This window comes from Bacillus sp. DB-2 (assembly GCF_003315125.1).
Classification (GTDB): domain Bacteria; phylum Bacillota; class Bacilli; order Bacillales; family Bacillaceae_G; genus Bacillus_A; species Bacillus_A mycoides.
Map to the genome: position 1 here is coordinate 73,016 of NZ_QNRN01000017.1, position 57,671 is coordinate 130,686.

Sequence of the window (57,671 nt, forward strand, 5' to 3'; positions counted from 1 at the left end):
ATGAGCTGCATATACTCTCTCTCCATTCGTTCAATAGTTTTTAACTTGTGTTTAAGTATAACTATCGTTTCTTAACAAATATTGAGGAGATTTCTTAAGATTTTATGAAGATGAAGGAAATCTTCATCTTTACTATAAACAAACATAAAAAATTGAATTCCAAAGATAAGCGAATCAAACATATACAAATAAGTCAGCTTGTTTATTTACCATGAATGATCATGTTCCTACTCCGATTTTGTATAGCGAAGTTACTATTTTTATGTTAGAATCCTCTAAGATATTTGAAATTAGTATAGAAATCATTTTTGGAGGCTTTATGAATAATCAAAACGATAATAAATCAAATGCATTATTTGCAGCTATACAAATAGTGCTACCACTTTTATTACCTATTCTTGTCCCTACATTTTTAATAGTGGGAATGAAAAAGTGGATGCCCGATGAAGTTAAGTATCCAAGCATAATATCATTGTTCGCATTATGTATGGGATTTTTCATAGTAGGAATTCTCTTCTCTATTGTTTTACGTTTATGTAAATTATCTGAGGAAAAATTAAAGGAATTAGGATTTTTAGGATTTACACTTTCGGCTGTTAGCACATTTCTAAGTTTTTATGTAGGTTACTTTTGGTTGGCAGACCTTAACTTCACATCAGTTGAATTATCACCTCATGCCGTATTAATTTTCGCTATTCTATGTACCTTGCTATTGGAAGGTATTTTTAAAGTAATGGACATGTTTGATAGTTCGGACGAAAATAAAGCTCACGTATAGACAAAAAAGCATTCGACTAACATGTTAGTCGGATGCTTTTTTACTAAGATAAAACAACTCTTTCATTACTTCGCGCTCACAATCTTATAATAAGAGCGAACTGTTAAGAAGTAATATCCGATATAAATAACGCTGTATACTCCGATACTAATTAGAAGCGGAATCATAATTTCAAATGGTAGTATGTTCCCTAAACCTTTTAATGCAAACAAACTGTGTAGAATTCCGATTACTAGTGGAATTGCAAAGATAAAGCTCACTTGTTTTGCAATAGCTTTTTTCATTTCTTGTTTCGTTACACCGACTTTATGAAGGACAACGTAACGCTCACGATCTGCACTTGCTTCTGTTAGCTGTTTGAAGTAAATAATAGAACCTGTTGCTAGTAAGAATACAAGTCCTAAGAACATTCCGATGAACATCATTAGTCCAGTTGCTTCAAGTCCCATATGGAAACCAGTATAGAAGTCTCTAAATGGTGGTGCCATTTCTGATTCACTAGCTGGCATCACTTTTGTTAATTTTTCTGTTAATACTTTACTGTTTCTTTCATCTTTTACATCAATATTTTTTACAACACGTGTTCCAAATGCTTGCTTCGCCTGTTCATACATTTCATCTGAAACGACAACAACTAATTCACCTAAGTTCGTAATTGCATTATTATTTGCACCTTGGATCGTCAATGTCTTCGTTTCATTTCCAATTTGGAATACCGCTTTATTTCCTTTATATTCAGGGCTAAACTCATACCCTTCAATATAAGAACTATCATATATAAATGCTTCGCCAGTAGCTATATTCACTGTTTCCGCATCGATTTTTTTCGCAAGTTTGTTGAATTCAGATTGAGATATAAATTGATATTTCTCTGAGATACTGTAGTTCATATTAAAGATGAAATCGACTTTAGCTCCTTCAAACTTTCCTTTTACAGGAACCATCTCAACTTCAAATTGATCTTTTACAGGGTGATTCTCTTTCTCTTCAGCAAAAATCGCATTTACTTTCTTATCTAGTTCTGCATCTTTCTTCTCATAAGAGTAGCTGTATGGTGCAACTGCTTTTGATTGTGTAAATGTGTTGTAATACATCGTAACTGACGTACCAACCGCCGTTAATGTTACTGCACTTAAAATAGAAATTGTCGCAAGTGACTTTGCATTTCCTTTAATACGATATAGTAACTGTGACGTCGTTATCATATTCATACCGTTATAAAACGATGATTTATTATTTCTTGCACGTTTCAATACGAATACTGTAAAGAACATAAATAGTAAATACGTACCTAATACTGTCGCAAGTAATATATAAAGTGCGACTGCCATAAAGTTTGCATACATAACTGCCTTCATAAACATTAACGCTAAGAAATAACCTGAGCCGATTAAGAAAACTGAAATTAACGCCATAATTACGGATCCTTTTGGCATTGCTTCTCCTTCACGCTCTGCGCGGAAAAGTTCAATTAACTTAAAGCGATAAATTAAACGATACCCTTGAAGTGATGTATATAAAATAATCACAAAGAAAATAATTGCTGTATCAATAATCGCAGCCATCGGTACTTCAAAATGAACATTTAAGTTTAATCCCATCATACTTACTAGTAGTTCAAGGAATAGTTTCGAAAGGACGCTACCGATCGCAATCCCGATAATTAAAGACATTAATCCCATTAACATATTTTCATAAAAGAGCATTTTACCAATCTGTCTTTTTCGGATACCAAGTAACGAATATAGCCCAACTTCTTTTTTACGTTTTCTTGTAAAGAAACCGTTCGAATATATAATAAACACTGCTACGAAAATGATTAGCATTACACTGGAAACTTGGAATGCACCGCTAATCTTTTTTGATGCTTCCGCTGCTTTTTCCATTTGTGAATTATATTGCAGTGCTTTAAATGTAAAGTAAATTACGATACTAAATATCATAGATGCAAAATATACAAAGTAGTCTTTAAAGTTCCGCTGTATGTTGCGGAGGGCAATGCTAGATAAGGTCATCAGCCATACCTCCAGAAATGGAAGACATTACGTCAACGACTTTTTGGAAGAACTGTTTACGTGTTAATTCACCACGGTGTAATTCTTTATATAACTCACCATCTTTAATGAAAATAACTCGTTTACAATAACTAGCCGCAAACGCATCATGCGTTACCATTAAAATTGTAGAATTATCATATTCATTTAACGACTTCATACTTTCTAATAAATCTGTCGCTGATTTAGAATCAAGTGCTCCAGTCGGCTCGTCCCCAAATATCATACTAGGACTTGTAACGATCGCACGCGATGCTGCGCAGCGCTGCTTCTGTCCACCAGATACTTGGTATGGGAACTGACTTAAAATATGATCAATACCGAATTTCTTTGAGATTTCAAGAACGCGGCGATCAATCTCACTCGCTTTCACCTTCGATAATGCAAGAGGTAACGCAATATTCTCTTTCACCGTTAACGTATCTAATAAGTTATAATCTTGGAAGATGAAACCTAAATGATCACGGCGGAACAACGCCAGCTTATCATCATTCATCTTCACGATATCTTTTCCATCAATTAAAATCTCACCGTTCGTCGCATTATCAATTGTAGAAAGAACATTTAAAAGAGTCGTCTTACCCGAACCAGAAGGCCCCATAATTCCAACGAACTCCCCTTCTTTTACTTGTAAGTTAATACCTTTTAAAGCTGCAAATTTATTCCCACCTGTGTCATATACTTTTTCAATATTTTTTGCTTCTAACACTGTTTTCATCTCGACATCCCTCATTTCTTCTATTCTCTATTTTCAACTATATATACTCTCTACTCTTGCCACTATCGATGTTTCTTACACTAACATGACAGTTATGTAAGGCACATAAGTAAAGACATCAGAATTTAACCTAATGTACTAAAGTACTTTGTTACTATAACATTGGGATATCATGCCATCCATTCATTCTCCTTACAGGAACATTACAATTTTGTAAGGTTAAAAATGCCCCCACAAAGTTGTGCATGAAATGTCGGATGGAGCTATTTCGTTCCTGATATTCTATATACAAAGGAGGTCATATAATGGATTCACTTAAAAATATGAATGCGGCAATGCAGTATATTGAAGACAACCTTACACACGAAATTGATTTTAAAGAAGTCGCAAAAATAGCTTTCTGCTCCGAATATCATTTCAAAAGAATGTTTTCTTTTCTAGCTGGCATATCACTATCAGAATATATTCGCTGTAGACGTCTTACCCTTGCTGCCTTTGAACTAACAGATAGCAATGCAAAAGTCATTGATGTTGCTATAAAATATGGATACAACTCACCAGATTCATTTACACGTGCATTTCAAAATTTGCACGGAATAACGCCTTCAGAAGCTCGAAGTACTAGTCGTTCTTTGAAAGCTTATTCACCAATGACCTTCCAACTATCCATTCAAGGGGGAAATGAAATGAACTATCGAATTGAAGAAAAAGGGCCATTTCAAATCATTGGTATACAAAAACGAGTACCGATTGTTTTTAACGGTGTAAACGAAGAAATTGCTTCTATGTGGAAAAGTTTAGACAGCCAATCAATCGAAACATTAAAGTCCCTTTCAAATATTGAACCTACCGGAATTATTAGTGCTTCTACGAATTTTTCTGAAGGAAGAATGGAGGAAAAAGGCGAACTCGATCACTATATTGGAGTAGCCACAACGAAAGATTGTCCAAAGCAATTCAAACAACTTGAAGTTGCAGCTTCAACATGGGCTATATTTGAAGCTGTCGGTCCATTTCCTGATGCATTACAAAATGTGTGGGGACGTATTTATTCCGAATGGTTCCCTTCTTCGAATTATGAACTAGCGGAAGGACCCGAAATATTATGGAATGAAAGTAAAGACGTATCCTCACCGAATTTCAGAAGCGAGATATGGATACCTGTTTTAAAAAAGTAATATAAAGGTCTAAAATTTTTCAAAATAAAGAAGCTGCTCTTCCTCTTTAAAGGAAAAGCAGCTTTTTATTTTATACTTCTTCTCGACTCGTTCTTATACAAGAAAATAGTAATAATCGCAAGCACTATAATAACTACCAAAGTAAATACTCTGTAGTTCGAGATTGTAGCAGTACCGATTAATACGGCTGGTATAACAGCCGTAATTAAACCACCAAACATGCCGACAAACGATCCTACACTTTGTTTTACTATTTGAGTTTCTGATACCCAATCATAATAACCAAATCGATTATTAATAAAAATCCCCCATACTGCCGAAAAGAATGAATATGTTATCGGTATTATTACGATGAAAAGAGAACTCCAAACATCTAGTTTTAACCCTATTATCAGTAATACAGCACTAATAAGTGATGCAGGTATACTTAATGAAAGATTCATAAGAATTTTACTGTCATAAATCATCTTTGGCGCTATAGGCAACGACTTAATAATCCATACATTTTTTCCTTCTAATGACAATGATACACATGTTGTACACGTCATCGAAATCGCTGCTGCAATAGCAAATGGCGCAACCTTTTGCAACAGGGCCTCAATTCCAGGATACGCTATTAATTGACTTGGCCCTACTACAACTATAGCTAGTGCGAAAGCTAGCGCCATCACAACTCCCATTCCGCTATTTACCACATACACTGTAGAAGAAAAGAAACGCTTCAGTTCTTTTTTATACAATGCGGCCAATACACTTTCTTTTCTCATGCTATGAATCTCATAATTTGAAAGCATATGATAAGTGGTAATCTCTGTATTTATTTGCTTATATTTTAACGAAAGGATTTTTACAAAAAGATAATACCAAATAACCGATATCCCAACAAACAGGATGAAAGCTACAATATCAGCATGAACAATTGCTTTTTGAAACATGTTAGCTAATGGATACACTTTAGTTAGTTGCTCTGAAATAATTGCACCTATTCCGTTCATATCATTAAGACTATATTGAGCATTTCCGCTTTTTAGCATAAAGAAACCGAATGTAATAATTACTATAAAACTTAAAGTCGTAGTTATTTTATTCGTATTTTTAAATTTAGAAGCGATTGCCGTAATAGCAGCTCCAAAAATCGCTGCTATTGTTGTTGGAATTAAAGATGCTATAAACATACTGATGAACCACATAAAGTAAAAAGAGACTGATGGCCTCTCATGTATGCCATAAACAACTCCCATTGGGAGCATGATTATGATTGAAAAGATCGTATTCAGCAAATATAAATACAAAAACCTACTTGTAATAACTGTACTTACACGAATCGGTAATGACATTAAAAAATCGTAATCCTTAAAAGCAAAAATCTCTCCATTTGCCTTAAATATAGTGAAAAACAACGTCAATACACTGCTAATAACTAGTGCATAAACTGGGATAATTTCACTTATTCCTAGCTTCACCAACCCATATGCCGAGGCCCCACAATATAGCATTAACATGACACCAACTAAGGCAATAGATGCTGACAGTAAAATCTTATTCTGCTTCTTCTTTTTATCTTTTTCGTATTTAAAAGTATTTAAACCAAGCTGCGTTATCAAGCGGATTTTTAAAAGACCTAGACTACTAATATTCATTAGCAAGCTCCTTCATAAAGAGCTCTTCCAATGATCCTTCCTTTATTAAAGAATTCACTTCCCCTGAAAGTGCTAATTTCCCTCTATTAATCATCGCTATTTTATTACATAACTTCTCCGCTACATCTAAAACGTGCGTAGAAAAGAAAATCGCACTTCCTTTTTCACAAAGCTCTTTCATAATACCTTTCAATACTACGGCTGCCTTTGGATCAAGACCAACGAAAGGTTCATCTAAAACTAATAATTTCGGTTTATGTAAAACCGCCGATATAATCGCTACTTTTTGTTTCATCCCATGCGAATAAGAAGATATTAAGTCTCCCAAGTAAGGTGTAATCTCAAAGGCATCCCCATACTTCTGGATCTGTTCTTCCCGATCCTTCACCGGCACTTTAAATACATCCGCAACAAAGTTTAAATATTGAATTCCTGTTAATTGCTCATATAAATCTGGATTATCGGGAATATACGCCATTACTCTCTTACATGCAATCGGATCCTTTTTTACTGAATGTCCATCAACAAAAATTTCACCCTCTTCAAAATCTATAACTCCTACTAACGACTTAATTGTTGTACTTTTCCCCGCACCGTTATGCCCAATAAATCCAAAGATATCTCCTGCTTGAACAGTAATGTTTAAAAGATCTACTGCTTTCTTACCACCTTTGTATGTCTTGCTAAAATTTATAATTTCTAACATGTGATTTCCCCCAAACTATCTCTCGGATAAAAAACAAAATATTCAGATTATCAAGCTTTTAATTTTACTCAGCAAGTTTTGTTTGTTATCCTCACTGAGTATTAGAACCTGTTAACACATAAAAACTATAAATATATAATTTGATTAGTGTAGTTCAATCGCTTATTGCTTACAATTGCATTTCTTTTTTATAAATAGCATATGACTTTATCGTTGATATGAAGATGCATATTAATATTATTCCAATCCCCATAAAAATATTGAATGGATCTGGAAGTACCGCCCCAGCATATATACAAAGTGCACCTATTACAAATACCTTCGAAGCAAATCTGTGTGTTTTTCTCCAAACTACAGGATTTTCTAATGTCCAGTCCATCCGGATTCCTACTAAGCCATTTGGCTTCGTTTGTTGCATATAATTGCCGAGTACTAAAAACAATGTTCCAAGTCCGAAATTAAATGCAATGGAGCCCGATGCAATATAATTAGACGCTGCTAATAGCGCAAATATATTACAGCCGAACCCTATCAAAAGAATTGCATAATGGATTGCAGAAAGGACTTTAGCATGCTGTTTATACTTATCTTTTGTTACATCAATATACCCCATAGCTAGCCATATCAAATACAGCAACACCATACTACCTATTGAAAATGAACTCGCTTCTATTTTAGAAAAATATCCATCTACCATTCCTGCAGCATTATAATGACGTGGAATTTGTTTCGGTAAATAAGGCCATACAATGTACCAGCCAATTGCAATTGCAATAATTAAACTCCATGGTAATACGTGTCTTTTCATCCTCTCTCCCCCATAAATTTTATATTAAGCCCCTATCTCTTTCTTATAAGCAACATAGGAATATCCCATCGTTAGTCCTACTGCACCAATAATAATTCCAGCCATTACGAAAGATTTCCATGCTACCGGCGCGAAAACACTTAAAATCATAATGATTCCTAATGCAACAAACACCTTTCCACTAAAACGGTGTGTTTTTCTCCATACTTCTTCGTTACTTAACGTCCACGGTGTTTTTATGCCTACAAAGTAATTTGGTTTACATTGTGGTAAATAGTTTCCGATAACTATGAATAGAATACCAACTAATAATTCAGGCATGCGATTAATGAATAAGTTATATCCTAATCCACTTGTAATAATATCTATATTTCCTACAAATAGTAGCAATAGTATCCCGTTATTCATCATCATAAAAGCTTTAGAAAATTTCTCGTAATTTGCTTTCCTTGGATCAATCTTTGGTATCACATTTAGAAATACATATAACGCAATCATAATTCCAACCATAGAAATCATTCCATATAATTTAGAAGAATAACCATCTACCTTACCACCACTCCAATGTGTCGCGATTGTATCCGGCAAATGTGGCCAAGCAAACGCCCAAGCTATACAAGTTATAAGAATTAATATAATTGCAAAAAGATGCTTTTTCATTTCCCCTCTTCCCCCTTATTTGTAAATGTAAACACCCAAGTCAATAAATCTTGAAAGACAGTTGTGTTCAAAGAGTACACAACGAATTGCCCTCTTTTTTCATCTTGAATAAGTTCAGCATTTTTAAGTGCATTTAAGTGGTGTGAAATACTTGGCTTTGTCATGTTGAACTGTTCAGCAATTTCCCCAGCTGTTAAATCGCCTTCTTTTAATAAGTCTAAAATTTTTCGCCTTGTCGGGTCTGCTAATGCTTTAAATGCTTGATTCAATGTCTTTCTTCCTTTCGATAATTAGACATTTAGATATTTATCTAAACGTTAAAATATTTTCAGTTAATTGTCAATTGTATCCTAGCCCTTTTTACTTTTTCCACTTTTGACCTATATTGTTTACTAGCTTATATTTCAACATAATGAAAAGACGAGAAACACATGATACACTATAGCTACAATTGTTTTTTTAGGAGGAATATACATATGTATAAAATTTTAATCGTTGAAGACGATCCAAATATTTCATCATTACTACAATCTCACATTCAAAAATATGGCTATGATGCTGTTGTTGCGGAGAACTTCGATGATATTATGGAATCGTTTAACGCTGTGAAACCACATCTTGTTTTACTTGATGTAAACTTACCGAAATTCGATGGATTCTACTGGTGCCGTCAAATTCGCCATGAATCTACTTGTCCAATTATTTTCATTTCGGCACGCGCAGGTGAAATGGAGCAAATTATGGCGATTGAAAGCGGTGCGGATGATTACATTACAAAACCGTTCCACTATGACGTTGTAATGGCAAAAATTAAAGGGCAATTACGCCGTATTTACGGTGATTATGCACCAAATATTTCTGAGCGTATCGTTGAAGTTGAAGGACTAAAACTATTCCCTGAGCGTCCAGAAATTCATTTCGGCGCTGAGCAAGTTCTTTTAACGAAGAAAGAAGCAATTTTAGCAGAAATGTTGTTATCTAAATTTCCTCGTACAGCGAGTCGTGAAGATTTACTAGCCGCTCTTTGGGACGACGAAAGCTTCGTTGAGGAAAATACATTAAACGTAAACATCACGCGTCTTCGTAAAAAGTTCAATGAGCTTGGTATTGAAAATGCTATTGAAACAGTACGTGGACTTGGGTATCGTTTTAACGCAACTTGGAGTGAATAAGCATGAAACTATTTTTACGTGATCATTTTGCATTTTTCCTACTATATGTATTAAACTTCGGAATCATTTTCGTTCTTTATGATGCAGTAGACGGATTTCAAAATAATAAGTTTTACTTCATCGTTTTAAGTTTATACTTATTCATCTGTTTCCTCGCTTATCGTTACGTTCGTAACCGTAGAATGTATCACAGATTAAGTGAACCACCAGAGAAACTGGAAGATGCGTTTATTGAAAGAGCGACTGCTCCTATGCCACACGGTGTAAACGAGCTCGTTCGTACGCAATATCGTCTATTCCAAAAAGACCTACAAACATTCGAAGTAAAACAGCAAGAACACCAATTATTTATTAACCATTGGGTACATCAAATGAAAACGCCTGTTTCTGTTATGCAGCTTATGGTGCTTGAAATGGAAGATGAGCATTTAATCCCTAAATTCAAAAAAGAGCTAGAGCGATTAAATCAAGGGCTCGATATGGCTTTATACATGGCAAGATTAAATAACTTCCATGAGGACTTCCATGTTGAGACGATTTCATTAAAAGATGCTGTAACAAAAAATATTAACGGATTAAAAGAACTATTCATTCGAAACGGAGTCTTCCCCGTTTTAGAAGTTCATTCAGATTTAAAAGTTGCTTCTGATGCGAAATGGCTAAAGTTCATTATTTATCAGTTAATGACAAATGCAGTTCGCTACTCTGGTGAGCGCGGAAAGAAAGTTTTCTTATCAGCTTACCGCAATGGTAAAGATATTATTTTGGAAGTTCGTGACGAAGGCGTTGGTATTCCACAAGAAGATATTCGAAGAGTATTTGAACCTTTTTACACTGGAAAAAACGGTCGTGCATTTGGAGAATCTACTGGTATGGGACTTTATATTGTAAGTAAAATTTGTGATTATTTAGGTCACTCTGTGAAACTAGACTCTGAAGTTGGTAAAGGAACGACGATTAAAATCATCTTCCACAACGCTGCAAATAATCAAGCAGAAAATACGGAGAAGGTGACCGAAGCATGATCGTAACATATGCTAGCAAAATGTATGAGATCTCACTCTCATACATTTTTTGCAATAAAACTACATATCAGCCTTCTATCGGGAGGTACTTATTATGACATTTTGGCAATTCGCATTCAAAAATGTAACGCGCAACTCAAGAGCTTATTTTGCTTACTTTATAAGCAGTTCCTTTTCCATTGCTGTTTTCTTTTCATTCGCTGTTTATTTGTTTCATCCAAAATTACAAAATTCCACTATGATCTCTGAAATTTCAGGATTAATGATTTTTTCAGAAGTTGTTATTGTTTTGTTCTCGTTCTTTTTTTTACTCTATTCAATCGGATCGTTTTTAAAGGTTCGTAAAAAGCAATTTGGGATTTTAACTGTTTTAGGTATATCAAAAAAGCAATTACATCGACTCGTTTTCACTGAAAATATGCTAATTGGTATTTTATCTATCTTTTTCGGTATGCAGTTTGGATTTGTATTTTCACAATTTTTCTTATTAGTGACAGCGAAAATTACACACCTACCAGGGATATATTTATATATACCTACGAATGCTTTCATTTTAACAACGATTGTGTTTCTTGGTCTCTTTATCGCTGTATCTGCATTCACACCAATGCTTATTCGAACAAAAAAAGCAGTGCACCTTTTAAAAACAAACAATGTAAAACAAAAAGAAAGAAAACCATCCATATCCATTTCTCTATTTGGTGCTATCTGTTTATTAGGTGGTTATATTTTAGCTGTAAACCCTAAATATTTTTTCTCAATAAACCCGCAAGTAGGCGTTATATATATGGTTTCAAGTATTTTTGTGATTCCAGCACTTGTTACAATTGGGACATATTTTTTCTTTTCTCAAATTAGTTTCTTACTTATTTATATTTTAAAGAAAAGAAGAAATTTTTATATGAAACGTATTAATATGCTTTGGATTTCGGATTTAGCAAGTCGTATTCGCACGAATATCAATATGCTTTTTATTGTAGCGATGCTATCTACAATAGCCTTCACAATGATTACATTTCTATATGGATTTGGAAAGTTTACAAAGCTAGATGTTACGAGAAGTACACCTTTTCCATTTTCTTATTTTTCATATGACGCAAATCCTTTTGCTAACAAGCATTTAACTTGGCTTGAACAGCAGTTACAAAAAGAAAATTTCTCTTATAAAAAGATAGAAGCTGATTTATATGAAACACCACTGAAAGAAGATGAAGGTATAACGGCTTACAATGACGTCTATGCAATGAAACAAAGTGACTATAATAAACTTGCAGCTTCCCTACGAATGAAACAACTATTCATGAGCGATAACGAAGCATATGTCTTAAGCGATAGCGCTTATTTCACCTTATTTAGCCAATTTGAGCCAAGCTTCAATAGAAAATCCATTACACTTTCTAGCACAAATACGATATTACAAGTAAAGGGCTATGAACAAGCAGGGGCCATTCCATCTAACTTTTCATATCAAACTTTAATTTTACCTGATGTTGTTGTAAACAACTTACCAAGTACAACAAAGCATATATCAGCGTACAATTATAACGTACAAAATTGGGAAAAGACGTATAAAATTGCTAATGATTTTATGAAAAAAATACAAAAAGATCGACAGGAATTCCAATACGAAGGCCCCCTTATCCGCCCCTATGAATCAGCAGACTCATTATATAGAATCACATCAGGAAGTGCTGCATACTTCCTAATCGGGACATTCTTAGGTGTCATTTTCTTTATTGGAGCAGGTAGCGTTCTTTACTTCAGAATGTATACAGATTTAACAAACGAACAAGAAAAATATGTAGCAATTTCAAAAATTGGTGTAACAAATGCAGAGATGAAACGATCTGCAACCATTCAACTTAGCATTTTATTTTTCGTTCCATATGTTATGGCATCCATTCATACAATGTTCGCAACAAAAATGCTTCAAGATGTAATTGATTTATCACTATTCAAAGAAATTTCAGCCGTTCTTATTATTTTTGGCATAGTTGAAATCGTCTTTTTCTTATTCATTCGTTCCTTTTACATGCAAAAGTTATCAGAGTATACGAATGGTTAAGTTTTATGAATATATTAGTACAGGAAAAGGGTATCTCTTATATCCTTTTCTTCTTCACTCTATTAGGAGGTTTAGGTGAATGACATTTTGGCAGTTTGCCTTTAAAAACGTAACAAGGAACGCCAGAGCTTATTTCGCCTATTTTGTAAGCAGTGCGTTTTCCATTGCAATTTTCTTCTCGTTTGCAGTTTATTTATTTCATCCTAAATTGCATATGACAGGCGTGAATGCTGCTCTGAACATATTAATGACAATCTCAGAAGTTGTCATTGTATTCTTTTCATTTTTCTTTTTACTATATTCAATCGGTACTTTCTTAAAAGTACGAAAAAAACAGTTCGGGATTTTAACAGTACTTGGCATATCTCCAAAGCAGTTAAAGAGGCTTGTATTTCTAGAAAACATGTTAATTGGTGGCCTATCCATATTTTTCGGCATTCAATTTGGCCTTGTCTTTTCACAGTTCTTTTTATTAGTTACCGCCAAAATTACGCATGTGCCTGGTTTATATTTATATTGGTGGCCTACAGGTGCTATCATTTTAACTATAATTATCTTTCTTGGACTCTTCATTCTCGTATCATCTTTTACACCGATGCTAATCCGTACGAGAAAAGCTGTACGTCTTTTAAAAGAAGGAACAAAACAAAAAGAAAGAAAAGCATCTGTACTCATCTCTCTCTTTGGTGCGATATGTTTAATATCTGGATATGTTTTAGCAGCAAACCCGCTATATTTTATTTCACTAGGAGATATCGCTGGGCTTTTGTACGCTGCCTCCTGTATATTTGTCATCCCATCACTTGCTGCAGCTGGGACATATTTTTTCTTCTCACAAATTAGCTTCTTACTCATTCGCATATTAAAGACGAGAAGAAAATTTTATATGAAACGTATTAATATGCTTTGGATTTCTGATTTAGCAACCCGTATTCGGACGAATATTAACATGCTCTTTATTGTGACGATGTTATCGACACTCGCTTTCACAATGATTACATTCTTATATGGGTTTGGGAAATTCACAAAGTTTGATGAAATAAGGCAAAACCCTTTCCCGTTTACTTATTTATCACATACTGAAAATACGTTAGCTGATGAACATTTAAATTGGTTAGAACAAAAATTTAACGAAGAGCATTTTACTTATAAGAAATTTAAAACGGATATATATGAAGTATCTTCGGCGGAAGAAAGCCCGCAGCTCTATTATGCAATTAAACAAAGTGACTATAATATACTGGCTAAGGCGTTAAATTGGGAAACTCTCACAGTGAATAAAGACGAGTCTTATATATTAATTAAAGATTTAGATGCTCAAGTCATTGGAACGCTTCATAATAAGGAAAAGAAAAACACTCTTACACTTACTCAAAACTCTTTACCATTGCAGGTTAAAGACTATACAAGTTATAGCCCGTTCCCAATTGGTTTAGTACCTCAATTAATCGTACTATCTGATGAAAATGTAGAAGCATTATCATCTATTTCGAAACAAATGAGTGTATATAGCTTCAAAGTTATGGATTGGGAAAAAGCATATAATATTGGTTCAGCATTTATAACAAAAATCGCTAACGACAATGCGGCGATTCAAGCAGAACATCCACCGTTCCACGCAAGTGAAGCAAGTGACTCTTTATACAACAAGAAACTAAATGTTGCTTCCTTTTTCTTAATCGGAACTTTCCTTGGCGTTATTTTCTTTATTGGTGCTGGCAGTGTTCTTTACTTCCGAATGTATACAGATTTAACAAATGAGCAAGAAAAATATATAACGATTACAAAAATTGGTTTAACAGAAACTGAGATGAAGCAATCTGCTACAATCCAACTTGCTATTTTATTCTTCGTCCCTTACATTATGGCATCCATCCATACGATGTTTGCGACAAAGATGCTACAAGATGTATTAAATCTCTCGTTCTTCGCTGAAATTACAGTCGTGCTTATGATTTTTGGAACGGTTGAAATTCTCTTTTTCCTTTTAATTCGTTCCTTTTATATGCAAAAGTTATCACAACATATTAAGTTTTAATAATAGAAAGGTGATTATTATGGAAGAGGTATTACACATAAAAAACGTCTCAAAAGTGTATGAAGGAAAAGTCCCTCATACTGCTTTAAAAAATATAAATTTACACGTAGATAAAGGTGAATTCGTTGCGATTATGGGACCATCCGGAAGTGGGAAATCCACATTTTTAAACGTTATTTCGACTATCGATTCACCTACTTCTGGAGAAGTCGTTATTAACGGAAAACAACCGCATACATTCCGTAGAGAAAAGTTAGCTATTTTCCGCCGCCAAGAGTTAGGTTTTGTTTTCCAGAACTTTAACTTATTAGATACACTAACAATTGGTGAAAATATCGTATTACCTTTAACCCTAGATAATGTTCCTTTAAAAGAAATGGACGAAAAACTCGATAACATTTCAAAAAAGCTTGGAATTGATCATATTTTGGACAAACGTATTTTTGAAGTTTCTGGAGGACAAGCACAGCGTACTGCAGTAGCACGTGCCGTTATTCATAACCCTTCTCTTTTACTAGCTGATGAACCGACAGGAAACTTGGACTCAAAAGCAGCTATCGATGTAATGGAACTATTTACGAAGTTAAATAAAGAAGAAGATGCAACAATTTTAATGGTTACGCACGATCCTTTTGCAGCTAGTTATTGTAACCGTGTTATTTTCATTAAAGATGGTGGGCTTTACAATGAACTACACCGCGGATTATATCGCGAGAAATTTTATCAAGAAATATTAGATGTCCTAGCATTACTAGGAGGAAGACGTGGATGACATTTTGGCAATTCGCATTTAAAAATGTCTCTCGTAATTCTAAAGCATATTTCGCCTACTTTGTAAGTAGCGCTTTTTCTATCATGGTTTTCTTTTCATTTGCTGTTTATACCTATCATCCGCGCCTACAAAATGTTCAGAGCTATCAAGAACGAGATACCCTGATGAACTTAGCTGGTTCAGCACAGTTTGTCATTGTCTTGTTCTCATTCTTCTTCCTGCTTTATTCACTTGGAACATTTTTAAATGTAAGGAAGCAACAATTCGGGGTATTAACCGTTCTTGGTATATCAAAAAAACAATTAAAGCGACTTTTATTTACTGAAAATATGATAATTGGAATACTGGCTATTTTTGTTGGTATACAAGGCGGGCTTGTGTTTTCTAACTTTTTCTTACTAGTTACTTCTAAATTAACAGGTGCGAAAGGCCTCTACTTATATTGGCCTACAAAGGCAATTATCGTTACAACATTAACTTTTATTATTTTATTTTTCATCGTTTCTACATTTACACCGATGTTCATTCGTACTCGTAAAACAATTCGACTAATTAAAGTTACTAAAAAAGAAACGGAAGAAAAAAGACCATCAATAATAATCTCGTTGTTTGCCTTAATTTGTTTAGGACTATGCTATTATATTGCTGGTTATCCGCAAGGCTATGTAACGGAAAAAAATGTACAAAATGGATCTGTATTCTTTATCATATTATCTATTTTGCCACTCGTAGTAATCGGGACATATTTTTTCTTTTCACAAACATTTCTTCTCTTCATCTTCATTTTTAAAAAAAGAAGAAAGTTTTATATGAAACAAATAAATATGTTATGGATTTCAGATTTAGTTGCTCGTACTCGTAGTAATATTAATGTACTTTTTATCGTTTCTATGTTGTCTGCACTTGCATTTACAATTATTATTGGGCTGTTTGCTGCTAATAACAATACAAAGGCATCGGTATTAGAGCGATATCCTGTCCCCTTTACGTATACATCAGAAGGTGAAAATTCCCTAGAACAAAAGCACATTACTACAATTGAAACTGAGCTTACAAATGCTAATTTTCAATACAATAAGTATAAGTTTACAGTTTTAAAAGATACAGCTTTAAAAGAAGAGATTGCGCTTATGAAAATGAGTGATTATAACTCGATTGCTAAGCAATTACAGAGACCAGAAATAGCTCTTGATTCTACACAAGTTTATATTATTTCTCGTCATTCACCAGCGCTCTTAAATCTTGTATCAAATCCATTTGCAAAACAAGATACAATTGCAATCGGATCTAATAAAAAAGAATTTCATATTAAAGGATTTATTAATAAAGGGATAGAACCATCCTTTGCATTCCCCCATTTAATTGTTGTACAAGATTATGTTTTTGACAATATGATTCCTCATATTGAAACGACCGTAATCTATAACTACTTCGTAGAAAACTGGGAAAATGCAATGGTTCCAACAAAAAATATGTTACGTGCTATTGGTGATGATGCACGTGAGTTCTACGAAAAACATAAAGAAAAGAAAGCGCAAGTTCCTTTCTACATATATACGGCTACTGATGAACTAGTTCACGGTAAAGAAGATGCAATTGCTAATTTCTTTATTTGGGCATTTCTCGGCTTTATTTTCTTTATCGGAGCAGCTAGCGTTTTATACTTCCGTATGTATAACGACTTAACGACTGAAAAACAAAAGTACATTACGATTACAAAACTCGGCTTAACAGAATCGGAAATGTTTCGTTCTGCAACGATTCAGTTAGGAATTTTATTTTTCATTCCTTATATAGTTGCTGGTATTCATACAATATTTGCGATTAAGTTTTTACAAAGCATGTTTTCTTTCTCTTTATTAAAAGAATTAATCATTATACTTACGTTGTTCGGGATTATCGAGATCATTTTCTTCTTCTTAATCCGTTCTCTGTACATTAGTAAATTATCACAGCATATAAAAATATGAATAAAATGGCCTTGTGCATATTGCACAAGGCCATTTTCAATAGTTTTTAAATAATTAGCAGCAATATCCACCATAGCCGCCGCCATAACCGCCGTAACCACCATAACCGCCACCATAACCGCCGCCTCCGCCGAAGCAGCTAGCACCGATAATGATTAATAAAATAAACAATACGATTAGAAGCGCAAAACCGCCTCCGCAGCCACGTCTGCGATCGAAATCATCACATCTGCGGTCGCAATCATCATGTCTGTGTTCACACTTTTCGCCCATTATTCTATTCCTCCTTTAGTATCATTCATAACAAGTTCTTCTTGCTCTAAATGAGGGGATTCCATTTATATTATGTTTTCAGGGCAAATCGGAAGCTTGGCACTCCTAAAAACGGGCTTGTTTCATGAAAAGAGCCCCAACACAAAAAGAGGATACCTTTAAATAGGCACCCCCTTCTTCTAAACAAACATATTAAGTAAAAGCGCAAAGCCGAATGCAATAAATGATAACAATGTCTCCAGCACCGTCCACGTTTTAAACGTTTCTTTTACTGTCAAACCTAAATACTCTTTTACAAGCCAGAATCCTGCATCATTTACGTGAGAAAACATTAATGAACCTGCACCGGTTGCAATAACGAGTAATTCTAAATTTACACCAGACATGTGCTGAATAACCGGTGAAACAATTCCAGCTGCTGTCGTTAATGCTACAGTAGCTGAACCTGTTGCAATTCGGATTAATCCCGCTACCATGAACGCTAAGACGATTGGTGATAATGAAATATGTTCTGCCATTTGAGCGATGGCTGTTCCAACGCCGCTTTCAATTAATATTTGTTTAAATCCACCGCCTGCACCAATTATTAAAATAATGGAACCGACAGGTAGTAAACTTTCATCTGTTAATTTTTTAATCATCTTTTTATTAATTCCTTGTTTTATACCAAGCAAATAAAACGCTGCGAAACATGAAATAAGTAAAGCGATTACCGGACTTCCTACAAATACTAAAAATTCAGTTATTTTTTTCGGTAATGAAATATATGGTGCGACTACTGATAAAATCATTAAAACTACTGGTAATAAAATGATAAAGAATGAAGCTTTACGACTTGGCAAATCAGTAGATACTGTCGTAACTCGAACAAGCTCCGGTTCATTTTCAGGTATAACCCTCTTATGTACCCACTTTGCAAATACCGGTCCTGCGATAATTGCTGTTGGTAACGCGATAATTAATGAATACAATAGTACCTTTCCTAAATTCGCGTTATAAATCCCGATTGCTGTCATCGCACCTGGATGCGGCGGCACTAGCCCATGTACAATCGATAATCCAGCAATAACAGGTAAAGCAATTAACAATATATTTTGTTTCGTTGTTTTTCGAATTGAAATAACAAGTGGTAATAAAATGACGATTCCCACTTCAAAAAACACTGGAATCCCTATAACAAATCCGGCGAATAACATAGCCCAAGGTAATTTTTTCACCCCGAAGAATCGAATGAAGAAATCTGCTACTTGCATGCCAGCCCCTGAATCAGACATCATTTTCCCTAAAATTGTTCCGAGAGCCAAAATACCAACTAAATGCCCTAGTACACTACCAACACCAGTTTCATAGGCAGTAACAATTTTGGTCAAGTTCAACCCAGACATAATAGCTAAAAATAGACTAGCAACTGTTAGACTAATAAACGCATGCCATTTCCACCATGATACCCCTAAAATAACAATTGCGATCGCAATTAACGTGACGATTAATAAGTATATATCCATATCCCATTCCCCTTCGATATGAAATTTTTTTACAAAAAAAGAGGGAATTGGTCCCTCTTCATTTTTTACACATCATAATTTACAACGTAATGCTGCATTTCCGTATTGTAGTAGCCTTCACTATATTCAATTACTTCGCCAACTTCATCGTAAGAATAGCGCATACGTTTTAATAACGCTGTTCCCTCTTTTTCTCCTAACGCTTCTGCAACGAAATTAGGCGCAAATCCAACAGCGAATTCATCTCTGAAGTTTTCTAAATGTATACCACGGTCCTCGACTAGATCATAAAGCGATTGTAAGTCAAAGTCCGCTAAGTCTGTACTTGCCATTTGTGCTGAGAAATAGTGCGTATAATGAATGTACGGAGTATCATTTAAAGCATATAGGCGCTCAATACGAAAACTCTCTTTACCAAATAAACGAAATGGTACTGTTCCTTCTTCATTATGAACCACTTCTGCCTTTAGCAATTTCTTTTGTACTTTATAGCCTTCTTCCACTAACACTTCTGTAAATTTCTTTCCCTTTGAAAGCTTTGTCGCAGAAGTATTTCGAATGACTTTCGTTCCTTTACCACTTTTCTTTTCTAAATATCCTTCTTGAACGAGTTCTTTAATTGCGTTTCGCACTGTAATTTTACTCACTTTGAACTCTTCTTCTAATTGTGGTTCAGAAGGAATATTTGTATGAATGGCATAAACACCATGTAATATTCGATCACGAATAATATTTTTAATTTGTAAATATAATGGACCTCTTTTTCTCGTTACGTTCACCGTTACACCCACTACCTTTCTATATCACCTACTGATGCCGTCATTGCCCGGAGTATATCTTTCTCTGATGACATTGGCGTATCACCGACGATTGTATGTGCAAGCATTCCAGCTGCTGACGCAAATGAAACAGCTTTCTCTGGTGCAAACTCTTCTATCTCGCCATGAATAATTCCGCTCGTATAAGCATCTCCAGCACCTATTCTATCATATACAGAAAACGTAAGTGTTTTGGCAAAAGTGAACGTCCCATCTTTACATATGAATCCGCGAAGTGAGTGTGTATTATCGCTATTAATAGAACGATGTGTCCCAGCAATTGTAGCGATATTATATATTTCAGCGACTTTTGGAATAAGATCAACAAGCTGTGCTTCTCGCTCCGTCTCTTCCGTTTTCATTCCGAGAACAAACATCGCATCTTTTTCATTCATCATTACAATATCGGCAAGGCCTAGCATTTCTTCATAATGAGGTTTCGCCTGTTCATACCCATCTTCTCCCCAAAGCGATGGACGATAGTTGCAATCGAAAACGACAGTGCCTCCATTTTCTTTAACTGCCTTCGCCAAAGATTTCATATGATGGCGCACAGTATCATTCATAGCAAGGGTAATCCCGCAAAAATGAACGATATCAATTTCTTTTGCGATTTCTTCAAATTGGTACATCTCTTCACATGCCGTATTGAAACTACTTTCTAATCGGTTAGAATACGTAACGCGGCTTGCGCGTGCGCCAAATCCATTTTCCAAAAAGTACATGCCCACATATTTACCGCCTCTTGAAACAAGCGGTGCCTGAATGCCTAACTTTTGAATATGTGATACCGCAGCATCCCCAACAGAGTTTTCCGGTAAAGTTGAAATAAGAAAACCTTCATGCCCTAGATGAGAAAGTGCTGCTGCAACGTTCACACCTGTACCTGAAAATGAGTAATTTAATGTGTTTGCTTGCGATAGCAATTCATACCCTGGCACTTGCAGGCGCATCATAACTTCACCGAATGCTGCAATTTTCTTACGCATATTGATCAACTAACTTCTTCACGACCGCTAGTAATTCACGAACATCTTCTGTTTTCGTATTACCAGTTTCTTTATCAATAATAGAAGAGTACACGTGCGGGATAACTTGCTCTACGTTTGCTTCTAATGCAATACGTACAATTGTTTCAAAGTTTTCTTTATCAATTCCGCCTGTTGGCTCTAATGCAAATCCTTCTTCCGCACATGCTTTCGCAACAGCGCGATATTCTTCTTCATGCGCTAAACCTTTCATTGGGAAGTATTTCAATGAATTCCCGCCCATATCACGTACAAGTGCGATAGCTGTTTTAATTGGAACTATTGCTTTCTCTTCTCCAGCTGCACTAATTGGACCAGTAGAAATATTTACGTACCCTACTTTTCCTGTAGGTGATACTAAACTATTAATCCAGCTACCTTTTCCGCCAAGATTTGCGCGCGTCGCTCCAACTGAAGGGAACACTTGGTTAATATGACTACCAGGATAATGCTTCGCAATTTCAGCTACAACTGCCGCTTGGCGATTATCTCCTGCTCCAAGTCCAATTGATACAGCGTCATCAATTTCTTTTCCGTATGCTTTCATTGCAGTTACTGCTTCTTCTACTGTCGGATAGTCTTTTGATAACACACCGACTACTACATAACCTTCTGCTGCTTCAAAAATGTCTTTCGCATTTCGGATATTGTTCGCTAATACATTTAATGCTACGCGGCCTTTATAAAAACGTTTTTGAATGTTTGTCATCTTAGTTTCCCCCTACAATTTCTCTCATTTTTTCTTCAATCACATGTATGTCATCGCCTTGAAGTGGACGTGGATCAATATCAAAGAACCCTTGTCTTACTCCGTAATCACGTGTGTAAATGGCGATTTCCCCTTCGCGTAACACGGTCACAACATCTTTTGCAGTTTTATTTAATTCGTTCTCGTTAATATGAATACGCGCTCTAAAAATTGCTCTTCCAGCTTCATCTTGAACGATTGTTACATTTACACCGTTTAACTCTTTCAGCGGCATAAGCACTTGTAACAACTCTTTTTCTTGCTCACTCTTATCTTCTTTTACTCCGTACTCATCAAGCGCTTGAAGTAAACCGAAAGTTGTTTCTTTCCCAACTTTCATACTTCTACCGCTGCAATGTAATTGCACTTTCAGCCACTCGATATATTTTCGTTTCCCGCCGACAATACCAGAAGTAGGTCCTTCAATTGCCTTTGAACCGCTATAAATGGCTAGGTCTGAATACTTCACATATTTTTGAATATCTTCTTCTGCTGCTGCATCAACGATAAGTGGTACATTATTTCGCTGCGCTACTTCCCACGCTTCTTCAACAGAAATCATATTTTTTTGCACTGCATGATGCGATTTCACATAAAGAATAGCTGCTGTATTTTCGCCAATTGCATCTTCAATATGCTCCGCTTTCCCTTCATTTGCGTAACCTACTTCAACGAGCTTACCGCCGCCTAAATAAATCATCGTTTCAACAGGAGCACCGTATTGAACGTTATGACCTTTTAACATAATCACTTCGTTTTTCGCGATTACTTCTTGATGAAGTCTTTCACTTTTACGGCGATTTCCTTCTGTAACGATACCAGCGATAGAAAGTGCAATTCCGCTTGATGCTGAATTTACAACAACTGCTGCCTCTGAATCTAGAATTCTCGCAATATGGTCTCCCGCTTTATCTACTAAATCAGCAATTTCTACATAATTTTGTCCACCATGTTTCATCGCATCCATAACTGTATCTGTAGGAGCGGATACACCTAAAATACTCATTCTACCGCTCGCATTAATAACTCTTTTTAATCCGTACTTAGCATTCAATGAATGTCCCATTGATTACAACCCCTTTCGTATCAATTCTTATTTCAGCAATGCGCTGATCCCCTTCTGAATCAATTAACGTAATCGGTTCATCTTTCACCGTAAATAAAGTTAAGTTTGCAATATCGCCTTCTTGAATACGACCAAGCTCTGGTTTTTTCAGCCACTCTGCCGCATTTTTCGTAACTGCATCAATTACTTCTTCTAGCGGATAACCTAGGTAAAGGAATTTCGAAAGAACGTTAGCCATACTGTAAGCTGGACCGTGTATACGATTCTTCCGGTAAATATCTGTACTAATTGTATTAAGGGCAATGCCGTAACGCTTCGCTGCCTCTGCTACTTTAAAAGAAAAACTAGCATTACCATGCCCAACATCTAAATGAACACCGCGTTTCACTGCATCTAATAAAACAGATATCGGTTTTCCTTCTTCATCAAATAAATTATTTTCTTTCCCGTTTAAGTAATGTGTAATGACATCATCTTTTTCTAAAAGAGGTACAACTTCCTCTATACGCGGAGGAGCTGAACCGATATGTACCATAATCGGTAATGATGTTTCACGAGATAAAGAACGCGCTACGTGCAGCGGTTCAATTCCGCTATCACAAACGACACTTTTACTCATTCTCGCCTTTAATCCAACGATTACATCTTTATACTTTTCTACTGCATCTATTACTTTCTCTTTATCTATCCATTCCATATTGGATAATTCATCAATTCGTTTCAAACCGATGCGAGAAATATTTAAAAAGGCAAATAAATTCGTTTTTGCCTGTTCTCTACTTTGTACTAAATCTGCGATACGATCAGCTCCGCAGCTTCCCGCATCAACAATTGTCGTTACCCCTTGCTTAACGCCAATTTCATCTACCTCATCGCCATACGGATCAAACTCTGGAAAAGCATGAACGTGCAAATCAATCCATCCACTCGATACGTAAGTACCTGAGTAATCAAGAACCTTTTCGCCCTCGCCAAAACCAGCTTTCGTCACCTGTCCGATTTTATTATTTTCAACTACAATGTCAATCTCTTCCCCGTTCACACGCTTCACATTACGTAGCACGAATCGTTCTGTCATTGTATTTCCACCCTTTTCTATAAGAAGCCATAAGAATACGCTTACATTAAAATTTCATTTTATATCTCTTTCACATATTTAGAGTATCACGAAAAAAAAGAAAAGTAAATATAACGTTATAATGTTTAATGGTAAATAAAAAAACAATCCACAAAATGTTGATAGTACAGGAAATTATATCAATGATTCGACAAGGAATATCGATTTACCGACAAAAAACGGCAATCTATTTCTTATATGCCAAAAGACTGACCCAAAACGGACCAGCCTTTTTCTCTATTCTTGAACAGTCACAATAACCCCGTCCATATTGTTCCCCGAAATTTCATATTGCTTATTTACTGGAACATTCACGTTCATACGATCTGAAACTTTATAATAAGAAACCGTATATTTCTTACCTTCAACCTCAGTTGAAACTTCTTTTTCCTCTTTTAAGAAGTCCAAATATTCCTCTAACGTAATCTTCTTTTTTTGCATAATTGCGCTATGTGGTAAGCCGACATAACGTATGTGCCACGGCTCATATTGAATGCCCGTAATATCACTTTTATTTTTCGGATAACGTAAAACAAATCCGTGCTTCCATACGTTCTCTTCAATCCATTTTCCTTCAGGAGCTTTCTCCATTTTCTTTTGAGTAGACCCAACGTCGAGTGATAACCCTAAATTATGTTCACTATATCCTGCTGGAAGTGCATAATCAGATCCCATTTCTTTATATAATTTACTTTGTTCTTGAAAATCTCGGTAACCGCTACTCATTAAGAAATGCTGTACTCCATCTTTCCCAGCTGCATCGACAACGTTCAAAAACTTTTTTACAACACCCTTTGATAAGCGAAGATTTCTATCAAATATTACATAGCCTCTTACTAATTCACTATTGTGATTTACATTTATAATATCGGACCTAACACTATCTTTTTTAACCGGGTAATCTTTATTAACTAATAATAGATCACCTTTATAAATTTGTTCCTCTGTAACCTCTATCTTTTCAGTGTTCGCGGCTTTTACTTTGTTATCTTTTTCTGCAATTTTAACATCGATCTCCTTTTGAAATACTGGTAATATATAAAAGCCTACACATGCTGTACATACTATAAAAAGAGAAATAAATACCCACTTTTTCATTTCTAGTTCCTCCTTAACGTAACTTACGTATAGAATAGAAAAAACTATTAAAATAAAAAGTGGGGTAAAGTTTAAATTTTTATTAAATTGCTTTGCTCTCTTCTTTTGGTAATCTCACTTCAAATATCGTTCTAATTACGTTACTTTCAGCAGAGATTGTCCCATCATGCTGTTCGATAATATTTTTTGCGATAAATAGCCCAAGGCCTGTTCCGCCCTGTTGCTCTGACCTCGCCTTATCACCTGTATAAAACATATCAAATAAATATGGTAAATCCTCTTCTGGAATGCTATCTCCGTAATTAATAATTTGTACAACTACCTCTTCATGATCAATATATCCGTTCACATCAACAAACTTTCCATCGTATCCATAGCGAATCGCATTCGTTAAAAGATTTTCAAATACTCGAGCTAACAATTTCCCGTCACCGTTAATAGGTAAATGCGAATCCATATTCAATCTCGCTTCTAAACCTTTTTTTTCTAATAACGGATATAATTCTTCATCTAACTGTATAAGTAATTCACTTATATCAATTGGTCTTTTTTCAATTTGCAACATGCCATAATTCATTCTCGTTATTTCAAATAATTCATCAATTAAGATTTCAAGCCTTTCGGATTTCGTAAAAGCAATTGTGGAAAAATGTTTAATTTGTTCCTTCGTCAAATTCTCATCTTTAAGAATTAAATCTAAATACCCTAAAACAGATGTTAGCGGCGTTCTTAAATCATGAGCTAAGTTGACAATGAGCTGATCTTTACTACTTTCCGCAAAGTCTCCTCGTTCAACCGCTTCTTTTAATTTTTCACTTGCTACATTAATTTCGCGTGCGATATATCCAAACTCATCATTTGATGAAACACGAACTTGATTTGAAAAATCTCCGTTCGCAAGATGATGAATCCCGTTCGAAATCTCATCAAAATATTTTAAATACGGTCTAGTAAGAAAGAAGAAAAACATAATGGACAGAGGAATAAATACAATTAAAAAGAAATTAATGTCCCCAATTTGTCTTACCATTGAACGAAATTGGGCTAAAGGATCCTCATAACGAACTGCTAATTTATAATAGAGACGTAGCCCCTCATAAATTAAATACGTTACGCCACCAGCTAATATCATACTTAACGCAAATAGCATAATCATCTTCGAGCGAAAGCTTCTCATCGTTTTAGCCATTGAAAGTATAACCTACCCCCCACACTGTTTTTATTAACTTATCCTTTCTTTTATCTTCCCCAAGCTTTTTTCGCAAAGTACGGATATGTACCATAACTGTATTTCCACTTTCGTAATACCCTTCAGCCCATACTTGCTGAAAAATATTTTCCACACTGTACACTTTCTTCGGATGACTTGCTAATACATATAAAATATCAAATTCTTTTGGTGTTAATTCAATTGGCTCTCCGTACACATTTACTGTTCTTCGCTCAGGATCAATAGCGACTCCGCCTATTTCTAAAGCAGATTTATTCTCCGCTACTTTCGGCTGATTTAACGTAAGAAATCGGCGTAATTGTGCATTTACACGTGCGACTAATTCAATCGGTGTGAAAGGCTTTGTCATATAATCATCTGCACCTAATACAAGACCTGTCACTTTATCAAAATCAGATGTTTTCGCACTTAAGAAAATGATTGGCATGTGGTGCTTGCGGCGAATCTGCCTCGTCACTTCATATCCATCCATTTTCGGCATCATAATATCTAAAACCACTAAGTCAATTGGCTGAGTTTGAATAATATGCATGGCTTCTTCTCCATCAGCTGCTTTAACGACGTGGTAACCCTCTTTTTCTAAATGTATCTCAATTAAATCAGCAATTTCCGCTTCATCATCAGCTATTAAAATTGAAATGCGCTTCATTTTAGTCCCCCTACTTTATTCTGTTTTCATACGCTCGATTTTAAACTAGTCTATCCAATTTGTACACTAAGAAAAGGCTACCCGTAAGAGTAACCTTGATAAATGAAATTATATCGGCGATTTTTTAAATATATCGACTTACCGAAAATTAACGACAAAATCATCCCGCTATTTGCAGGTAGTCAGTACTAATAAAAGCTCCCATTCATCGCTCAAAAATAATCCGCTGCTTTGTTATTTCTTCCAACCTGCCTCGATCTACTTCATACTCACGTTCAATACTTTGCGGTACCCTTACTTTTCCGCCTTCAAGCATCACTTCCGGTGAAATAATATCCCTCTCCCAATGTCTACTAGAAGCAGATATATCTCCAGGAATCGTAAAGTTTGGCAATGAAGCGAGTGCAACATTTTGAGCTCGTGAAATCCCCATTTCTACCATGCCACCGCACCAAACTGGTATGTTATGCTCCATACAATAATTATGGATTTGAACGGACTCTGTTAATCCGCCCACTCGCCCTGGTTTAATATTAACGACGCGGCAACTGCCAAGCGTAATCGCAACACGTGCGTCTTCTAAACTATGGATGCTTTCATCTAAACAAATCGGTGTTTCAATTTTCTTTTGCAACTGTGCATGATCAAGAAAATCATAATCCGCTAACGGTTGTTCAATCATCATAAGTTGGAATTCATCTAGTCGTTTCAACTTCTCCGTATCCGCTAATGTATAAGCTGAATTTGCATCAGCCATTAACGGGATATTCGGAAACTCTTTACGAATTTCTTTCAGTAATTCGTAATCATGTTCTGGCTTTATTTTCACTTTAAAGCGCTCGTATCCTTCTTCCGCGTACTTCTCGATTTGTTTTAGCATAACCGGAATCGTATTGATCCCAATCACAACGCCGACTTCAATTTCAGACCTATTTCCGCCAAGCAATATCGCTAACGACTGCTTTTGACGATTCGCATATAAATCCCAAACAGCACCTTCAATTCCGGCCTTTGCCATTCGGTTTCTCTTTATATGTTGGAACAAAGACGGTACTTCATTCGGATGAGAGATTTCAGCTTTCAATAAATCCGGTAATAAAAAATCCTGAAGTACATGCAGCGCTGTCTTCACCGTTTCTTCCGTATACCACGGTTCAGAAAATGCAACGACTTCACCAAAACCAATGTATCCATCTGTATCTTCTAATTCAATGACGATACTTTCACGCTTTTCATAAGTCCCGTAACTTGCCGCAAACGGGATAATGAGCGGCATTTCCGTTATATAAAGTGTCGCTTTTTTTATTTCCACCTACATCTCCTCCACTAATTGTCTTAACTCTCGTCTTAACAATTTCTTCGAAGCATTTCGTGGTAATTCCTCTAAGAAACATGCTTTCTTCGGCACTTTATATTTCGCTAATTTCTCTTCGCAAAAACGAAGAATTTCTTCTTCTGTTACGTCTCCACTTTTTACAACAAAAGCAGCTGGTACTTGTCCCCAACTTTCGTCAGCCATACCGACAACCCCCGCTTCTACTACCGCCGGATGAGAGAGCAATACTTCTTCAATTTGAGCTGGATATATATTTTCTCCGCCAGAAATAATTAAATCACTGCGTCGATCTAATACGTATAAAAATCCTTCCTCATCTAAATAACCGAGGTCACCAGTATGAAGCCATCCATTTCTGATCGCCTCATGCGTCGCATCTTCACGGTTAAAGTAGCCACCTGTTACGTTCGGTCCTTTTACTACAATTTCTCCTTCAGCACGGGGCGGCACAACTACGCCGTCTTTTTCAATACGAAGCTGACACTGAAATAGTGGTTTTCCGGCTGATCCTACTTTCGTTAACATATAATCTGCTGTTAACGTACAAATTTGCGATGATGTTTCTGTCATACCGTACGTTTGATACACAGGAATTCCTTTTTCCACACATGTTTCTAATAACGGCTTCGGTGCTGGTCCTCCCCCAAGTAACATGCATCGTAAAGAAGATGGATATGTACCTTCGCCAAGTCGTTCTAATAAATCTGTTAGCATTTTAGAAACGACAGAAATAATCGTAACGCCTCTCGTTTGAAGTGCTTTATGAATAAAATTAGCATCATATTTTGGAACGAGTAAAATGCGCATACCGTACATAATATTTTTCATTAAAAGAGATAGCCCGCCAACGTGGAACATTGGCATACAAGCTAACCAACAATCATCATCACGAAGCCCTAAATTAAGCGAAGAACCGACTGCACTTGCCCAGTGGTTACCGTACGTTAAAACAACGCCTTTCGGTTTCCCTGTCGTCCCTGACGTATAAATAATTGTCATCGCTTCTTCTAAAGAAAATTCTTCTTGTATAAATGCTTCCGCCTTCGGTCCTTGCATCACTTCAGCAAATGAACATACTGGAACATTTTCCGTCTCAAACTCTTGATCCGTCACTAAACAAACAACTTCCGCATCATCCATTTGCCAAAGTAGCTCTTCTCTTGAAAGACGCGTATTTAAAAGCACAGCTACTGCACCTATGTAAGATAGGGCGTGAATAACTGTAATCATCTCCATACCATTTTTCATCAGAACAGCCACCTTTTGCGCCCGCTTCACTCCTACATGCGTGAGGTATTCACAAACAGATACTACTTTTTCATGCAGCTGCACGAAAGTAACCTTCTCCTCTTCAATTTCAATTGCAGTGCGATCAGGTGTTAAAAATGCACGTTGCATTAACCAATTCGGCATCGTCTCCATCACTCATTCTCCTTTCATGAAAGAAAGAGACCTGATATGACATCAAGTCTCTTAGTTGTTTTGTTTCCGGTTTTGATCTTTGGTCTCATCCAGCTACAGCGGCTAGAACAGTCGGTCGTTTCACGCTTTCCTACGAGGCAAAAAGCGCCTCTACGTCAGGAGTTCCAACGCCCTCTTGTTCTAAGCGAGCCGCTTTCGCTTTTGGTTTCATCCAGCTACAGCGGCTAGAATGTTCGGTGGCTTCACTTCTTCCTACGAGGCAAAAAGCGCCTCTCTGTCAGAAGCTCCATCCCCCTCACATTCTAAGCGAGCCGCTTCCGCTTTTGGTTTGATCACGGGAAACGAGGGAATTGACCGAAGTCCGGAGTGCGTTTTTCTTTGAACGCGTCGCGGCCTTCTTTTGCTTCGTCAGTTGTGTAGTACAATAACGTTGCGTCTCCAGCTAGTTGTTGAATACCAGCTAAACCGTCTGTGTCTGCGTTGAATGCAGCTTTTAGGAAACGAAGTGCCATTGGGCTGTTTGCTAAAATTTCTTGTGACCATTGTACTGTTTCTGCTTCAAGTTCTTCTAATGGTACTACTGTGTTTACTAAGCCCATATCAAGTGCTTCTTGTGCACTATATTGACGGCATAGGTACCAAATTTCACGAGCTTTCTTATGGCCTACCATACGAGCTAAATAACCAGCTCCGTATCCACCGTCAAAGCTTCCTACTTTAGGACCTGTTTGTCCGAATACAGCGTTGTCTGCAGCGATTGTTAAGTCACATACGATATGAAGTACGTGTCCACCACCGATTGCATAACCTGCTACCATTGCGATAACCGGTTTAGGGATTGCGCGAATTAGACGTTGTAAGTCTAATACGTTTAAACGTGGGATTTGGTCGTCACCTACATAGCCACCATGACCGCGAACTTTTTGGTCGCCGCCAGAACAGAATGCACGTCCACCTTCACCTGTTAAAATGATAACGCCAACATTTGCATCATCACGAGCGTGTGCAAAAGCATTGATTAACTCCATTACCGTTTTAGGACGGAATGCATTATGTACTTCAGGGCGGTTAATCGAAATCTTTGCGATGCCATTGTATGTTGAATAAATAATATCTTCGTAATTGCCTTCTTTTACCCATTCAATAGTCATTACTATTACCTCCTTTTATATTTCTGATCTCCGCTATAAGTGCAACTTCCTTCTTGCTGAAAAAAGTATCACTGCATAGTTTTTAGAAATCCCTTTACTATTGTATCAAACTTTTCCGGTTGTTCCACATGAATTGCATGGCCAGCCCCATCAATTTTGACAAATTTCGCATGAGGGATGCATTTTTCGATGTTTTTTAATAGGCGAAAGAACTTTTCATCGCTTTCTCCATTCAGTAAAAGGACAGGCATTTTTAGGTTTTGCAATTCGTTCCACCATGAAGGTTGAGCCCCTGTTCCCATGCCACGAAGACTATTTGCAAGTCCTTTTGGATTATTAGCAAGTCGTTCTTTTCGCAACGCTTCTTTTACGTTTTGCACTAAACGTTTTTGCGTTTCAAATAGCGGAATATTTTCCCACATCGATACAAAACTTCGGATGCCTTCTTGCTCAATTTTATCGGCAAGTCGTTCATCTTTTTCCTTGCGTTCTTTTCGCTCCTTTGCACTCTCAAGTCCAGCTGTACAGTTTTCTAAAAGAAGCGAACGCACATATTCTGGATATAAGCATGCCATCGTAATCGCAAGTCTACCACCCATTGAATAGCCAAGTATGTGCGCATTTTCAATATGAAGATGATCCAGTAGTTCTTTCATTTGCAGTGCCACATTTTGAATATCATAATGCATCACATCTTCAGGACTTTCCGTTTTCCCGTGTCCAACAATGTCTACTAGAATGACTTGAAACTGCTCGCTCCAAGAAGGAATAAAGGAACCCCACGTTTCCATGCTTCCCGTAAAACCATGAAGAAGTAGAAGTGGTTCCCCGCTTCCGGCTACTTCATATTCATACGATACACCTTGCAATGTTACTTTCATTTTGATTCACCTTGCAAAGATGTAGTAATAACGTCCATTGTTTTTGCCCATAGTTCACGATGTAATTTCAAGTTTTCTTCGCGATTCGTACAAATTTCCACGACGTGTAATCCATTCGTTTTCGTTCCAGTTTGTACTTCTTCTCGGAAGTTTTCCCAACCATTTACACGGCTAAATGAACCACCATACATTTTGACAACATGTTCATAATCAAGCCCAATTGGTGTTCCAAATAATGATTCGAAATGTTCCTTTTTCTCGTATTGTGGTAAGAATGAGAAAATACCTCCACCATCATTATTTACAACAACAATCGTTATATTTAACTCATGTAGTTTTGCGGCTAATAGTCCGTTTAAATCGTGATAAAATGATAAATCACCGATTACTAATACGAGCGGATCACAAATAATACTCGCTCCTAAAGCTGTTGAAATGATTCCATCAATACCATTTACACCGCGGTTCGCCATTACTTGAATGTTTTTATCCGATGTGAAGAAAAATGAATCGGTATCGCGAATTGGCATACTATTACTCGCAAATAACGTTGCCCCTTCTGGTAGTACACTTACAATATCCGTAATTACTTTTCCTTCAAATGCCGTTTCATATGTTTCCATCTCACGAAGCGTTTCTCTCGTTTTCTCGTTTATTTGTTTCCACATTCCGAACCAATCATTCTTTTTCATAACTGGCATTTTCTCTAGTAATGCTCTGCAAAATTCACTGTCACTAGCTTGTACAACTTCTGTCGCAACTAGAGCTGGATCTCTCCATTGTCCAGATTCATCAACAACGATATGAACAGCTTTCGTTTGTTTTTTGATGAACTGCGTTAATGCTTTAGAGACAGGCATTCCTCCGAAACGAATTAAAACATTCGGCTTCCACGTTTCTTTTAACAATTCATTTCGTAAAAATGTATCGTAACAATCTATAACCATCGTTTTATCATGATTACCACTACGGAGGTTAGAAAGTGGATCTGCTAAAATTGGATACCCTGTTTTCTCAGCTACTTTCATAACAACTTCTGTTATTTCTGGATGACTGCCGTCTCCACAAATAATAAGCCCCTTTTCCATATGTGAAAGGCGCCCTACAAGAGAATCTACATATTCACTCGGCATCGTCACGTTCCCTTGCTGAACTACTCCTGTATATTCACCACGCCCTTTATCCCATAAACTTTCTAATGAGAAATCCGGTATAAGCGGCTCGCGAACTGGAAAATTAAGATGAACAGGTCCTTGCGGCGCTAGAAGTGCGCTTGCTATCGTACGCTGCGTTGTCATTCGAGCGTAATGATACATTGCTTCACTTGCTTCAGGAAGTGCCATCTCTGTAAATTGCTTCACAAAAGTACCGTATAAATTAAATTGATTCATCGCCTGTGGTGCACCCACATCTCGTAATTCATGCGGTCTATCCGCTGTCAATACGATAAGCGGCACTCGTGAATGAAACGCTTCACATACAGCTGGATAATAGTTCGCTGCTGCCGTCCCTGACGTACATAATAGCGCAACAGGACGTTTTTTTGCTTTCGCAATACCGAGCGCAAAAAATCCTGCTGATCTTTCGTCTACATGTAAATATGTTTTCATTCCTTCATGTTGTTCCATTAGTAAGGCAATCGGCGTTGACCGTGAGCCAGGACTAATGACAACATCACATACATTTAGACGCGTCAGTTCGTCCACGAACGCGCCTAAATAATATGATAATGCTTCTATATGATTGTTCATTTCATTAATTCCTCCAAAGCACCAAGCATCGGTCTAAACTTCAAACTTGTTTCTTCATATTCAAGCTGCGCTACTGAATCAATTACGATACCACAGCCGGCAAATAAGGATGCCTTCTCGCCATTTAATAATCCGCAGCGAAGTGCAACCGCAAATTCACCATTTCCTTCATCATCTATAAAGCCAATTGGTGCACCATATAATCCTCTATCTAAAAGCTCTACATCACGGATTAATTTCAACGCCTCATGACGAGGTGTACCACCAAGAGCTGGTGTTGGATGTAATTCTTCTACCATCGTTAAAAGACTTGCATCACCTTTTGCTTCTACTGGCGTATATAAATGGATTAAATTTTTCGTCGTTAATAAGCCTGGGCTCTCCGGAATATTAACAGATTCGCAATGCTCACTTAGCACACCTCGAATCATGTTAACTACATAACCGTGTTCAGCCAAATTCTTTTCATCATGAAGAAGCGTCTCACCATTTTTTTTACTTTCTTCTATAGAATTGCCATGACCAATTGAACCAGCAAGGCACATCGATGTGAACTTCTCGCCTTCTTTTCGAATCAATCGCTCAGGCGTCGCCCCTAAGAAGCATGCTCCTTTATAATCAAAAGAAAATACGTAACAATCCGGTTGCCCAATGCGAAGCGCTTCTAAAACAAGAACGGAATCAATATGCTGATCCATCGTTAATTTTAGCTCCCTTGCTAATACAACCTTCTGCACGTTCCCTTGCTTCATTTCATCTTGCACTTTTCCAATCGCGTTCATCCAGCCACTCGGATCAACTTCTACTTTAGAAGTAACTGTTAATTTTGATCCTACTAGTGCACATTTACTCTCTTGTAAAATTCTCTCTTCTACAGAAATAATTTCGTTATAAAGAGTTTCTGCACAATCTTCAGCTGAAACGAACTGATTAATCGTTAACCACGCCTTTTCATTTTTTACAGTTAATAAAAATGCTGGTAGTGAAAATGTGGTATCATCAAATTCTTTCCAAAGATTCGTTTTTTCTTTTTCTTGGTCAAATGAAAATCCACCAAATAAAAGAGGACCTGTTCCAAATTCGTATCCTTCTCTTTGTACGAATGCTTTCTCTTTTACTTTATCCCACTCGTCACGAGCAGTTTGAAAGCGTTTGTGAGAGGAATTTGCTATAGTGAAAACAGAGCCAATTCCAGCAAATATTACATGCTGAGCTGGGTCTGCAAAATAACATCTATTTTCGAATGCGATCCTTTTTCCTGCTGCATAAAACAGAAGTGGATCCACCCAATCTATTTGTTTTACAAAACTGACTAATGTTTTTTCATCAGTCGTACGCTTAATAGCTGTAACAAGAACTTCTTGTAAGCCTTTTCGTTTCGTTTGAATCACAATTGTCTCCCCCCTATGGGCGAAAAATGGTCATAATTACGCTTGATTTTAAGATACACCTCAAAGGAAAGGCCTGTCAACGTTTAGCATTTCTGAGAAATTCACCTTCTCTTCCTAGAAAATAAACGTTGACACTAAATGATGCTTTTTCTACACTTAATTGTGTACAATATGTGACCAAGGAGGATTCAACATGGAAATGAACGTCGAAACGAATTCCTCTCCTACGGCGCCAAAGCCAAGTAAACAAACAGGCTGGCGAATTTGGTGGAGTTTATTACGTCCCCATACATTAACAGCAGCTTTCGTTCCTGTTTTCATCGGAACAGCTTTTGCAATGCAGGTCGGAGGTATAAATCAAATACATCTTCCTCTTTTCTTTATGATGCTTCTTGCTTGCCTTCTCATTCAAGCAGCAACGAACATGTTTAATGAATACTTTGATTATAAAAGAGGACTCGATCATGAAGGTTCAGTTGGAATAGGCGGTGCTATCGTCCGCGATGGCATTAAACCAAAAACCGTTCTTAACTTAGCATTCGGATTTTTAGGCATCGCAACGCTATTAGGTGTTTATATTTGTATGAACTCTAGCTGGTGGCTTGCTGCAATCGGTCTTGTTTGTATGGCCGTTGCTTACCTTTACACTGGTGGCCCTATTCCAATTGCGTACACACCATTTGGAGAGCTAACAGCAGGATTATTTATGGGTGTCATTATTATTGGTATTTCATTCTTTATCCAAACAGGGGCAGTAACATCAGAAGTGATTTTATTATCTATTCCAAGCTCCATTTTAATTGGTGCAATTTTACTATCTAACAATATTCGTGATTTAGATGGTGATAAAGAAAATGGTCGTAAAACGTTAGCAATTCTCGTTGGACGCGAAAGAGCCGTTGGTGTACTTGCTTCTATGTTTATCGTTGCCTACATTTGGACAATCGCTTTAATCATCGTTAACATCGTATCACCATGGATGCTTATCGTATTCTTAAGTGTACCGAAAGCATTTAAAGCGACGAAAGGCTTTATCGGCAAAAGCATTCCAATGGAAATGGTACCTGCGATGATTTCAACAGCAAAAACAAATACAATTTTCGGTCTCCTAATGGGAATCGGATTATTGCTTGGATACTTCCTATAAAGTGAAACTTCAATCAGTGGGGATTTTGTTCATCCCCACTGATTATTAGCCGGCACCAATCGGGCGTTTACGGGCAGCCCGACTCCCACCTAACTTCTTTGCTCCAGCCAAATTTTAAGGTGGGAGTTTTACTGCCCGGCAAATAGCGGGATAGAAAGGAGCTGCTTACGCAGCTCCTTTTTTCATATACCAACTTCCCGGCTGAAATTCATCTCATAATTCCTACTCTCAACGCTCATACTATGTAAAGAAACTGAATTGTAGGAAGGTGGACGACTATGTTAACTCCACAACAAATAAATCAATTTAAATCTATTTTAGAAAAACAACAGCAAGAAGTTGAACAAACAATACAAACTCATGAAAATGAAAACCGTGCATCTGAACGTGATTCAGTAGGAGAATTGTCTAGCTATGACAACCATCCAGGTGATATGGCTACAGAATTGTACGAACGTGAGAAAGATTTCGGACTCATCGAATTTTGGCATAAACAGTTAGAAGATACGAAACATGCTCTGCAAAAAATTGAAGCTGGTACGTACGGAATTTGCGAAGTGTCTGGTGAGGAAATTCCATTTGAAAGATTAGAAGCAATGCCAACTGCTACAACGTGTATTCAGCACACTACAAATAAATTAGATATGAACACGCGCCCAGTTGAAGAAGAGGTGCTAGCTCCTTCGTTCCACAAGCACGACGAAGATCATTCTGTTGAATACGATGCTGAAGACGCTTGGCAAGACGTCGCAAATTACGGAACATCAGAAACACCATCCGATTTAGAACGACAGGATTCAAAAAACTATAATGGAATGTACGTAAATAGTGAAGAAAATGTTGGTTATGTAGAGGATTTCGAAAACTTTATCGGAACAGATATGTATGGAAAAAACCCACAAGTTTTCGCAACAGAAGAACATGAAGAATATGAACAATTGCTTGATGACTTTGAAGAGCGCACCTTTAAAGGTGAATTATCTTCAGATGAGTCTGGTTCTAAAGCATAAAAAAAGCATTCCGAAGTTCGGAATGCTTTTTTTCGCTAGCTAATTAGTTTTTTGTAACGTTAGCTGCTTGTGGTCCGCGGTTTCCATCAACGATTTCGAAAGAAACTTCTTGACCTTCTTCTAAAGTTTTGAAGCCGTCGCCTTGAATAGCTGAGAAATGTACGAATACGTCTTCTCCGCCTTCAACTTCGATGAAGCCAAAACCTTTTTCGCCGTTAAACCATTTAACTTTACCTGTTTGCATGTCATGTACCTCCTAAATAAAAATGAAACTATGAATCCACATGAAAAGGTGGATATAAAGGACATGAATGTATAACAAGCTTACAGCCTTTAATACAACGTGCTTTATTTCCGTACCACATTATGTAGCTCAATAGTGTTTTCACTATATCATGCTATATCAAAAACGTCAAATGAGAACACTTTCGTCCCATCGTTTTTTATAATTCTAGTATAACCTTAAACTTCCATTCTACTTTTATTCAAAAATTAACAAAACTACAGTATTCTAATTCCTTTGATTTCTGTACAATATAATTACTACATATGATGAGGTGAAAAAATGCAAGCACATGAAATCGAGTATAAATTATATGGCGATGATATGCAGTTTGTTGAAATTGAGTTGGATCCAGAAGAAAGCGTTATCGCAGAGGCTGGCGCAATGATGATGATGGAAGATCATATAGAAATGGAAACGATTTTCGGTGATGGTTCTGGACCATCTAGTGGTCTATTCGGTAAATTAATGGGCGCAGGTAAACGTCTCGTTACAGGTGAAAGTATGTTTATGACTGTATTTACAAATACAGGTCATGGCAAACGACACGTATCATTCGCCGCTCCTTATCCTGGAAAAATTATTCCTGTTGATTTAACAGAATATCAAGGAAAAGTAGTCTGCCAAAAAGATGCATTTCTTTGTGCAGCAAAAGGTGTTTCTATCGGAATCGAATTTACAAAGAAAATTGGAACTGGTTTCTTCGGTGGTGAAGGTTTCATCATGCAGAAACTTGAAGGTGACGGACTAGCTTTCATGCATGCAGGCGGAACTGTATATAAGCGTGAATTGAAACCTGGCGAGAAACTTCGCATTGATACAGGTTGTCTCGTTGCAATGACGAAAGATGTTAACTACGATGTTCAATTCGTTGGAAAAGTAAAAACAGCTCTATTTGGCGGCGAAGGTTTATTCTTCGCAACGTTAGAAGGTCCTGGAACGGTTTGGATTCAGTCCTTAACACTTAGCCGCTTAGCAGCACGTCTTACAAGCCCAGCAGCTCAAAGCACCGGTGAAGGCAGTGTATTAGGCGGACTTGGTCGCCTTTTAGATGGGAAAGAATAAAACACTAAAAAAAGATAGTCCCCTTCATAGGGAACTATCTTTTTCTTTTGGACTGTATAAACCATTTTGAATCATATAATATTCCATCGCTTTATTAAGCCATACCTCTTCTTCCTCTGTATAAGGAGAAGGCATCATCTTATTATATTGTTCTTCTACATTTTCTAATTTACTTAAAGAATACATCGTCTCTTCTCCGACATACTTAAGAGTTGCCTTCATATGCTGATCAACAAGTTTTTGTACTTCTAGATTATCGATTTGTTTTCCAGATAACCTTTTTACTTCTTTTGATAAGCGGACAAACTCTTTATCTAGTTCTATCATCTCTTCCACGGGTTTATTATATAATCCCTCGATCATTTCCCTCGGTATGTATTCCTCGAGCCATAATCGTTGTTCATTTTCCTTTTGAATGCTATTAATTAAACTCATTAATATGTCACTCTCTACCTGTTCATCTTCCTCAAGCAATAAAATTGTTCGTTCAATTGCCTTCATAGAAACCTCAATCTGTTTCTTTTTCTCTTCGAAAGTTTTTTTCTGATTTTGCAACGTTTCCTTTAAGCTCATATTTAAACTCGGCATACTAAACATACAACATATTTCATCTAGACTATATCCTAAAAGCTTCAAACTCACTATCTGTTGTAATGTTAAAATATCTTTCCCCCTATATACACGATGTCCTGAACTCATATTTTTTTCAGGTTTAAGCAATCCAATTTCATCGTAGTATTGTAGTGTCCGTATTGATGTGCCTGTTCTCTTTGAAAACTCACCAATTGGATAGCCTTTCTTTTTGCTCATCCTACACTCCTCCTAACAATATGTTTACAAAAATCATACTCCCTCACGTAACTGTAGGTTCAAGCATTTTTTCAAAAAGAATGAATCAAGTCCCTCACTGCATATATTGAACTATACCTTTTCTTAAGGAGGGCTTCCTTAATGCGTACTCCTTTATCCTTTGATAAAGACACTGCCATATTGTTAGCTTCTTGCTGCGATCTAACGTATGAACAATATAAACAAAATGGGATTTTTGAAATACCTGATGGATTCCAATATGTACAAGGCTTTCAAGGAAAAGCGATTCAAACGATGGAATGGTTTGGGTTCATATTAGAATCTGAAGATACGATTATTGTGGCTTTTAGGGGTACACAAACAGATACAGATTGGATTATCGATTCACTCGTCAACCAAAGACCATACCCATACGCTTTAAATAGCGGAAATGTTCATAACGGCTTTCTTTCAATTTATGAATCTTGCCGGGATTCTATTATGGATATGCTCGTGTCATTACCAGCCCATAAGAAACTTCTTGCAACAGGCCATAGCTTAGGCGGTGCACTCGCTACACTACACATACTAGATGCCCGTATAAATACTGCCTTCGCACAGTACGGTCTTTATACATTTGCCTCTCCAAAAGTTGGAGATATCGCTTTTCGAAATTATTATAAACTGCAAGTAGCTAGTAGCTTTCGTTTTGTCAATTTATTCGATGTCGTTCCTCTTCTCCCTCCAAGAAATGTCCATTTTAATGAGAAGGATTGGGAATATGCACACGTCCATCACAACATGACATTTACGAAAAATACAAAATCCATTACGAATAATCATTCCATTACAACATACAAAACATGTCTGACCTCTCATTTTTAACCAGTAAACAATTGGAAATTAAACATTCGTATACTATAATAATATATGAATTTACTTTTGGATGAGGGGACCTTACATGTTAAAATTTATCTTTGCACTTTTTCTCATTGTAATTTTTTCGGTTACAGGTTTCTTTACATTTTCATACTTTGCGACAGGAGAATACGGTGGAACAGGTATAATATATACCACTATCCCATTTCTTTCTTAAGCAAAATAAGTAAAACGAGCTTAATATCCTTAAGCTCGTTTTATTTTTCTAAGTAAGCGTATCCCTGCTTTAAAAGTGAATAAATAAAAGCCCCTTCAAAAGAGGCTTTCATCTAAAAAAGTTTAACAGTATTACCAATACCCCAAATTTCATTACTGTACTGCAAAATTGTTCGATCACTCGCAAAATGCCCAGATTGTGCAATGTTCAAAATCGACATTTCCAGCCATTTCTTCCTATTTTCATAGGCCCTTCCGACAGCTTCTTGTCTTTCAGCATATGGGCTAAAATCTCGAAGAACGAAGTATTCATCATTTTGAATAACGAGAGAATCATAAATCGCTTCAAATTCAGCTCCCGACTGTGCAAAGAAACCATTCGTTAACTGATCTACTACTTTTTTAATGTGCATATTGTGGTGATAATAGTCACTTGCACGATATCCACCATTTTGGTAATAATGAAGAACCTCATCCGCTGTTAAGCCGAAAATGAAGCAGGCATCATCACCGACCCGGTCTTTTATTTCAATGTTAGCTCCATCTAACGTTCCGAGTGTAATTGCACCATTCATCATGAATTTCATGTTACCTGTTCCCGATGCTTCTTTACTCGCAGTTGAAATTTGTTCACTTACATCTGCCGCCGGGAATATATCTTCCGCTAAAGAAACTCGGTAGTTTTCTAGAAAGATAACTTTCATAAATTGACTTACGTACGGATCGGTATTCACCTTTCTTGCAAGCTCATTTATTAATTTAATAATTTTCTTCGCATAATAATAGCCTGGTGATGCTTTCGCTCCAAAAATAAAAGTACGCGGGTAAAATGAAAAACTAGTATCCTCTTTTAAACGGTTATACAAGTACAAAATATGAAGAACATTTAATAATTGTCGTTTGTAAGCATGTAGCCTTTTCACTTGCACATCAAAAATAGAATTCGGATCAATAGTGATCCCCATTTTATTATGAATGCGCTCCGCTAAAATAATCTTACGCTCTTGTTTTACCCCTGCAAGCTTTTCTTGAAAACTAGTATCATGTATGAAGTTTTGCAGTGCTTGCAGCTTAATCGGCTCTTTCTTCCATTCTTCTCCAATCGCTTCCGAAATAAGATTCGTCAGCTGTGGATTCGCCTTCATTAGCCAGCGCCTATGAGCAATTCCATTCGTTTTATTATTAAACTTATCTGGATAAAATTCATAGAACAATCGCATTTCACGCTGCTTTAAAATTTCTGTATGAATTTTCGCCACACCGTTAACGCTATGGCTACCAACAATCGCTAAATGAGCCATTTTTACAAGGTCATGCGCAATAATGGCCATGTCCTCAATACGCTTCCAATCGTACGAATAACGGTCCCAAAGCTCATGACAGAAACGTTCATTAATTTCTTCAATAATCATATAAATTCTCGGTAATAACGGTTTAAAAATGCGAATTGGCCATTTCTCAAGCGCTTCTGATAACGTCGTATGATTCGTATAGGAAATCGTCTGCGTTGTTATGTGCCAAGCTTCTTCCCATGTCAATTTTTCTTCGTCTAATAAAATACGCATAAGTTCTGGAATTGCTAGAACCGGATGTGTATCGTTTATGTGAATCGCGATTTTTTCATGTAACTGACGAAGACTACCGTGTCTCTCCCTATGCATACGAACGATATTTTGCAAACTTGCTGATACGAGGAAATACTGTTGTTTTAAACGAAGTATTTTCCCCTCATCATGCGTATCATCTGGATATAAAAACTCCGATACAGCCTCTGTTTCACGCTTATATTTCAAAATATCTTTACAATTTTGCGGGAAAGGAACTGGCTCCGCATTCCAAAGCCGAAGCGTATTTACAGTACTCGTTTCATACCCTACAACTGGAACGTCATATGGTACTGCCATAATAACTTCTGCATTTGTATGCCTGAACTCTAAACGTCCATCAATTTCTAGTGGCTCAACGTTTCCAAAATAACTTACTTCTACGGCTTGGTCATACCTTCTTACTTCCCAAACGTTTTCATGAAGAAGCCACTGTTCTGGAAATTCTACTTGATAGCCATCAACAATTTTTTGATCAAACAGACCATGCTTATAACGAATACCACAGCCATGTCCTGGTAAGTTTAAAGAAGCGAGTGAATCGAGGAAACAGGCTGCTAAACGTCCAAGTCCACCGTTACCAAGGCCAGCATCTGCTTCAATCTCTTCTAACTCGTGCAAAGAAATTCCAAGTTCAAAAAGTCCTTTTTCACATACATCTCTAATACCTAAATTTAATATGTTGCTTCCAAGTAAACGCCCAAGTAAAAATTCAATGGATAAATAATACATTTGTTTTTGATCTCCAGAACGATAACTTTCATTCGTTGCAATCCATTGACTATTCATATACTCACGTACCATATGACCGAGCGTATTATACTGATCACGAGTTGTAGAATCTTTGAAACTTTTCCCATACATCGTTTCTAATTTTTCTAGAAAAGCGGATTTGAAGCTTTCAACATGAGTAAACATTTTTTCACCACCTCAATGTTATTCCATGAGACTTTTATACAATTTCTTGTATGCAAGAGCAGATTTCCCCCAGCTATAATCTTCAGTCATCGCTTGCTTTACAAGCTTATCCCATACCGGTTTATCTTGATAAAACTCAATTGCACGAAGAATCGTATGTAACATGTCATGCGCATTAAAATTCGTAAAGCTAAAGCCATTCCCAATTCCAGTGTCCTCATCGTAAGAATGTACAGTATCATTTAATCCGCCTGTTTCTCTTACAATTGGAATCGTGCCATATGCTAGCGCAATAAGTTGTCCAAGTCCACACGGTTCAAACAGCGATGGCATTAAAAATAAATCGCTTCCCGCGTACACTTGATGCGCTAACGCTTCATTAAACCCAATATATACTTTTACCTTTTCTGGATACTCGTATGCCATCCATTCAAAGAACTGCTCGTATTCAGAATCGCCTGACCCCAAAATAATACATTGTACATCTTCTTCCATTATTTTACGGAATACAGTACGTACTAGATCAAGCCCCTTTTGCTTCGTTAATCGTGTTACCATCGAAATAACTGGCGTATCTTCTTTTTCTGGCAAACCAAAATAACGTTGCAATGCACGTTTATTTTCATTCTTTCCATCTAATGACTCTGCACTATACTGAGCAGTAATATACGAATCTGTTTCTGGATTATATACGCTCGTATCAATTCCATTTACAATGCCACTAAGCTTATCGTTATTCTTTCGTAACAATCCATCTAACTTCTCACCGAAAAACTCATATTGAATCTCTTCTTTATATGTCGGGCTAACCGCTGTAATTTGGTCAGATGCGATAATACCGCCTTTCATAAAGTTCACGTTTCCATAAAACTCAAGCTGTTCACTATGAAAATATTCATGACCAAGCTCCAGTAAGTCGTACATCACTTCAGGAGGAAATACACCTTGGAACTGCAAGTTATGAATCGTATATACCGTTTTAATATGCTCATATAACGGGTTATCTTGATACTTTTCACGAAGTAAGAAATTAACCATAGCTGTGTGCCAATCATGGCTATGAAGAACATCTACTTCGAAATCAAGATGCGGAATACACTCTAAAACTGCTTTTGAAAAATAAGAAAAACGCTCCCCATCATCATAATGGCCATATAGAGAATCTCTCTTAAAATAATATTCATTATCTATTAAGTAATACGTAATCCCGTCCTGCTCACCTTTTAAAATCCCGCAATATTGATTTCTCCATCCAAGAGGAACGTTAATTACTTTATGAAGCGTACATCCTTCTCTTAACTCTTTCGGGATAAGACTGTAGTTTGGAAGTATAATGCGAACATTCACTCCTAATTTTTTTAATTCTTTTGGAAGCGCTCCTGCTACATCAGCTAGACCTCCGGATTTAATAAACGGTACACATTCTGATACTGCAAATAAAATATTCACCTGTTGTTCCACTGCACGAAAAGCGTATACATCATAAATCACTCTTCTTACAGCTTCCTCCCTTCAAGTTTTCATATAGAGTAAAACCTTAATTAGTGGGGGTTTTCTAAATCCCCCACTAATTATGCACCTGCTATTTACGAATAACTGTTGATTGTACTATTTTGTACACTACCTTTTTCTACAACATATGGCTTATCAGCACTTCCTTTTAACACTACGCCGTCGCCAAGTTTCACATCTTTATCAATAATAACACCGTCTATTATACAATTATCTCCAATTTGGCTCTTTTGCATAATAATACTATTACGTACAATTGAACCTTTTCCAATTTTAACAGAACGGGCGACAACACTATTTTCCACTTCCCCTTCAATAATACTGCCGTTTGCAACCATTGTATTTTTCACTACTGCACCCTTCATATAACGAGTTGGTGGCTCATCTTTTACTTTCGTAAAGATTGGTGCTTCTTTCTTAAATAATTGCTTCCAAATAGAAGGCTGCAAAATTTCTAGGCTATGTTTATAGTAACTTTCAATAGAATCAATAATAGCTACATATCCTGTATGTTCGTACGTAGTAATATGCAGTGATTTCCCGCTCTTTTCTCTCACTACATCAAATAAACTGTATTGCTCCACATCTTTATATGCCTCAAATAAGTCTAGCAATAATTGTTTCTTTAACACATATGTTTGAAGCGAAACCCCTTCATGACAAACTTCAGTAATATCTGCAGACGTATGTATATGTCGCTCTAACACCGCTTGAAAGTTCAACGCTGTTACAAGATGGCTATTCGTAATAACAACATATTCTTCTCTGCTTCTTAGAAAATAATCAATATGTCTTCTAAAATGTGCAAAAGATCCAAATTCGTCATGATCACATTGGCAGTTCGGTGGGAATAAAAACAGGCCATCACGCTTTCTATCTAAATCCCACTGTTTTCCTGAACCGACATGATCCATTAAAGAACGGTTTTTATGACTTGTAAAAACCGCCACGCTATGAATATTAGAATTTACCATATTTGAAAGCATGAAATCAATGAGTCGGTAACGGCCTCCAAACGGTAACGCCGCTAATGAACGATGCCCTGTTACTTTCTTTAAGGAAGGAAAACTTCCCGTTGCATTAATAATCCCTAACATTTTTTCTCCCATTCATTTCATCCCCCTTTTCTATTTTCCTTCAGCAATTAGTACTACATCGTCAACATTTTTTTCTGGGCGAATTATTGTCCCATCTTCAATAACCATTTCTGATCCAACGATCGCTCTTTCAATCACAACGTTTTTACCAATCTTTGCCCCAGGCATAACGACAGAATCGATTACCATACTACCTTCTTCTACCGTTACTCCTTGGAATAAAACAGAATGCTTCACGTCCCCTTCAATGACGCACCCTTCATTAATAAGTGACTCTTCTACTTTTGCCTTTTCTGCAATATATTGAGGCGGCTCGTTTGGATTTACAGAATAAATGCGCCAATTACGATCGTTCAAGTTCAACGATGTTTCATCGCGAAGTAAATCCATATTCGCTTCCCATAAGCTTTTCACCGTTCCAACATCTTTCCAATATCCTTCAAACGGATACGCCATCAACTTCTTCCCTTCATCTAATAAAAGCGGAAGTACATCTTTTCCGAAGTCATTACTAGATTCAGGGTTTCTTGCATCCATCTCTAAATATTCTTTTAAAATAGCCCAGTTAAAAATATAAATTCCCATTGATGCAAGATTACTTCTTGGAAATTGCGGTTTCTCCTCAAATTCAACAACTTCCATCTCTTCATTTGTATTCATGATGCCAAAGCGACTTGCTTCATCCCACGGCACTTCAATAACAGAAATCGAAACGTCCGCTTCTTTCTCAATATGGTAATCTAGCATTTTGCTGTAATCCATTTTATAAATATGATCGCCTGATAAAATAAGGACATATTCTGGTTCATACTGACTTAAATAGTTTAAGTTTTGATAAATAGCACTTGCCGTACCTGTATACCACTTCACACCTGAAGACTCCGCATAAGGAGGTAACACAGTGACTCCACCGTTTACACGATCAAGATCCCAAGCATTTCCGATTCCAATATAATTATGAAGTTCTAACGGTTGATATTGTGTTAAAATCCCCACCGTTTCAATACCGGAGTTTGCACAGTTACTTAACGTAAAATCAATAATGCGATATTTACCACCAAATGGAACAGCTGGCTTGGCTAAATTTTTTGTTAATGCACTTAAACGACTACCTTTTCCCCCTGCTAGTAACATTGCTACGCACTTTTGTTTTTGAGCCATCTTGTTTTTTGCTCCCCTTTCTCGTCTTCACTGGTCGTAATATGGATACGCCAAATGGTGGAATTGTAATTTCTATATGTCCCGCTTGATTATGATATGGCTCTAGAATCATCTTGAGACGTTTCTTATTAACTTGCCCCGATCCGCCATATTGCGCCGAGTCACTGTTTAAAATTTCGTTATAATACTCGAAATCTGGTACACCTACTTTATAGTTTTCATATGTAGCTTTCGTAAAATTACATACGACAACTAACGCATCTTCCTGCTTATCCCCTTGGCGGATAAACGAGAAAATACTTTGCTCATTATTATTAGCATCAATCCACTGAAATCCTTCAGGCGAGTGATCTAACTGCCAAAGTGGTTTTGAGCGCTTATACAATGCTATGAGCTCTTTAAAGTAATCATGCATATTACGATGCATTTCAAAATCATGTAAATTCCAATCTAAATCTTCAAGGTCTTTCCACTCATCAAATTGCCCGAATTCTCCACCCATAAAGAGTAATTTCTTACCTGGATGAGTAAAGAAATATCCATATAATAAACGAAGCTGAGCAAACTTATCCCAGTAATCTCCCGGCATTTTATTTAATAACGACTTTTTCCCATGAACGACTTCATCATGAGAAAGCGGCAATATGAAGTTTTCAGAGTGAGCATATATTAAAGAGAATGTCATTTTCTCATGAATGTATTTCCGGTACTCTGGCGCACATTCCATATATTTCAGCACGTCATTCATCCAACCCATATTCCATTTATAATTGAATCCAAGCCCACCCTCGTATGTTGGAGCTGTTACAAGTGGCCAAGCTGTTGAATCTTCCGCTGTCATAAGAAACTCTTCATCTTCTGCAAACACGGCTTCATTTAACTCTCGTAAGAAAGAAACGGCGTGTTCATTGCTTTGCTCTTTTCCTTCTTTATTCCAGTACAGCATATTCGCAACTGCATCTACCCTGAAACCATCAATATGGAAATGCTTCATCCAAAATAACGCATTTGAAATTAAGAAATTACGTACTTCTCTCTTCCCTAAATCAAAATTAACAGTTCCCCATACAAGGTTTTCTTGTACGTCTCTATCTTTATATTCATACGTCGGTGTCCCATCAAACAAATATAAACCGTGAGCATCTTTACAAAAATGCCCCGGTACCCAATCTAAAATGACACCGATTCCATATTTATGACATTCATCGACAAAATACATCAAATCATGTGGCGTGCCGAATCTACTTGTCGCTGCATAATATCCTGTTCCTTGATATCCCCAAGAACGATCATATGGATGCTCAACAAGCGGCATAATTTCAATATGTGTAAATTGATGTTCCACCACATACGGAATGAGCTCCTCGGCCATTTCTCTGTAAGAATACAGAGCGCCATCCTCTTTCTTTTTCCAAGAACCGAAATGTAATTCATAAACTGTCATCGCTTCTTTATAAATCGATTTTTTCTTTCTCTTACGAATCCAGTTTTTATCATTCCATTCATATCCCTCTATATCAAAAACTACAGATGCCGTATTTGGTCTTACTTCTGCATATACTGCGTAAGGATCTGCTTTTAAAATAACGTCACCATCCATCGTTTCAATCGCATACTTATATATCTCATTCTCTTCAATATGCGGTACAAACAAGGACCAAATCCCCTCTTCTGTCACTTGTAGCATCTTATGTTGCTCATAATCCCATTCATTAAAATCTCCAACAACACTCATTGCTTTCGCATGAGGAGCCCATACTGTGAATCGTACACCTCGCATCCCATCTTCCGTCACAATATGTGCGCCAAAGATGTTATAACTGTCATAGTACTTTTCTGTATGAAACTCATCTCGTTTCACTTCTTCACAATTTATTACATCCAATATGTTCACCTCACTAAGATGACAGAAATTTTTTACTCTTTATCATTTCTGCGAAAAACTGAAATATCCTTGTTATTTTTTAAAAAATATTCGTTTTTTTCTTTAATTTCGCTTAAAATATTCAAATTTACTGTGTAAAATATCGAATTTTGACGAATATTCATTGCAAACGCTTCATTTCCTACTAGTCTTTCATCCTATTATTTATTTCTCAACCTTTATTTCATAAGATTTATCCTATTTTACTCGCTATTTATCACTTAAAATCGCAACAAAATAATCTGTCATAAAAAAATGTTTCTCAACATTTTTTGTCACAATTTTATTGAAATGGAAAATTCATAAGCATATACTTGTTCTCAATAAAGAACATCGAACCTTCGCAAATATAATTCATACTGAAACACTATGTTTACTCTATCGATGCTCCAGGCGAAAGTTTGATAAAAATTAAATTAGGGGGCTTTCTTATGTCATTAAAACAAAAGCTTGGAATGGGAGTTGTCACAGCTTCACTTGGATTATCCCTTACATTCGGCGGTGTATTCGCCTATTTCAGTGATTCTGAAACATCTAGTAACTCATTTCAAGCTGGTACACTAGATCTTTCTATTAACCCAAGTGTAATTGTTAATGTGAAAGATTTAAAACCAGGTGATTTGATTGAAAGAAATTTCAAGCTTGAAAACAAAGGAACATTGGATATTGCAAAAGTAGCACTTGAAACATCCTATGAGGTTACAGATGCAAAGCAAAATAATGATGGTGAAGATTTAGGTGATCACATCATCGTCAAATTTTTAGTGAATGATGGAAAACCATCTAATCCAAACGATGATCATGAAATTTTGTGGGAAACAAAACTATCAGACTTAAAAACTATGAAACCTGAAGATGTAGCTACTTCTCTAGAACGTCATAACTTAATAGACGGTATTAAGTCTGGTGAAACAGATTATTTACACGTTCTCTTCTCCTTTGAAGACAACGACCAAGATCAAAATAAATTCCAGGGTGATTCCTTACATCTAAACTGGACATTCCATGCAGAGCAAACACCAGGCGTGGAGAAATAATTTTTAAAATATAAATTATCGGAGGCCTATACATGAAAAAGAAAAATCGTTTTGTTACCGGAATTGTAACGGCTGGCGTTCTATTTTCAACTGCCCTTCCGTTCAATGTACTTGCTGAAAACCCTATTAACCAAATTGACTCTTCAAACGCCCAGTCTTTACTATCAAAACTTTCTAAAGAACAGCGCCAGGCATTACAAACGTTAGATGCCAATCCTGGTTTTACTATTTCACCAGATATTAATACGAGTAGTTCTGAACCAGTAAATATCATTGTAGAATTTCAAACTGCTCCAGTAAAGATTAATGAATTAAAACAAAAAGAAAAAGGGTTACAAGCTGCTCCTGAAAATATAAAAGCACGTATTGATCAAGAACATGAGGAATTCCAAAAAGGATTAAAACGCCTTTATCAATTCAGCTCATCAGTAAAATCAGGGAATTTCCAGTCTGTACAAATTAAACGTTCTTATAAGCATGCTATAAATGGGGTTGCGCTAACGTTACCTGCAAATACAGTGGAAGAATTGTTACGAATTGGCGTTGTAAAACGTATTTGGAAAGATTACGAAGTGAAATTAGATTTACCAAAACAAGCGGAGCAAAAAGCACCTCAAAAACTAACAGATAGCATTCCGCAAATTGGAGTAGACAAGTTACATAGCGAGGGCATTACCGGAAAAGGTATTAAAGTTGGTGTATTAGATACGGGTATTGATTACAATCACCCTGACTTAAAAGACGTGTATAAAGGCTATCGCGCAAAACCGGGTGAAGATTCTAGTAAGGTAGACCCAAACTCTGTAAAAGGTTGGGACTTTATTAATAACGATGCAGATCCGATGGAAACAACTTATACAGAGTGGCAACAATCTGGCGCTCCTGAATTTAATAATCGTGGTTCTTCCTTCTACACAGCACACGGTACTCACGTAGCAGGTATTGTTTCTGCTCAAAAGAAAAATAAATCAGATTCCGCAGTAAAAGGTGTTGCACCTGACATTGAACTTTATAACTATCGTGTACTTGGTCCGTACGGTAGCGGGGATAGTTCAGGTATTATCGCTGCAATTGATAAATCTATTTCTGACGGGATGAACGTTATTAACTTATCGTTAGGTGATGATAGCAACAATCCACTTGATCCAACATCTATCGCTGTCAATAACGCGATGCTTTCCGGTGTCGTTACAGTCGTTGCTGCCGGGAACTCTGGGCCAAATCCAGCAACACTCGGATCACCAGGTGCTTCTCCATTTGCTATTACAGTTGGGGCAAGCGATAGCTCTATTTCCTTACCGAAACTATCAGGGCATGCAGGACAGTTACAATTTTCTAATCTCATTTTATTCGGAAAAAATTTCACTGATAAAATAGAAGATTTCAAAGGACAAACTTTACCTATTGAATCTGTAGGAATCGGTACGCCTGACGAGTTTAGCAAAAAAGATGTAAAAGGAAAAATCGCTCTCGTTGCACGTGGTACACTCTCCTTTGATGAAAAAATTGCGAACGCAAAACAAGCAGGTGCAAAAGCCGTTATTATTTATAACAACGTGGATGGAGAAATTCCTTTCTATGTTGGTGAAAGCACAAAATACATTCCAGCATTCCGCTTAACGAAAGAAAACGGCGAAAAACTAAAAGCTCAAATCGAACAAGGTAGCACATCCTTAACTTTCGATGAGATTAATTACATTCAAACAGAAGGCGATCATCTTGCAGACTTTAGCTCACGCGGCCCTGTTATATCAAATGATGATATTAAACCAGATATTACAGCACCTGGTGTTGCTGTACTTTCAACAGTACCTGAATATATTAACGATCCACAAGAAGGGGAAAATTATGATGTTTCCTATGAGCGCATGCAAGGAACTTCAATGGCTTCTCCTCACATCGCTGGTGTGGCTGCACTTATTTTACAAGAACATCCAGAATACACTCCATTTGATGTGAAAGCTTCCCTCATGAATACTGCTGATGATTTAAAAGAGAAGTATTCCGTATATGAAGTTGGAGCTGGACGAGTAGATGCTTACAACTCCGTTCATACTGAAACGAGTTTTAAAGTGTTAGATACAACAAAAACAATAGTTAATGATGAAGTGATTGAAGTACCAGAAGAAACTGGATCAATTGCATTCGGGAAGTACTATCAAAAAGATGGGGAATCAATTGAACAAAAACGAAAAATTAAAATTGAGAATCGTAATAAACAGGAGAAAAAAGAATTTAAAACAGAAATTTCTTATACACCAGCATCTTCCACTATTAACGATGCTATCGCAAGCGGTGTAAAAGTTTCTACTTCTGAAACAATAACAATTGATGCTGGTAAATCAGATGAAATTGAAGCAAAAATTAATATTCCAGCTGGTGCAAAGCAAGGCCGATATGAAGGGTATATTCATATTACAAACACGAAAAATAAAGAAGAAACGTATCAAATTCCGTTCTCTATTCGTGTATCAGAGCCTGGTATTGAAAATGCACTATTATCAAGAAAAACAATCTCAACTGATACATCTAAATTCAATCCATACCGTGAATCATATGTTCACGGGGCGTTCCAATTAAACAGCGAACTTGAAACGTTAGATCTTATCGTGAAAGACTCAAAAACAAATAAAGCGCTCGGCTTCATCGGAACATTAAACACGAGTGGACTACAAACGGATGTGTATTACTACTTAGATTCATTCTTTAACGGCAGAGTGTATCCTTTTACAAATGATCCTGCAAAACCAATTGGTGATGAGAAAATCGACTTACCAGAAGGAGATTACACAATTGAATTTGTTGGCTATGATAAAGCCGGGAAGGCACGTGTGAAAGGTGATTATGTCGTAATTGATAATACACCGCCAGAAGTGAAATTAACTGGATTACAGCCTGGTATTTATGAATTAAATGAAGAAAACTATACAGTAGAAGACGGTAAAAAAGCACTATGGATTAAGGGAAATGTGTATGATTCAAACGTTGACTACTTAAAAGGAAAAGGGTTAAACATTACGCAAGAAGCGAACGGGGTTATGTACTATGACTATTCCCCATACTTGCATAAGTTTTTACCGATTACTGAAAATGGCGACTTTAAAGTTGGTATTACACCTGACTCCTTCAGAACGGAAGGCCCAATGAACACAGGCGTATATATTTTCGATTATGCAACTGCAGGCCCCGACTATCCAAGCGGTGTAAATAACTATTGGTTCATCCCGCAAGGTGCTCAATATGCGAAAGCTAGTTATGATAAAAAAGAATTATATAAAAATGATGAATTCACTGTGACACTAGATGCTAAACATGTGAAACAATTTGTATCTGGAGAATTTAACGTGAAATTCCTAGAGAAGAACTTCAAATTTGCAAATGCGAAATTGAATCCTGCTTTTGAAAAACTCCTTTCTGAAAAAGGTGTAACTGCAAAAGTAAATGAGCCGAAATTAGAAGAAGGTTCTGTTACAGTAGGCGGAGCTATTGATGATAAAAACTTCGCTGGATTAGACGGTGATTTCCCATTCATTGATGTAACTTTCAAAGTAGAAAATGATGAATTTTATGAAGCAAATGCTCAGTTAGATTTACCAGTGTTCGTTTACTGGAAACAAGGTGAATCAGAGCCAAACAGAATGCGTATACTGCAAGATCAAACATTCTCAGTTATGTCTTTAAACTCACTAGTAGAAGGAAATATTAAACCTGGTGCATTCGTAAATGAACGTGGATATTTAGATGAAAAGTTTGATTATACGAAACTTGGCGTAAAAGTATATGCAACTGATTCTTACCGTCATAAATTTGAAGGCTCACTGGATAAATACGGATACTTCAAATTAAATGGACTTCCTGTTAATAAACGTGACTATAACTTATACGTAGAAGTTCCAGGGCATTTAACAAGCCGCCTAACAACGAAATTAGGTACTGAAAAAGATGGTAAGCTGCTTGGCCAGTATTATTACGCACGACCTGATGAAAACCTTGCAGGTGATGTAAATGGAGATAAAGTCATTGATATTAAAGATGCTGAAATTATCGCTAGCAACTATGGTAAAAAAGGACTATCGGTGAAAGACGGCGACCTTAATAATGACGGCATCGTCGACGAAAAAGACATTCGCTTCGTTGAAAAGAACTTCTTGAAAAAAGGACCGGATGCAGCAAAATCACAAACACCTGTAGAAAAATCAAAAAGCGGTACACTCGCAGATATTTTAAAGAAATTAGGATTAACACCGAAAAAATAACACATAAAAGCACTCTATTCGAAAATAGAGTGCTTTTTTCTATAAATGACCCTTATCCAACAAAAGGGGTATATTGGGGATATACAAGGGAAACCGGAAAAGGAATTTATATTAAATTATATAAAAACTCAGAGGTAGGAAGCAGTTTCCCGCCTCTGAATTATTTAGCAATTATTATAGTACTGGTGCCATTGTTTCTTTTAATACTTTTACAGAATGAGCGAACTTCACTTTTTCTTCTTCGTTTAATTCAAGTTCTACGATTTCACGTACACCTTCGCGGTTAATAACAGCTGGAACACCTACGTAAGCATCTTTCTCACCATATTGACCTTCAAGGTATGCAGATACAGTTAATACGCTGTTCTCGTTACTTAAGATCGCTTTAGTTACACGAAGTAGTGACATACCGATTCCGTAGTAAGTTGCGCCTTTACGCTCAATAATGTGGTAAGCTGCATCGCGTACATTTTCAAAGATTTTATCTAAATCTTCTTGGTTATACTGTTCGTTGTTCGCTAAGATTGTTTCTAGTTTTTGTACACCTACAGTAGCGTGGCTCCATACTGGAAGTTCAGTGTCACCGTGCTCACCAACGATGTAAGCATGAACGTTACGTGGATCTACATCTAAGTAGTCACCTAACATGTAACGGAAACGAGCAGAGTCTAAAGTAGTACCAGAACCGATTACGCGCTCTTTCGGTAAACCAGATTCTTTCCAAGTTACGTAAGTTAAAATATCAACTGGGTTAGTTGCAATTAAGAAGATTCCATCGAATCCGCTATCCATAATACCACGAACGATTTGTTTAAAGATCTTTGTATTTTTCTCAACTAAGTCTAAACGAGTTTCGCCTGGCTTTTGTGGTAATCCAGCAGTGATAACTACTAAATCTGCATCTTTACAATCTGCATAGCTACCGCTCCAAACTTTTGTTGGTGCTGGAGAGAATGGTACCGCATGGCTTAAGTCCATTGCTTCTCCTTCTGCTTTTGCTTCATTAACATCTACTAGTACGAATTCTTCAGCTACACCTTGGTTGATCATTGAGTAAGCATAACTACAACCTACAGCTCCTGTTCCTACTAATACTACGCGATTGATACCTTTTTTCATGTTAATTTCCCCTTTCAATTGTTTACATCTATTTTTTATTATTGTTTAAGTAATTAATTAAAATACTAATTTAATGTTGTTTAACTTCTTTACATACATATTGTAGCACGGATCATTGTGAATTCATTCACAAATTATGACCTATTTGTGAACTTTTTCACATAGAGTGTAAAATGATTAGATCAAGTGTGGAATCAATACCAATGAAGATGTTTTATAAAGATTGTGAATCGAAATAAACAAGTTTAATTACCACTTTAAAAATGTTTTTACCCCTCTCCATTTTTAGCAACGTACAGATAATATCGTTTCATCAATAGAAGAAATAAAAGAGTAGCCTCAAACTACTCCTCATGCGGTAACACACTATATAAACGAAGCTGGGCATTTCTTCCCTGATGCCCTAGCATATGGGAATCTATTCTACAAACCATTTTCCAAGATACAAGTAAGCAAAACGTAACATATTAAACTTCCAGCTGATCTACTATGAGAAGAATAAATACAACAACAATATCTACCCCAGCTAAAATACCAAAGTAAAATCCCTCAACGTTGAAGAAAAATGCAACTGGTGGAAACAATATTGTTTCTACTCCAAATAGAATAACTACTACACCTACTCGTCTTGCTAACACCCTTTCATTCTTTGGATGGAATACAGTATTATATCCTGCAATGAAAGGTGTTCTTTCTTTTTTCAATATATTACTTCCTATCCATATAAATAAACAGCCTGCTAATGCGAAAAGGAGCAAATAAATTAACATGAGCTGTATCACCTCCATTTTGGCAATTACTGTATATTAATAAAGAAATATCCGTTAAAATCATGCATTCTTTTCTAATAATAAACCATTCAATATAAGTGATAGGCTATGTAAAGCTTTAGACAACTGTGCCTCGGCATCTTCAGAATTCGCGATCCAACAAGCAAGGTCCACTAGTCCGCCATTTATGAATCTTGCTAAAGCTTCACAGTCCGTCTTTTCAATAATACAATCCTTCATTAGTTGCTGAAGTATCTCCGCCATCGTCGCTAAACATTGTGACTGTGATGATTGATAATAACTAGTTCCTAATACTGCTGGTGCATCTCGAAGTACGATTCGCTGAATTTCTGGATCAAGTGCCATCGTTAAATAAGCTCGACAGCGCCCAACAAATCCTTCCCAATTACCTTCCGCCTCATCTGATACTTTCCGTAATTTATTATCCATTTCCATATCAATTTCTTTTACAACTGCTTCTAGCAATCCTTTTTTATCGCCAAAATGATGATAAATTGCACCACGCGTTAAACCGACAGATGCAGTAAAATCATCCATAGATGTGTTTACATATCCAACTGTACCGAAAGCCTCTCTTGCTGCACTCAGCAATTTAGCGCGTGTTTCAATGATCATTTCTGCTCTTGTTTTTTTAACCATCTTTTCCTCCTACTTCTATTCATTCCCTTTATTCAAAATGAATCCCATTATAGTATCGTTCTCTATATAAAAGAATAACTCCTTTTAACGTTAGCTCTCCATCCAGAGATAAAACATTTCAATTGACATACGCACCGTATGTTAATATGATATTGACATACGGTGCGTATGTCATTTTTTTCTAGCTTACAAGATAATATAACTTCTTACTTATACCCTAAATTGACTCACTGTCCCTTTTTATAGAAGGTATTAACGACACAGAGGAGGAGTTAAAAGAATGAAGAATGTATATGTAAACGTCAAATACTTTGGTGATTATTATGTTTAATTCCTACCGTGAGATTTTCAGTGCTTCTGGTACAAAAGGATTCTCATTAGCAGGCTTTATAGCTCGGATGCCCATATCAATGATGGGGATTGGTATTGTTACAATGTTATCTCAGTTACGTGGTGACTATTGGCTTGCCGGAGCCGTTGCAGCCACCTTCACATTATCATCAGCTTTACTAGCTCCTCATATTTCTCGTATGGCTGATCAATTAGGGCAATCTCGTATACTTCTTCCGACTACAGGTATCAGTGTTTTCTTTACGATTCTCTTACTTCTATGTACGAAATATGAGGCTCCTTATTGGACGCTATTTCTATCCGCCTTATGTGCGGGTTGTATGCCAAACATGTCGGCCATGGTACGTGCACGTTGGACTAAACTATACCGTGGATCTCATAAATTGCATACAGCATTTTCCTTCGAATCGGTCGTCGATGAACTTTGCTTCATCATTGGTCCTGTATTATCCGTCAGTTTAAGTGTTATGTTCTTCCCAGAAGCAGGACCACTTTTATCATGTGTTTTTCTTACAATCGGGGTATGCCTATTCACCATGCAAAAAAGCACAGAACCACATGTACATCCCCACGACATTACAAACAAAGGAACAGTATTTAAAATTGGTACATTACGAGTGCTTGTATTCACACTCATCGCTATAGGTACTATATTTGGCACAATAGATGTAGTTAGTGTGGCTTTTGCTGAGCATCAAGGAAACACAGTAGCTGCTAGCTTTGTGCTTTCCGTCTATGCAATCGGTTCATGCCTGGCAGGTCTTATTTTCGGCACTCTTAAACTCAGTACTCCACCATATAATCAATTTTTAATAGCAGTCACA

The 57,671-nt window shown here is 36.7% G+C and carries 50 protein-coding genes (2 of these 50 running past the window's edge); 16 read left to right on the top strand and 34 right to left on the bottom strand.

Annotated elements, in window-relative coordinates; all coding sequences use genetic code 11:
* Positions 1 to 11, bottom strand: the beginning of a protein-coding gene (locus DET63_RS25010) for a class I SAM-dependent methyltransferase (RefSeq protein ID WP_002129619.1). It extends 568 nt beyond the left edge of the window; the window shows 11 of its 579 coding nt (coding positions 1-11); its start codon is at positions 9 to 11; the stop codon falls past the left edge of the window.
* Positions 12 to 319: 308 nt separating this feature from the next.
* On the opposite strand from DET63_RS25010, the gene DET63_RS25015 reads away from it, so the two are divergent.
* The gene (locus tag DET63_RS25015) at positions 320 to 778 is read left to right on the top strand and encodes a hypothetical protein (protein ID WP_001064712.1); all 459 of its coding nucleotides are present in this window, start codon (positions 320 to 322) and stop codon (positions 776 to 778) included.
* A gap of 65 nt (positions 779 to 843) precedes the next feature.
* Here DET63_RS25015 and DET63_RS25020 read toward each other — a convergent pair whose 3' ends face one another.
* Together DET63_RS25020 and DET63_RS25025 are read right to left on the bottom strand one after the other, a co-directional pair.
* Positions 844 to 2,793 carry an ABC transporter permease gene (locus DET63_RS25020; protein ID WP_000176129.1) on the bottom strand — a complete coding sequence of 650 codons (1,950 nt, stop codon included), beginning with the start codon at positions 2,791 to 2,793 and terminating at the stop codon, positions 844 to 846.
* Positions 2,780 to 3,550, bottom strand: coding sequence for an ABC transporter ATP-binding protein (locus tag DET63_RS25025; protein ID WP_000859658.1), 771 nt, complete (start codon positions 3,548 to 3,550; stop codon positions 2,780 to 2,782). The genes DET63_RS25020 and DET63_RS25025 overlap by 14 nt, the downstream gene beginning before the upstream one ends.
* A gap of 305 nt (positions 3,551 to 3,855) precedes the next feature.
* On the opposite strand from DET63_RS25025, the gene DET63_RS25030 reads away from it, so the two are divergent.
* Positions 3,856 to 4,728, top strand: coding sequence for an AraC family transcriptional regulator (locus DET63_RS25030; RefSeq protein ID WP_061688372.1), 873 nt, complete (start codon positions 3,856 to 3,858; stop codon positions 4,726 to 4,728).
* Between the two features lie 65 nt (positions 4,729 to 4,793).
* Here DET63_RS25030 and DET63_RS25035 read toward each other — a convergent pair whose 3' ends face one another.
* The 5 genes from DET63_RS25035 to DET63_RS25055 all read right to left on the bottom strand — a co-directional run bounded on the left by DET63_RS25035 (position 4,794) and on the right by DET63_RS25055 (position 8,811).
* A complete protein-coding gene (locus DET63_RS25035) occupies positions 4,794 to 6,368 on the bottom strand; it encodes a putative ABC transporter permease subunit (RefSeq protein ID WP_113938190.1) in 1,575 nt (524 codons plus the stop codon).
* Positions 6,358 to 7,074 carry an ABC transporter ATP-binding protein gene (locus DET63_RS25040; protein WP_107887305.1) on the bottom strand — a complete coding sequence of 239 codons (717 nt, stop codon included), beginning with the start codon at positions 7,072 to 7,074 and terminating at the stop codon, positions 6,358 to 6,360. The genes DET63_RS25035 and DET63_RS25040 overlap by 11 nt, the downstream gene beginning before the upstream one ends.
* Positions 7,075 to 7,243: 169 nt before the next feature.
* The gene (locus tag DET63_RS25045; RefSeq protein ID WP_113938191.1) at positions 7,244 to 7,882 is read right to left on the bottom strand and encodes an SdpI family protein; all 639 of its coding nucleotides are present in this window, start codon (positions 7,880 to 7,882) and stop codon (positions 7,244 to 7,246) included.
* Positions 7,883 to 7,906: 24 nt separating this feature from the next.
* Entirely contained in the window at positions 7,907 to 8,542 is a 636-nt protein-coding gene (locus DET63_RS25050) for an SdpI family protein (protein ID WP_002143549.1), read from the bottom strand.
* Positions 8,539 to 8,811 (bottom strand): autorepressor SdpR family transcription factor, encoded by a 273-nt coding sequence (locus tag DET63_RS25055; RefSeq protein ID WP_001070538.1) that lies wholly within the window; start codon positions 8,809 to 8,811, stop codon positions 8,539 to 8,541. The genes DET63_RS25050 and DET63_RS25055 overlap by 4 nt, the downstream gene beginning before the upstream one ends.
* Before the next feature lie 207 nt (positions 8,812 to 9,018).
* Here DET63_RS25055 and DET63_RS25060 point away from each other — a divergent pair, with 207 nt between their 5' ends.
* The 6 genes from DET63_RS25060 (at position 9,019) to DET63_RS25085 (ending at position 17,584) form a co-directional block, all read left to right on the top strand.
* Positions 9,019 to 9,714, top strand: coding sequence for a response regulator transcription factor (locus DET63_RS25060; protein ID WP_000276730.1), 696 nt, complete (start codon positions 9,019 to 9,021; stop codon positions 9,712 to 9,714).
* A gap of 2 nt (positions 9,715 to 9,716) precedes the next feature.
* Complete coding sequence (locus DET63_RS25065) at positions 9,717 to 10,739, top strand: sensor histidine kinase (RefSeq protein WP_002015836.1); 1,023 nt, start codon at positions 9,717 to 9,719, stop codon at positions 10,737 to 10,739.
* Positions 10,740 to 10,833: 94 nt separating this feature from the next.
* Entirely contained in the window at positions 10,834 to 12,804 is a 1,971-nt protein-coding gene (locus tag DET63_RS25070) for an FtsX-like permease family protein (protein WP_113938192.1), read from the top strand.
* A 79-nt stretch (positions 12,805 to 12,883) separates the two neighbouring features.
* Positions 12,884 to 14,842 carry an FtsX-like permease family protein gene (locus DET63_RS25075; protein WP_016127570.1) on the top strand — a complete coding sequence of 653 codons (1,959 nt, stop codon included), beginning with the start codon at positions 12,884 to 12,886 and terminating at the stop codon, positions 14,840 to 14,842.
* Positions 14,843 to 14,861: 19 nt separating this feature from the next.
* The gene (locus tag DET63_RS25080; RefSeq protein WP_002164884.1) at positions 14,862 to 15,614 is read left to right on the top strand and encodes an ABC transporter ATP-binding protein; all 753 of its coding nucleotides are present in this window, start codon (positions 14,862 to 14,864) and stop codon (positions 15,612 to 15,614) included.
* Positions 15,611 to 17,584, top strand: a complete 1,974-nt coding sequence (locus tag DET63_RS25085) for an FtsX-like permease family protein (RefSeq protein ID WP_113938193.1) — start codon at positions 15,611 to 15,613, stop codon at positions 17,582 to 17,584. The genes DET63_RS25080 and DET63_RS25085 overlap by 4 nt, the downstream gene beginning before the upstream one ends.
* 54 nt (positions 17,585 to 17,638) lie before the next feature.
* Here the strand turns inward: DET63_RS25085 and DET63_RS31095 are convergent, their stop codons facing one another.
* The 16 genes from DET63_RS31095 to DET63_RS25165 all read right to left on the bottom strand — a co-directional run bounded on the left by DET63_RS31095 (position 17,639) and on the right by DET63_RS25165 (position 35,049).
* On the bottom strand, positions 17,639 to 17,857 hold the full coding sequence (locus DET63_RS31095) for a YjcZ family sporulation protein (RefSeq protein ID WP_016127572.1): 219 nt from the start codon (positions 17,855 to 17,857) through the stop codon (positions 17,639 to 17,641).
* Positions 17,858 to 18,036: 179 nt separating this feature from the next.
* On the bottom strand, positions 18,037 to 19,362 hold the full coding sequence (gene gntP, locus DET63_RS25095; RefSeq protein WP_002143553.1) for a gluconate permease GntP: 1,326 nt from the start codon (positions 19,360 to 19,362) through the stop codon (positions 18,037 to 18,039).
* A 65-nt stretch (positions 19,363 to 19,427) separates the two neighbouring features.
* Positions 19,428 to 20,153 (bottom strand): GntR family transcriptional regulator, encoded by a 726-nt coding sequence (locus DET63_RS25100; RefSeq protein WP_002015828.1) that lies wholly within the window; start codon positions 20,151 to 20,153, stop codon positions 19,428 to 19,430.
* Positions 20,153 to 21,169, bottom strand: a complete 1,017-nt coding sequence (locus tag DET63_RS25105; RefSeq protein ID WP_113938194.1) for a sugar kinase — start codon at positions 21,167 to 21,169, stop codon at positions 20,153 to 20,155. Before DET63_RS25105 ends, DET63_RS25100 begins: the two co-directional genes overlap by 1 nt.
* Entirely contained in the window at positions 21,162 to 21,917 is a 756-nt protein-coding gene (gene dagF / locus DET63_RS25110) for a 2-dehydro-3-deoxy-phosphogluconate aldolase (protein ID WP_113938195.1), read from the bottom strand. The genes DET63_RS25105 and dagF overlap by 8 nt, the downstream gene beginning before the upstream one ends.
* Before the next feature lies 1 nt (position 21,918).
* The gene (locus DET63_RS25115; protein ID WP_113938196.1) at positions 21,919 to 23,022 is read right to left on the bottom strand and encodes a DgaE family pyridoxal phosphate-dependent ammonia lyase; all 1,104 of its coding nucleotides are present in this window, start codon (positions 23,020 to 23,022) and stop codon (positions 21,919 to 21,921) included.
* The gene (locus DET63_RS25120) at positions 23,000 to 24,100 is read right to left on the bottom strand and encodes an amidohydrolase/deacetylase family metallohydrolase (RefSeq protein WP_113938197.1); all 1,101 of its coding nucleotides are present in this window, start codon (positions 24,098 to 24,100) and stop codon (positions 23,000 to 23,002) included. The genes DET63_RS25115 and DET63_RS25120 overlap by 23 nt, the downstream gene beginning before the upstream one ends.
* A gap of 276 nt (positions 24,101 to 24,376) precedes the next feature.
* A complete protein-coding gene (locus DET63_RS25125; RefSeq protein WP_113938198.1) occupies positions 24,377 to 25,237 on the bottom strand; it encodes a M15 family metallopeptidase in 861 nt (286 codons plus the stop codon).
* 82 nt (positions 25,238 to 25,319) lie between these two features.
* Positions 25,320 to 26,426, bottom strand: coding sequence for a HAMP domain-containing sensor histidine kinase (locus DET63_RS25130; protein ID WP_002164874.1), 1,107 nt, complete (start codon positions 26,424 to 26,426; stop codon positions 25,320 to 25,322).
* A complete protein-coding gene (locus DET63_RS25135; RefSeq protein WP_113938199.1) occupies positions 26,419 to 27,117 on the bottom strand; it encodes a response regulator transcription factor in 699 nt (232 codons plus the stop codon). The genes DET63_RS25130 and DET63_RS25135 overlap by 8 nt, the downstream gene beginning before the upstream one ends.
* A gap of 205 nt (positions 27,118 to 27,322) precedes the next feature.
* Complete coding sequence (menC, locus tag DET63_RS25140; RefSeq protein WP_002129645.1) at positions 27,323 to 28,429, bottom strand: o-succinylbenzoate synthase; 1,107 nt, start codon at positions 28,427 to 28,429, stop codon at positions 27,323 to 27,325.
* The gene (locus DET63_RS25145; protein WP_113938200.1) at positions 28,430 to 29,875 is read right to left on the bottom strand and encodes an o-succinylbenzoate--CoA ligase; all 1,446 of its coding nucleotides are present in this window, start codon (positions 29,873 to 29,875) and stop codon (positions 28,430 to 28,432) included.
* A gap of 332 nt (positions 29,876 to 30,207) precedes the next feature.
* Positions 30,208 to 31,026 carry a 1,4-dihydroxy-2-naphthoyl-CoA synthase gene (gene menB / locus DET63_RS25150; RefSeq protein ID WP_002089233.1) on the bottom strand — a complete coding sequence of 273 codons (819 nt, stop codon included), beginning with the start codon at positions 31,024 to 31,026 and terminating at the stop codon, positions 30,208 to 30,210.
* Positions 31,027 to 31,094: 68 nt separating this feature from the next.
* A complete protein-coding gene (gene menH, locus DET63_RS25155) occupies positions 31,095 to 31,907 on the bottom strand; it encodes a 2-succinyl-6-hydroxy-2,4-cyclohexadiene-1-carboxylate synthase (protein WP_113938201.1) in 813 nt (270 codons plus the stop codon).
* A complete protein-coding gene (gene menD, locus DET63_RS25160) occupies positions 31,904 to 33,658 on the bottom strand; it encodes a 2-succinyl-5-enolpyruvyl-6-hydroxy-3-cyclohexene-1-carboxylic-acid synthase (RefSeq protein ID WP_002129652.1) in 1,755 nt (584 codons plus the stop codon). The genes menH and menD overlap by 4 nt, the downstream gene beginning before the upstream one ends.
* Positions 33,655 to 35,049: an isochorismate synthase gene (locus DET63_RS25165; RefSeq protein WP_113938202.1), complete on the bottom strand. Its 1,395-nt coding sequence runs from the start codon at positions 35,047 to 35,049 to the stop codon at positions 33,655 to 33,657. The genes menD and DET63_RS25165 overlap by 4 nt, the downstream gene beginning before the upstream one ends.
* A gap of 193 nt (positions 35,050 to 35,242) precedes the next feature.
* Here DET63_RS25165 and DET63_RS25170 point away from each other — a divergent pair, with 193 nt between their 5' ends.
* Together DET63_RS25170 and DET63_RS25175 are read left to right on the top strand one after the other, a co-directional pair.
* A complete protein-coding gene (locus DET63_RS25170) occupies positions 35,243 to 36,196 on the top strand; it encodes a 1,4-dihydroxy-2-naphthoate polyprenyltransferase (RefSeq protein ID WP_002015811.1) in 954 nt (317 codons plus the stop codon).
* Positions 36,197 to 36,474: 278 nt separating this feature from the next.
* On the top strand, positions 36,475 to 37,206 hold the full coding sequence (locus DET63_RS25175) for a yteA family sporulation protein (protein ID WP_002145149.1): 732 nt from the start codon (positions 36,475 to 36,477) through the stop codon (positions 37,204 to 37,206).
* A 43-nt stretch (positions 37,207 to 37,249) separates the two neighbouring features.
* Here DET63_RS25175 and cspD read toward each other — a convergent pair whose 3' ends face one another.
* Entirely contained in the window at positions 37,250 to 37,450 is a 201-nt protein-coding gene (gene cspD / locus DET63_RS25180; protein ID WP_001193051.1) for a cold-shock protein CspD, read from the bottom strand.
* 321 nt (positions 37,451 to 37,771) lie between these two features.
* On the opposite strand from cspD, the gene DET63_RS25185 reads away from it, so the two are divergent.
* Complete coding sequence (locus tag DET63_RS25185) at positions 37,772 to 38,554, top strand: TIGR00266 family protein (RefSeq protein WP_002145148.1); 783 nt, start codon at positions 37,772 to 37,774, stop codon at positions 38,552 to 38,554.
* A gap of 24 nt (positions 38,555 to 38,578) precedes the next feature.
* Here DET63_RS25185 and DET63_RS25190 read toward each other — a convergent pair whose 3' ends face one another.
* Entirely contained in the window at positions 38,579 to 39,364 is a 786-nt protein-coding gene (locus tag DET63_RS25190) for a MerR family transcriptional regulator (RefSeq protein ID WP_113938203.1), read from the bottom strand.
* A 141-nt stretch (positions 39,365 to 39,505) separates the two neighbouring features.
* On the opposite strand from DET63_RS25190, the gene DET63_RS25195 reads away from it, so the two are divergent.
* Complete coding sequence (locus tag DET63_RS25195; protein WP_105585871.1) at positions 39,506 to 40,228, top strand: lipase family protein; 723 nt, start codon at positions 39,506 to 39,508, stop codon at positions 40,226 to 40,228.
* Positions 40,229 to 40,304: 76 nt separating this feature from the next.
* On the top strand, positions 40,305 to 40,439 hold the full coding sequence (locus DET63_RS30835; RefSeq protein WP_002145142.1) for a hypothetical protein: 135 nt from the start codon (positions 40,305 to 40,307) through the stop codon (positions 40,437 to 40,439).
* 112 nt (positions 40,440 to 40,551) lie between these two features.
* Here the strand turns inward: DET63_RS30835 and glgP are convergent, their stop codons facing one another.
* From glgP to glgB, 5 genes are all read right to left on the bottom strand, one after another.
* Positions 40,552 to 42,960 (bottom strand): glycogen phosphorylase, encoded by a 2,409-nt coding sequence (gene glgP / locus DET63_RS25200; protein ID WP_113938204.1) that lies wholly within the window; start codon positions 42,958 to 42,960, stop codon positions 40,552 to 40,554.
* A gap of 18 nt (positions 42,961 to 42,978) precedes the next feature.
* The gene (gene glgA / locus DET63_RS25205; protein WP_113938214.1) at positions 42,979 to 44,409 is read right to left on the bottom strand and encodes a glycogen synthase GlgA; all 1,431 of its coding nucleotides are present in this window, start codon (positions 44,407 to 44,409) and stop codon (positions 42,979 to 42,981) included.
* Between the two features lie 137 nt (positions 44,410 to 44,546).
* Positions 44,547 to 45,581 carry a glucose-1-phosphate adenylyltransferase subunit GlgD gene (gene glgD / locus DET63_RS25210; protein ID WP_113938205.1) on the bottom strand — a complete coding sequence of 345 codons (1,035 nt, stop codon included), beginning with the start codon at positions 45,579 to 45,581 and terminating at the stop codon, positions 44,547 to 44,549.
* Between the two features lie 18 nt (positions 45,582 to 45,599).
* Positions 45,600 to 46,730, bottom strand: a complete 1,131-nt coding sequence (glgC, locus tag DET63_RS25215) for a glucose-1-phosphate adenylyltransferase (protein ID WP_002129671.1) — start codon at positions 46,728 to 46,730, stop codon at positions 45,600 to 45,602.
* On the bottom strand, positions 46,678 to 48,615 hold the full coding sequence (gene glgB / locus DET63_RS25220) for a 1,4-alpha-glucan branching protein GlgB (RefSeq protein ID WP_113938206.1): 1,938 nt from the start codon (positions 48,613 to 48,615) through the stop codon (positions 46,678 to 46,680). The genes glgC and glgB overlap by 53 nt, the downstream gene beginning before the upstream one ends.
* Positions 48,616 to 49,085: 470 nt before the next feature.
* On the opposite strand from glgB, the gene DET63_RS25225 reads away from it, so the two are divergent.
* Together DET63_RS25225 and DET63_RS25230 are read left to right on the top strand one after the other, a co-directional pair.
* Positions 49,086 to 49,691, top strand: a complete 606-nt coding sequence (locus DET63_RS25225) for a CalY family protein (protein ID WP_113938207.1) — start codon at positions 49,086 to 49,088, stop codon at positions 49,689 to 49,691.
* A 32-nt stretch (positions 49,692 to 49,723) separates the two neighbouring features.
* Positions 49,724 to 53,947, top strand: coding sequence for a S8 family serine peptidase (locus DET63_RS25230; protein ID WP_113938208.1), 4,224 nt, complete (start codon positions 49,724 to 49,726; stop codon positions 53,945 to 53,947).
* Between the two features lie 174 nt (positions 53,948 to 54,121).
* Here DET63_RS25230 and DET63_RS25240 read toward each other — a convergent pair whose 3' ends face one another.
* The 3 genes from DET63_RS25240 to DET63_RS25250 all read right to left on the bottom strand — a co-directional run bounded on the left by DET63_RS25240 (position 54,122) and on the right by DET63_RS25250 (position 56,496).
* A complete protein-coding gene (locus DET63_RS25240; protein ID WP_002089250.1) occupies positions 54,122 to 55,066 on the bottom strand; it encodes an L-lactate dehydrogenase in 945 nt (314 codons plus the stop codon).
* Positions 55,067 to 55,533: 467 nt separating this feature from the next.
* Positions 55,534 to 55,836 (bottom strand): hypothetical protein, encoded by a 303-nt coding sequence (locus DET63_RS25245; protein ID WP_016120972.1) that lies wholly within the window; start codon positions 55,834 to 55,836, stop codon positions 55,534 to 55,536.
* Between the two features lie 60 nt (positions 55,837 to 55,896).
* Positions 55,897 to 56,496, bottom strand: a complete 600-nt coding sequence (locus DET63_RS25250; protein ID WP_113938210.1) for a TetR/AcrR family transcriptional regulator — start codon at positions 56,494 to 56,496, stop codon at positions 55,897 to 55,899.
* A gap of 323 nt (positions 56,497 to 56,819) precedes the next feature.
* Here DET63_RS25250 and DET63_RS25255 point away from each other — a divergent pair, with 323 nt between their 5' ends.
* On the top strand, positions 56,820 to 57,671 hold the 5' portion of the coding sequence (locus tag DET63_RS25255; protein WP_113938211.1) for an MFS transporter. The gene runs 372 nt beyond the window's last position; the window shows 852 of its 1,224 coding nt (coding positions 1-852); the start codon lies at positions 56,820 to 56,822; the stop codon falls past the right edge of the window.

Bases quoted from the DNA above. Each gene is read 5' to 3' on its own strand.
- DET63_RS25015 (WP_001064712.1), top strand. From the start codon at position 320: ATGAATAATCAAAACGATAATAAATCAAATGCATTATTTGCAGCTATA.
- DET63_RS25020 (WP_000176129.1), bottom strand. From the start codon at position 2,793: ATGACCTTATCTAGCATTGCCCTCCGCAACATACAGCGGAACTTTAAA.
- DET63_RS25025 (WP_000859658.1), bottom strand. From the start codon at position 3,550: ATGAAAACAGTGTTAGAAGCAAAAAATATTGAAAAAGTATATGACACA.
- DET63_RS25030 (WP_061688372.1), top strand. From the start codon at position 3,856: ATGGATTCACTTAAAAATATGAATGCGGCAATGCAGTATATTGAAGAC.
- DET63_RS25035 (WP_113938190.1), bottom strand. From the start codon at position 6,368: ATGAATATTAGTAGTCTAGGTCTTTTAAAAATCCGCTTGATAACGCAG.
- DET63_RS25040 (WP_107887305.1), bottom strand. From the start codon at position 7,074: ATGTTAGAAATTATAAATTTTAGCAAGACATACAAAGGTGGTAAGAAA.
- DET63_RS25045 (WP_113938191.1), bottom strand. From the start codon at position 7,882: ATGAAAAGACACGTATTACCATGGAGTTTAATTATTGCAATTGCAATT.
- DET63_RS25050 (WP_002143549.1), bottom strand. From the start codon at position 8,542: ATGAAAAAGCATCTTTTTGCAATTATATTAATTCTTATAACTTGTATA.
- DET63_RS25060 (WP_000276730.1), top strand. From the start codon at position 9,019: ATGTATAAAATTTTAATCGTTGAAGACGATCCAAATATTTCATCATTA.
- DET63_RS25065 (WP_002015836.1), top strand. From the start codon at position 9,717: ATGAAACTATTTTTACGTGATCATTTTGCATTTTTCCTACTATATGTA.
- DET63_RS25070 (WP_113938192.1), top strand. From the start codon at position 10,834: ATGACATTTTGGCAATTCGCATTCAAAAATGTAACGCGCAACTCAAGA.
- DET63_RS25075 (WP_016127570.1), top strand. From the start codon at position 12,884: ATGACATTTTGGCAGTTTGCCTTTAAAAACGTAACAAGGAACGCCAGA.
- DET63_RS25080 (WP_002164884.1), top strand. From the start codon at position 14,862: ATGGAAGAGGTATTACACATAAAAAACGTCTCAAAAGTGTATGAAGGA.
- DET63_RS25085 (WP_113938193.1), top strand. From the start codon at position 15,611: ATGACATTTTGGCAATTCGCATTTAAAAATGTCTCTCGTAATTCTAAA.
- DET63_RS31095 (WP_016127572.1), bottom strand. From the start codon at position 17,857: ATGGGCGAAAAGTGTGAACACAGACATGATGATTGCGACCGCAGATGT.
- gntP (WP_002143553.1), bottom strand. From the start codon at position 19,362: ATGGATATATACTTATTAATCGTCACGTTAATTGCGATCGCAATTGTT.
- DET63_RS25105 (WP_113938194.1), bottom strand. From the start codon at position 21,169: ATGCGTAAGAAAATTGCAGCATTCGGTGAAGTTATGATGCGCCTGCAA.
- dagF (WP_113938195.1), bottom strand. From the start codon at position 21,917: ATGACAAACATTCAAAAACGTTTTTATAAAGGCCGCGTAGCATTAAAT.
- DET63_RS25115 (WP_113938196.1), bottom strand. From the start codon at position 23,022: ATGGGACATTCATTGAATGCTAAGTACGGATTAAAAAGAGTTATTAAT.
- DET63_RS25120 (WP_113938197.1), bottom strand. From the start codon at position 24,100: ATGACAGAACGATTCGTGCTACGTAATGTGAAGCGTGTGAACGGGGAA.
- DET63_RS25125 (WP_113938198.1), bottom strand. From the start codon at position 25,237: ATGAAAAAGTGGGTATTTATTTCTCTTTTTATAGTATGTACAGCATGT.
- DET63_RS25130 (WP_002164874.1), bottom strand. From the start codon at position 26,426: ATGGCTAAAACGATGAGAAGCTTTCGCTCGAAGATGATTATGCTATTT.
- DET63_RS25135 (WP_113938199.1), bottom strand. From the start codon at position 27,117: ATGAAGCGCATTTCAATTTTAATAGCTGATGATGAAGCGGAAATTGCT.
- DET63_RS25145 (WP_113938200.1), bottom strand. From the start codon at position 29,875: ATGGAGACGATGCCGAATTGGTTAATGCAACGTGCATTTTTAACACCT.
- menB (WP_002089233.1), bottom strand. From the start codon at position 31,026: ATGACTATTGAATGGGTAAAAGAAGGCAATTACGAAGATATTATTTAT.
- menH (WP_113938201.1), bottom strand. From the start codon at position 31,907: ATGAAAGTAACATTGCAAGGTGTATCGTATGAATATGAAGTAGCCGGA.
- menD (WP_002129652.1), bottom strand. From the start codon at position 33,658: ATGAACAATCATATAGAAGCATTATCATATTATTTAGGCGCGTTCGTG.
- DET63_RS25170 (WP_002015811.1), top strand. From the start codon at position 35,243: ATGGAAATGAACGTCGAAACGAATTCCTCTCCTACGGCGCCAAAGCCA.
- DET63_RS25175 (WP_002145149.1), top strand. From the start codon at position 36,475: ATGTTAACTCCACAACAAATAAATCAATTTAAATCTATTTTAGAAAAA.
- cspD (WP_001193051.1), bottom strand. From the start codon at position 37,450: ATGCAAACAGGTAAAGTTAAATGGTTTAACGGCGAAAAAGGTTTTGGC.
- DET63_RS25185 (WP_002145148.1), top strand. From the start codon at position 37,772: ATGCAAGCACATGAAATCGAGTATAAATTATATGGCGATGATATGCAG.
- DET63_RS25190 (WP_113938203.1), bottom strand. From the start codon at position 39,364: ATGAGCAAAAAGAAAGGCTATCCAATTGGTGAGTTTTCAAAGAGAACA.
- DET63_RS25195 (WP_105585871.1), top strand. From the start codon at position 39,506: ATGCGTACTCCTTTATCCTTTGATAAAGACACTGCCATATTGTTAGCT.
- DET63_RS30835 (WP_002145142.1), top strand. From the start codon at position 40,305: ATGTTAAAATTTATCTTTGCACTTTTTCTCATTGTAATTTTTTCGGTT.
- glgP (WP_113938204.1), bottom strand. From the start codon at position 42,960: ATGTTTACTCATGTTGAAAGCTTCAAATCCGCTTTTCTAGAAAAATTA.
- glgD (WP_113938205.1), bottom strand. From the start codon at position 45,581: ATGGGAGAAAAAATGTTAGGGATTATTAATGCAACGGGAAGTTTTCCT.
- glgC (WP_002129671.1), bottom strand. From the start codon at position 46,730: ATGGCTCAAAAACAAAAGTGCGTAGCAATGTTACTAGCAGGGGGAAAA.
- DET63_RS25225 (WP_113938207.1), top strand. From the start codon at position 49,086: ATGTCATTAAAACAAAAGCTTGGAATGGGAGTTGTCACAGCTTCACTT.
- DET63_RS25230 (WP_113938208.1), top strand. From the start codon at position 49,724: ATGAAAAAGAAAAATCGTTTTGTTACCGGAATTGTAACGGCTGGCGTT.
- DET63_RS25240 (WP_002089250.1), bottom strand. From the start codon at position 55,066: ATGAAAAAAGGTATCAATCGCGTAGTATTAGTAGGAACAGGAGCTGTA.
- DET63_RS25245 (WP_016120972.1), bottom strand. From the start codon at position 55,836: ATGTTAATTTATTTGCTCCTTTTCGCATTAGCAGGCTGTTTATTTATA.
- DET63_RS25250 (WP_113938210.1), bottom strand. From the start codon at position 56,496: ATGGTTAAAAAAACAAGAGCAGAAATGATCATTGAAACACGCGCTAAA.